General features: G+C 71.0%; 55 protein-coding genes (1 of these 55 cut by a window edge). 29 read left to right on the top strand and 26 right to left on the bottom strand.

Annotated features, from left to right (window positions below):
- On the top strand, positions 1–1,142 hold the 3' portion of the coding sequence (locus LX83_RS29410; protein ID WP_253777224.1) for a sensor domain-containing diguanylate cyclase. Its footprint begins 52 nt before the window's first position; only the last 1,142 of its 1,194 coding nucleotides appear in the window; its start codon lies beyond the left edge, outside the window; the stop codon is at positions 1,140–1,142.
- A 15-nt stretch (positions 1,143–1,157) separates the two neighbouring features.
- Here LX83_RS29410 and LX83_RS29405 read toward each other — a convergent pair whose 3' ends face one another.
- Positions 1,158–2,309, bottom strand: coding sequence for an AI-2E family transporter (locus LX83_RS29405; protein WP_253777223.1), 1,152 nt, complete (start codon positions 2,307–2,309; stop codon positions 1,158–1,160).
- 353 nt (positions 2,310–2,662) lie between these two features.
- Between LX83_RS29405 and LX83_RS29400 the strand changes: the two genes are divergently transcribed.
- The 3 genes from LX83_RS29400 (at position 2,663) to LX83_RS29390 (ending at position 9,316) form a co-directional block, all read left to right on the top strand.
- Entirely contained in the window at positions 2,663–4,924 is a 2,262-nt protein-coding gene (locus tag LX83_RS29400; protein WP_253777222.1) for a translocation/assembly module TamB domain-containing protein, read from the top strand.
- 234 nt (positions 4,925–5,158) lie between these two features.
- Entirely contained in the window at positions 5,159–6,259 is a 1,101-nt protein-coding gene (locus LX83_RS29395) for a hypothetical protein (RefSeq protein WP_253777220.1), read from the top strand.
- Between the two features lie 276 nt (positions 6,260–6,535).
- Positions 6,536–9,316 carry a beta strand repeat-containing protein gene (locus tag LX83_RS29390; protein WP_253777218.1) on the top strand — a complete coding sequence of 927 codons (2,781 nt, stop codon included), beginning with the start codon at positions 6,536–6,538 and terminating at the stop codon, positions 9,314–9,316.
- A gap of 118 nt (positions 9,317–9,434) precedes the next feature.
- Here the strand turns inward: LX83_RS29390 and LX83_RS29385 are convergent, their stop codons facing one another.
- Positions 9,435–10,295: a GGDEF domain-containing protein gene (locus LX83_RS29385; protein ID WP_253777216.1), complete on the bottom strand. Its 861-nt coding sequence runs from the start codon at positions 10,293–10,295 to the stop codon at positions 9,435–9,437.
- 283 nt (positions 10,296–10,578) lie between these two features.
- Entirely contained in the window at positions 10,579–11,352 is a 774-nt protein-coding gene (locus tag LX83_RS29380) for an E3 ubiquitin ligase family protein (protein WP_253777214.1), read from the bottom strand.
- 419 nt (positions 11,353–11,771) lie between these two features.
- Here LX83_RS29380 and LX83_RS29375 point away from each other — a divergent pair, with 419 nt between their 5' ends.
- Entirely contained in the window at positions 11,772–12,758 is a 987-nt protein-coding gene (locus tag LX83_RS29375; protein ID WP_253777212.1) for a helix-turn-helix transcriptional regulator, read from the top strand.
- Between the two features lie 275 nt (positions 12,759–13,033).
- Positions 13,034–13,402, top strand: coding sequence for a nuclear transport factor 2 family protein (locus LX83_RS29370; RefSeq protein WP_253777210.1), 369 nt, complete (start codon positions 13,034–13,036; stop codon positions 13,400–13,402).
- Between the two features lie 68 nt (positions 13,403–13,470).
- Here LX83_RS29370 and LX83_RS29365 read toward each other — a convergent pair whose 3' ends face one another.
- Positions 13,471–14,298 (bottom strand): helix-turn-helix domain-containing protein, encoded by an 828-nt coding sequence (locus tag LX83_RS29365; RefSeq protein WP_253777488.1) that lies wholly within the window; start codon positions 14,296–14,298, stop codon positions 13,471–13,473.
- A 124-nt stretch (positions 14,299–14,422) separates the two neighbouring features.
- The gene (locus LX83_RS29360; protein ID WP_253777208.1) at positions 14,423–14,968 is read right to left on the bottom strand and encodes a hypothetical protein; all 546 of its coding nucleotides are present in this window, start codon (positions 14,966–14,968) and stop codon (positions 14,423–14,425) included.
- Positions 14,969–15,591: 623 nt separating this feature from the next.
- On the opposite strand from LX83_RS29360, the gene LX83_RS29355 reads away from it, so the two are divergent.
- Positions 15,592–16,335: a class I SAM-dependent methyltransferase gene (locus LX83_RS29355; RefSeq protein WP_253777206.1), complete on the top strand. Its 744-nt coding sequence runs from the start codon at positions 15,592–15,594 to the stop codon at positions 16,333–16,335.
- Between the two features lie 87 nt (positions 16,336–16,422).
- On the opposite strand, the gene LX83_RS29350 is transcribed toward LX83_RS29355, so the two are convergent.
- Positions 16,423–17,688 (bottom strand): lipase/acyltransferase domain-containing protein, encoded by a 1,266-nt coding sequence (locus tag LX83_RS29350; protein WP_253777204.1) that lies wholly within the window; start codon positions 17,686–17,688, stop codon positions 16,423–16,425.
- Positions 17,689–17,879: 191 nt separating this feature from the next.
- The gene (locus LX83_RS29345; protein ID WP_253777202.1) at positions 17,880–18,752 is read right to left on the bottom strand and encodes a helix-turn-helix domain-containing protein; all 873 of its coding nucleotides are present in this window, start codon (positions 18,750–18,752) and stop codon (positions 17,880–17,882) included.
- Between the two features lie 168 nt (positions 18,753–18,920).
- Between LX83_RS29345 and LX83_RS29340 the strand changes: the two genes are divergently transcribed.
- Positions 18,921–19,220, top strand: a complete 300-nt coding sequence (locus tag LX83_RS29340; protein WP_253777200.1) for a putative quinol monooxygenase — start codon at positions 18,921–18,923, stop codon at positions 19,218–19,220.
- Positions 19,221–19,349: 129 nt separating this feature from the next.
- Here the strand turns inward: LX83_RS29340 and LX83_RS29335 are convergent, their stop codons facing one another.
- Positions 19,350–19,535 (bottom strand): hypothetical protein, encoded by a 186-nt coding sequence (locus LX83_RS29335; protein WP_253777198.1) that lies wholly within the window; start codon positions 19,533–19,535, stop codon positions 19,350–19,352.
- Here LX83_RS29335 and LX83_RS29330 point away from each other — a divergent pair.
- Both LX83_RS29330 and LX83_RS29325 read left to right on the top strand, forming a co-directional pair.
- Positions 19,534–19,818 (top strand): alpha/beta fold hydrolase, encoded by a 285-nt coding sequence (locus LX83_RS29330; protein WP_253777196.1) that lies wholly within the window; start codon positions 19,534–19,536, stop codon positions 19,816–19,818. The genes LX83_RS29335 and LX83_RS29330 overlap by 2 nt on opposite strands.
- Before the next feature lie 573 nt (positions 19,819–20,391).
- On the top strand, positions 20,392–21,843 hold the full coding sequence (locus LX83_RS29325; RefSeq protein ID WP_253777194.1) for an amidase: 1,452 nt from the start codon (positions 20,392–20,394) through the stop codon (positions 21,841–21,843).
- A gap of 74 nt (positions 21,844–21,917) precedes the next feature.
- Here LX83_RS29325 and LX83_RS29320 read toward each other — a convergent pair whose 3' ends face one another.
- A complete protein-coding gene (locus tag LX83_RS29320; RefSeq protein WP_253777192.1) occupies positions 21,918–22,475 on the bottom strand; it encodes a TetR/AcrR family transcriptional regulator in 558 nt (185 codons plus the stop codon).
- 125 nt (positions 22,476–22,600) lie between these two features.
- On the opposite strand from LX83_RS29320, the gene LX83_RS29315 reads away from it, so the two are divergent.
- A complete protein-coding gene (locus tag LX83_RS29315) occupies positions 22,601–23,575 on the top strand; it encodes an SDR family NAD(P)-dependent oxidoreductase (RefSeq protein WP_253777191.1) in 975 nt (324 codons plus the stop codon).
- A 16-nt stretch (positions 23,576–23,591) separates the two neighbouring features.
- Here LX83_RS29315 and LX83_RS29310 read toward each other — a convergent pair whose 3' ends face one another.
- Complete coding sequence (locus tag LX83_RS29310) at positions 23,592–23,996, bottom strand: VOC family protein (protein ID WP_253777190.1); 405 nt, start codon at positions 23,994–23,996, stop codon at positions 23,592–23,594.
- Between the two features lie 113 nt (positions 23,997–24,109).
- Here LX83_RS29310 and LX83_RS29305 point away from each other — a divergent pair, with 113 nt between their 5' ends.
- Positions 24,110–25,093 (top strand): helix-turn-helix transcriptional regulator, encoded by a 984-nt coding sequence (locus LX83_RS29305; RefSeq protein ID WP_253777189.1) that lies wholly within the window; start codon positions 24,110–24,112, stop codon positions 25,091–25,093.
- 49 nt (positions 25,094–25,142) lie between these two features.
- Here LX83_RS29305 and dnaB read toward each other — a convergent pair whose 3' ends face one another.
- From dnaB to LX83_RS29275, 6 genes are all read right to left on the bottom strand, one after another.
- A complete protein-coding gene (gene dnaB / locus LX83_RS29300; RefSeq protein ID WP_407649692.1) occupies positions 25,143–26,507 on the bottom strand; it encodes a replicative DNA helicase in 1,365 nt (454 codons plus the stop codon).
- Positions 26,508–27,045: 538 nt separating this feature from the next.
- Complete coding sequence (gene rplI / locus LX83_RS29295) at positions 27,046–27,504, bottom strand: 50S ribosomal protein L9 (protein WP_253777188.1); 459 nt, start codon at positions 27,502–27,504, stop codon at positions 27,046–27,048.
- Between the two features lie 27 nt (positions 27,505–27,531).
- Positions 27,532–27,771, bottom strand: a complete 240-nt coding sequence (gene rpsR / locus LX83_RS29290) for a 30S ribosomal protein S18 (protein ID WP_253777187.1) — start codon at positions 27,769–27,771, stop codon at positions 27,532–27,534.
- A gap of 57 nt (positions 27,772–27,828) precedes the next feature.
- A complete protein-coding gene (locus LX83_RS29285; RefSeq protein WP_253777186.1) occupies positions 27,829–28,317 on the bottom strand; it encodes a single-stranded DNA-binding protein in 489 nt (162 codons plus the stop codon).
- A gap of 23 nt (positions 28,318–28,340) precedes the next feature.
- Positions 28,341–28,637 carry a 30S ribosomal protein S6 gene (gene rpsF, locus LX83_RS29280; protein WP_253777184.1) on the bottom strand — a complete coding sequence of 99 codons (297 nt, stop codon included), beginning with the start codon at positions 28,635–28,637 and terminating at the stop codon, positions 28,341–28,343.
- 177 nt (positions 28,638–28,814) lie between these two features.
- On the bottom strand, positions 28,815–29,834 hold the full coding sequence (locus tag LX83_RS29275) for a hypothetical protein (protein ID WP_253777182.1): 1,020 nt from the start codon (positions 29,832–29,834) through the stop codon (positions 28,815–28,817).
- A gap of 159 nt (positions 29,835–29,993) precedes the next feature.
- On the opposite strand from LX83_RS29275, the gene LX83_RS29270 reads away from it, so the two are divergent.
- The 4 genes from LX83_RS29270 to LX83_RS29255 all read left to right on the top strand — a co-directional run bounded on the left by LX83_RS29270 (position 29,994) and on the right by LX83_RS29255 (position 34,136).
- Positions 29,994–30,764 (top strand): deoxyribonuclease IV, encoded by a 771-nt coding sequence (locus LX83_RS29270; protein WP_253777179.1) that lies wholly within the window; start codon positions 29,994–29,996, stop codon positions 30,762–30,764.
- A gap of 121 nt (positions 30,765–30,885) precedes the next feature.
- A complete protein-coding gene (locus LX83_RS29265) occupies positions 30,886–32,271 on the top strand; it encodes a glycosyltransferase family 87 protein (RefSeq protein ID WP_407649696.1) in 1,386 nt (461 codons plus the stop codon).
- A gap of 82 nt (positions 32,272–32,353) precedes the next feature.
- Positions 32,354–33,631: an SGNH/GDSL hydrolase family protein gene (locus LX83_RS29260; RefSeq protein ID WP_253777176.1), complete on the top strand. Its 1,278-nt coding sequence runs from the start codon at positions 32,354–32,356 to the stop codon at positions 33,629–33,631.
- A gap of 277 nt (positions 33,632–33,908) precedes the next feature.
- Positions 33,909–34,136: a hypothetical protein gene (locus LX83_RS29255; RefSeq protein WP_253777174.1), complete on the top strand. Its 228-nt coding sequence runs from the start codon at positions 33,909–33,911 to the stop codon at positions 34,134–34,136.
- A gap of 24 nt (positions 34,137–34,160) precedes the next feature.
- Here the strand turns inward: LX83_RS29255 and LX83_RS29250 are convergent, their stop codons facing one another.
- From LX83_RS29250 to LX83_RS29240, 3 genes are all read right to left on the bottom strand, one after another.
- Positions 34,161–35,768: a glycosyltransferase family 87 protein gene (locus tag LX83_RS29250; protein WP_407649691.1), complete on the bottom strand. Its 1,608-nt coding sequence runs from the start codon at positions 35,766–35,768 to the stop codon at positions 34,161–34,163.
- A 175-nt stretch (positions 35,769–35,943) separates the two neighbouring features.
- Positions 35,944–38,430, bottom strand: a complete 2,487-nt coding sequence (locus LX83_RS29245; RefSeq protein ID WP_253777171.1) for a transglycosylase domain-containing protein — start codon at positions 38,428–38,430, stop codon at positions 35,944–35,946.
- Between the two features lie 655 nt (positions 38,431–39,085).
- Entirely contained in the window at positions 39,086–39,490 is a 405-nt protein-coding gene (locus LX83_RS29240; protein ID WP_253777168.1) for a DUF5318 domain-containing protein, read from the bottom strand.
- Between the two features lie 188 nt (positions 39,491–39,678).
- Here LX83_RS29240 and LX83_RS29235 point away from each other — a divergent pair, with 188 nt between their 5' ends.
- The 5 genes from LX83_RS29235 to LX83_RS29215 all read left to right on the top strand — a co-directional run bounded on the left by LX83_RS29235 (position 39,679) and on the right by LX83_RS29215 (position 44,478).
- Positions 39,679–40,236 carry a PadR family transcriptional regulator gene (locus LX83_RS29235; protein WP_253777166.1) on the top strand — a complete coding sequence of 186 codons (558 nt, stop codon included), beginning with the start codon at positions 39,679–39,681 and terminating at the stop codon, positions 40,234–40,236.
- A 64-nt stretch (positions 40,237–40,300) separates the two neighbouring features.
- Complete coding sequence (locus tag LX83_RS29230) at positions 40,301–41,392, top strand: inositol-3-phosphate synthase (protein ID WP_253777165.1); 1,092 nt, start codon at positions 40,301–40,303, stop codon at positions 41,390–41,392.
- A 137-nt stretch (positions 41,393–41,529) separates the two neighbouring features.
- On the top strand, positions 41,530–42,816 hold the full coding sequence (locus LX83_RS29225) for a glycosyltransferase 87 family protein (protein ID WP_253777163.1): 1,287 nt from the start codon (positions 41,530–41,532) through the stop codon (positions 42,814–42,816).
- Complete coding sequence (locus tag LX83_RS29220) at positions 42,776–43,432, top strand: response regulator transcription factor (RefSeq protein WP_253777162.1); 657 nt, start codon at positions 42,776–42,778, stop codon at positions 43,430–43,432. Before LX83_RS29225 ends, LX83_RS29220 begins: the two co-directional genes overlap by 41 nt.
- Before the next feature lie 44 nt (positions 43,433–43,476).
- On the top strand, positions 43,477–44,478 hold the full coding sequence (locus LX83_RS29215; RefSeq protein WP_253777160.1) for a sensor histidine kinase: 1,002 nt from the start codon (positions 43,477–43,479) through the stop codon (positions 44,476–44,478).
- Positions 44,479–44,481: 3 nt separating this feature from the next.
- On the opposite strand, the gene LX83_RS29210 is transcribed toward LX83_RS29215, so the two are convergent.
- Both LX83_RS29210 and LX83_RS29205 read right to left on the bottom strand, forming a co-directional pair.
- Entirely contained in the window at positions 44,482–44,829 is a 348-nt protein-coding gene (locus LX83_RS29210) for a hypothetical protein (protein ID WP_253777158.1), read from the bottom strand.
- Between the two features lie 246 nt (positions 44,830–45,075).
- Positions 45,076–45,405: a TFIIB-type zinc ribbon-containing protein gene (locus LX83_RS29205; protein ID WP_253777156.1), complete on the bottom strand. Its 330-nt coding sequence runs from the start codon at positions 45,403–45,405 to the stop codon at positions 45,076–45,078.
- A gap of 172 nt (positions 45,406–45,577) precedes the next feature.
- Here LX83_RS29205 and LX83_RS29200 point away from each other — a divergent pair, with 172 nt between their 5' ends.
- Positions 45,578–46,276 (top strand): hypothetical protein, encoded by a 699-nt coding sequence (locus LX83_RS29200; protein WP_253777154.1) that lies wholly within the window; start codon positions 45,578–45,580, stop codon positions 46,274–46,276.
- Between the two features lie 50 nt (positions 46,277–46,326).
- Here LX83_RS29200 and LX83_RS29195 read toward each other — a convergent pair whose 3' ends face one another.
- Complete coding sequence (locus LX83_RS29195) at positions 46,327–47,085, bottom strand: SDR family NAD(P)-dependent oxidoreductase (RefSeq protein WP_253777152.1); 759 nt, start codon at positions 47,083–47,085, stop codon at positions 46,327–46,329.
- Positions 47,086–48,147: 1,062 nt separating this feature from the next.
- Between LX83_RS29195 and LX83_RS29190 the strand changes: the two genes are divergently transcribed.
- Positions 48,148–48,432 carry a hypothetical protein gene (locus tag LX83_RS29190; RefSeq protein WP_253777151.1) on the top strand — a complete coding sequence of 95 codons (285 nt, stop codon included), beginning with the start codon at positions 48,148–48,150 and terminating at the stop codon, positions 48,430–48,432.
- A gap of 78 nt (positions 48,433–48,510) precedes the next feature.
- Here LX83_RS29190 and LX83_RS29185 read toward each other — a convergent pair whose 3' ends face one another.
- A complete protein-coding gene (locus tag LX83_RS29185) occupies positions 48,511–49,167 on the bottom strand; it encodes an HAD family hydrolase (RefSeq protein ID WP_253777149.1) in 657 nt (218 codons plus the stop codon).
- Between the two features lie 221 nt (positions 49,168–49,388).
- On the opposite strand from LX83_RS29185, the gene LX83_RS29180 reads away from it, so the two are divergent.
- The 4 genes from LX83_RS29180 (at position 49,389) to LX83_RS29165 (ending at position 52,889) form a co-directional block, all read left to right on the top strand.
- A complete protein-coding gene (locus LX83_RS29180) occupies positions 49,389–50,606 on the top strand; it encodes an MFS transporter (protein WP_253777147.1) in 1,218 nt (405 codons plus the stop codon).
- 132 nt (positions 50,607–50,738) lie between these two features.
- Positions 50,739–51,485 carry a TIGR03086 family metal-binding protein gene (locus LX83_RS29175; RefSeq protein ID WP_253777145.1) on the top strand — a complete coding sequence of 249 codons (747 nt, stop codon included), beginning with the start codon at positions 50,739–50,741 and terminating at the stop codon, positions 51,483–51,485.
- 253 nt (positions 51,486–51,738) lie between these two features.
- Positions 51,739–52,545 (top strand): EndoU domain-containing protein, encoded by an 807-nt coding sequence (locus LX83_RS29170; RefSeq protein WP_253777143.1) that lies wholly within the window; start codon positions 51,739–51,741, stop codon positions 52,543–52,545.
- The gene (locus LX83_RS29165; protein ID WP_253777141.1) at positions 52,542–52,889 is read left to right on the top strand and encodes a hypothetical protein; all 348 of its coding nucleotides are present in this window, start codon (positions 52,542–52,544) and stop codon (positions 52,887–52,889) included. Before LX83_RS29170 ends, LX83_RS29165 begins: the two co-directional genes overlap by 4 nt.
- A gap of 83 nt (positions 52,890–52,972) precedes the next feature.
- Here the strand turns inward: LX83_RS29165 and LX83_RS29160 are convergent, their stop codons facing one another.
- The 3 genes from LX83_RS29160 to LX83_RS29150 are packed head-to-tail and all read right to left on the bottom strand — an operon-like array spanning position 52,973 to position 55,112.
- Positions 52,973–53,896 (bottom strand): haloalkane dehalogenase, encoded by a 924-nt coding sequence (locus LX83_RS29160; RefSeq protein ID WP_301329136.1) that lies wholly within the window; start codon positions 53,894–53,896, stop codon positions 52,973–52,975.
- Positions 53,893–54,294, bottom strand: a complete 402-nt coding sequence (locus tag LX83_RS29155; protein WP_253777136.1) for a pyridoxamine 5'-phosphate oxidase family protein — start codon at positions 54,292–54,294, stop codon at positions 53,893–53,895. The genes LX83_RS29160 and LX83_RS29155 overlap by 4 nt, the downstream gene beginning before the upstream one ends.
- Positions 54,291–55,112: an NAD(P)H-binding protein gene (locus LX83_RS29150; RefSeq protein WP_253777134.1), complete on the bottom strand. Its 822-nt coding sequence runs from the start codon at positions 55,110–55,112 to the stop codon at positions 54,291–54,293. The genes LX83_RS29155 and LX83_RS29150 overlap by 4 nt, the downstream gene beginning before the upstream one ends.
- Positions 55,113–55,247: 135 nt before the next feature.
- On the opposite strand from LX83_RS29150, the gene LX83_RS29145 reads away from it, so the two are divergent.
- Both LX83_RS29145 and LX83_RS29140 read left to right on the top strand, forming a co-directional pair.
- Positions 55,248–55,646, top strand: a complete 399-nt coding sequence (locus LX83_RS29145) for a winged helix-turn-helix transcriptional regulator (RefSeq protein ID WP_253777131.1) — start codon at positions 55,248–55,250, stop codon at positions 55,644–55,646.
- A 207-nt stretch (positions 55,647–55,853) separates the two neighbouring features.
- The coding region (locus LX83_RS29140) for a transposase domain-containing protein (protein WP_253777129.1) at positions 55,854–56,053 on the top strand (200 nt) is incomplete at its 3' end.

The following is a 56,053-nucleotide window of genomic DNA, read 5'->3' as shown; positions in this document are numbered from 1 at the left end:
TCGCCATCGACGCCGCCGCGCTGGGCGTGGTGGGCTACGTCCTGGTGTCGACACCGGAACCACCGGTGTTCCAGGTCCACCGGTTCGCCGCGATCGGCGGCACCGCCATCGTGGTGGTCATCATGACCGCGCTGACCAACCAGCGCGGTGAACCCCAGCGCAACCCGTGGCCGGTGCACGTCTGCTACCTGTGCGCGGGCATTGTCGCGCTCCCGGTCAACCTGCTGGTGCTGCTGCTGTTCGGCCCGGCACTGCACGGCGTGCTCGGCGGCCGGCCCGAACCGCACCGCTGGGTGTTCACCCTGTCCGCGACCGCGCTGGCCGCCTTCATCAGCCGGGCGGTGGTGGGCTGGTCGGCGCCGGTGCTCGACCCGTGCGACATGGTCTCCGGCGCGGCCGTCTTCCTGGTCTGCCGGGCCGTGCTGGTCACCGTCGGGCTGTGGCTGCGCCAGCCGAGCACCCGGTGGGACGAGGTCATCGGCGAGCGGGTCGACATCATGCTCGGCGTGGTCGCCGCCTGCACCGGCGGGCTGATGGGCTGCGTCACCCTGGGCCACGCCTGGCAGGCGCTGATCGCCGGCCCACCCATGATCCTGCTGGAACGGGCCGCGCAGCTGCCGCAGTGGCGGCGCTCGGCGCAGCGGGACGCCAAGACCGGGCTGGCCAACGCCAGGCACTGGGAGGCGCGCGCCCGCTACGAGCTGGCCAGGACGCAGGGCCGGCGCCGGCCGGTCGCGCTGCTGCTGATCGACCTCGACCACTTCAAACGGGTCAACGACCGGGTCGGCCACCTGGCCGGCGACGCCGCACTGGCCGGTGTCGCCATGCTGATGCGCCGGATCGTGCGCGGCGCCGACCTGGTCGGCCGGTTCGGCGGCGAGGAGTTCGTGGTGCTGCTGCCCGAGACCGAGCCCTACCAGGCCGAGGCCGTCGCCCAGCGGATCAGGCTCGCCGTGACCGCGCTGCGGGTGCCCACGGTGGACACCGAGGCCCGGCCCCACCTGCTGTCCGGGCTCACCGTGAGCATCGGCGTGGCCACCTCGGAGCGGTTCGGCTACGACCTGGACAGCCTGCTGGTCGCGGCCGACGCGGCCATGCTCGCCGCCAAGAACTACGGCCGCAACCAGGTGGAGATGGCCTGACCGGGCCGGACCAGCTCAGGCCTCGTCGCCGGTCTTGCTCGGCCGGGTGGCCCCCGGCCTGGTCACGTCGACCTGTTCCGGCGGCACCAGGTCGTCCTCGTGGTGCAGCAGCGACCGCACTCCCGCGTTGAGCACCGCCAGCAGCGGCACGGCCAGCAGCGCGCCGGCGATCCCGCTGACCACCATGCCGACCGCGATCGCCAGCACCACGGCCAGCGGGTGCAGCTTGACCGCCCGGCCCAGCAGCAGCGGCTGCAGCACGTGGCCCTCCAACTGCATCACGCCGACCACGATGGCCAGCACGATCAGCGCCGGCACCAGCCCGTTGGCCACCAGCGCCACCAGCACCGCCACCGTGCCGGTGAGCACCGCGCCCACGATCGGGACGAACGCGCCGAGGAACACCAGCGCGGCCAGCGGCACGGCCAGCGGCACCCCCACGATGGCGATGCCGATGCCGATGCCCACCGCGTCCACCACCGCCACCACCGCGGTGGCGCGGACGAAGCTGACCAGCGAGGCGAACCCGCGGCGGCCGGCCACGTCCACCCGGTTCCGCACGTCCGAGGGCACCGCGCGGATCAGGAACCGCCAGATGCCGTCGCCGTCGTGCAGGAAGAAGATCAGCGTGAACAGCACCAGCAGCAGGCCGGTGAGCAGTTCGCCCACGGTCACCGCGGTGGTCAGCGCGCCCGAGGTGATCGTCGACGTGTTCTCCCGCAGGGTCTGCGGAATCCGGGCCAGGAAGTCCTGCAACTGCTGCTGGCTCAGGTGCAGCGGGCCGTTGATCAGCCAGTTGTTGATGGTGTCCAGGCTGCGCCCGACCTGGGTCTGCAACTCGGGCAGGCCGTTGGAGAACTCGTTGATCACGAACGTCAGCACGCCAACGACCACGGCCAGCCCGCCCACCAGCACGACGGCGGTGGCCACCCCGCGCGGCACCATCCAGCTCACCAGCTTGGCCACCGCGGGCGAGAGCAGCGCGGCCAGCAGCAGGGCGATGGCGACCGGCACCACCACCGTGCCCACGTAGCCGAGCACCTGGCTGATCACGTACAGCGCCGCCACCACCGCGAGGAAGCGCCAGCTCAGCGCGGCGCTCACGCGCAGGATCAGCGGAACTCGCCCAGCGGTGTCCTGGTCCGGGTCAACCCTGCGGGTGCTCACGAAAACCACCGTAGCCGCCCCGGCCTGGTCTGGGAGGGTTCCGCGGCTGATCCGCCCGCGTGATGTGGCGCCGGCGACTCGACCACCCGGCCGCGACCACCGGCCGCGACCAGGCAGCCGCGACCAGGCAGCCGCGACCAGGCAGCCGCGACCAGGCAGCCGCGCCCGCAGACCCGGCTGTTCAGCCCCGGCAACGCGGACCCGGTCACGCGGTCCCCGGCAACGCGGGCCCGGTCACGCGGTGCCGGCCGCGGCGAGAAACCGCGAACCCCCGAGCGGGGGTACACGTCCAACCCCCGGGTGATCACACTTGCGGGCGGTGACGAACGCTCACCGGAACGGGGGAGGCACGGGTGACCGAGTACGTGCGGCCGGACGTGCTCACCGGCGTCGAGCGCAGGGTGTGCGCTGCCTTCGCCAGGGGGGAACGGCTCAACCTCAACCCGGCCGGCCGGGGCGTCGGCCGCGCGGGCCAGGCCACGCGCGCCGACCGCCAGGTGCGCGCCGGCGTGCTGGCCGGCCTGCTCACCGGGTACTACCGGATCGAGCCGGCCGGCATCCCGGCGCTGCGCCTTGCCGGCGCCGAGATCACCGGCGAGCTGGACCTGGAGGGCTGCCGGATCAGCCCGGTGGTGGACCTACTGGGCTGCGTGTTCGAGCACGGGCCCAACCTGCGCATGGCCGACCTGGTCGGGCTGCGGCTGCGCGGCTGCCGGCTGCCCGGCCTGCGCGCCCGCAACCTGTCCGTGCACAGCGACCTGGTGCTCGAAGCCGGGTTTCACAGCGACGGCGTGGTCGACCTGACCGACGCCACGGTCGACGGCACGCTCCGGCTGGCCGGCGCGGTGCTGCGCAGCAACCAGGACCACGCCCTGCTCGGCGCGCGCCTGCGGATCTCCGGGTCCATCCAGGCCATCGCGCTGCGGGCCACCGGCGAGGTCCGGTTGCGCGGCGCCAACATCGGCGGCAGCGTGCACCTGGGCGGTGCCCGGCTGAGCAATCCCGGCCAGGACGCGCTGGAGGCGACCGGCCTGGTGGTGACCGGCAACCTGTTCTGCGACTCCGACGGCGGCCGGTTCACCGCCGAGGGCCGGGTGCTGCTCGACGGGGCGCGCATCGGCGGCGACGCGGTGTTCTCCGGTGCGCGGCTGCGCGCCAGCCAGCGGGCCGAGCGCCAGGTGCTGGTGATCCCCCGGGGCCTGGCCGACGACTCGGCCGCCCTGGTCGCCGACCGCATCCGGGTGGACGGCAACGTGGAACTGGACCAGGGGTTCACCACCACCGGCGGGGTGCGGCTGCCCAGCGCGCGCATCGGCGGCCACCTGCGGCTGTCCGGCGCGGTGCTGGGCCACCCGGACGTGATCGAGGAGGTGGCCGGCCAGGGCGGGGCGGCCGGCCGCCGGGTGCCGGTGGCGCTGCACGCCGACGGCATCGAGGTGGGCGGCGACCTGGAGGCCAGGGGAGCGGTCAACGGCGGGCTCGCCGGCGACGGCGACCGCGCCAACGCGCTGCGGACCTACGGGCAGGTGCGGCTGGCCGACGGCGTTGTCCGGGGCAGCGCCAGCCTGTCCCGCGTGCAGCTGCACGCCCCGGGCGCGGACGTGCTGTTCGCCGACCGGCTGCGGGTCGGCGGCACGCTGTTCCTGCGCGACGCGCGGGCCAGGGGGTCGGTGCGCATGCAGAACGCCGCGATCGGGTCCACTGTGGACTTCACCGGCGCCAGGCTGACCGAGCCGAGGCTGCGGCCGGACGGCAGCGTGAAGCCGTCGCTGGACGTCAACGCCGCCACCATCGGCAAGGACCTGTTGTGCAGCTTCGGTTTCCAGGCCACCGGCGGGGTGCGCTGCCGCTGGGCCGAGGTGGGCAAGATGGCCTCGTTCAACGGTGCCAGGCTGGGCGGGTCCAGCACCGAGATCGCGCTCAACTGCTACGGCCTGTCCGCCGACCAGCTGGTGCTGCGCTTCGGGGAGGCCGCCCCACAGGGCCGGGTGCTGCTGACCAGGGCCAAGGTCAGCTCGGCCTCGGACGGGGCAGGGCTGTGGACGGCCAGCGGGGGCGTGGTGGTCGAGGACTTCGTGTACGGCTCGATCGCGGCCCACCCCGACGACGTGGACGTGCGCACCCGGTTGGGCTGGCTGCGCCGGGCCCAGCCGGACTTCACGCCCGGCCCCTACGAGCAGTTGGCCGCGGTGTACCGGGCCGGCGGTGACGAGGAGCGGGCCCGGCAGGTGCTGTGGGAGAAGCAGCGCCGCCGGTACTCCGAGCTGGGTGTGGCCGGCCGGTCCTGGGGCGCGCTGCAGCGGTGGACCGTGGGCTACGGCTACCGGCCGTGGCTGGCGATCGCCTGGCTCGGGGTGTTCTGGCTGTTCGGGGCGGTCTGGCTGGACGCCGCCCTGGGCGGCCACCACCAGCCGATGAACGACGACGACCACCCGGTGTGGAGCCCGTGGGTGCTGTCCATGGACCTGCTGCTGCCCATCATCGACCTGGGGCAGGACGGCAAGTGGCAGTTCCCCGGCGCCTCGCTGTGGGTGTCCAACCTGTTGATCGCGGTGGGCTGGGTCCTCGCGTCCACGGCGGCGGCCGGTCTGACCCGGGTGCTCAAGCGCAACTGAACGCGCCGAGCCGCCGCGGTGCGGCGGAAACAATCCCAGGTCGCCGGCTGGCGGTGTAACACGATCTAGCGAACCTCGGGTGCAGGGGCTGGGCATCGCGGCGCGGAACTGCCAGTCTCTACCGCATTCAACCCGTTGCACTCCGTGTTCGACGATGTACGCGGAGTGCCGGTATCGTCCCGGGGGGCCTGAGCCGCAACCCAGGTCGGCCCGAGATCGCAACGAGGAGTTCACATGTCTGCCGACGACCCACGAGCGGAAGCGGGGGCGCGCCGCGTGCGCCGCCTGCTCTCCCGCGCGCTCGTGGTCGTCGGCGGTGTGCTCACCGGCACCGCGCTGTCCTGGGCGCTGTCCACCGCGACCGGGGCCGCCCAGCCAACCACCGCCGGCCCGCCCGACCACGGGATGTCAGCGGCCGAGGCAGCCGGCGTCGGTGCCGACTCCGACCTGGTGGACCCGGCAGCAGCCACCCAACAGCCGGTTCCGGCGGCCGACCCGTCCGGTTCCGATGGCCAGGTGGGCCGCCCGGTGTCCGGCGAGTCCGAGCCAGCCGTCGACCTGGCCGGCGAGGACCTGGCCGGCGAGTTCGACCCGCTGGCCCAGGCGTTGGCGAACGCCACCCCGCCAGCGGCGCACCGGCCCATCGGTGGCGTCATGATCAGGCCGGTCATCGACCCGATCCGGCAGTCCGTGCCCGTTGGCGGGTCCGAGCCCGTCGGCGGGTCCAACGCGGACGATTCGCCGTCAACCGACTGGCTGGACACGCTCGACCAGTGGCTGCGCTCGCTCGGACCGAGCGAGGAGCAGCTGTCCGGGTTCCCCCCGGCCCCGGTCGTGGAAGCCACCCGACCGGCGGTGCCCAGCGGCTGGCACGTCCAGCAGTGGCGCGGTGACCAGTGGTCGACCGTGCCGCCAGCGGCGACGGCGGACCAGGCGGCGCACCCGGCCGAGACCACCGAGGCGCACCCGACCACCGACCAGCCGGACACGGCCGACCAGCCGCGGTCCGACCAGGGCGCCAGCCCGGCCAGTGCGCGCCGCGGCGGCTCGTCGCTGATCGTGCGCTCGGCCAGACAACACCCGGTGGACGTGACGCCCGCCTCCGGCCCGTCCCGTCAACCCGTCCCCACCCGGCCAGACACTCCCCCGGCACACACCCCGGCAGCACCGTGCTCCTGCGGGCTCGACGGGTCCGGGGCGGCCGGCAACCAGTTCGTCGGCGTGCCGGTCCAGGCCGCCGACACCCCCGGAATCGCGGTCGGTCGCGCCCTGACCCGGCGCCCCGCCCCGACTCCGGTCCTTCCCGGCCGGCAGCCGGGCATCACTCCGGACTGAGAACCCCGCGCGACCCGCGGCGACAGCGTTTCGCCGCGCCCGGTCGGCGTCGTGCTGTGCCGTCCGGACCGCGCACTCACCGCCAGCAGTGCTGTTCCACAGCCAGTGCCTCGGGGCGCCGCGCGCCCCGATCCGTGAACCCGGGTGGCCACGCACCCCGAACCCCATCCCCGGCCACCCCACCGTTCCCCGAAACGGGGAAAACGAAGGGAGATTCCATTGCAGACCTGGGCGAAGCGTGGACTCAAGACCGCGCTTTTCACCGGTGGTTTGCTGATGCTCGGCACGGGCATCGCCTCTGCTCAGGAAAACGTCGACCCGGACCGCCCCGCCTCGCCGCTCGACGGCTCCCTGGCTGTTCCGATCCGCATCGCCAACAACGATGTGGCCACCCCGGTTGGCCAGTACGGCCTGCCCATCATCGACACCACCATCAGCACCGATGACCTGCGGTTGCGCGAGGTGGTCGGACCGCTGCTCACGCCGGCGCGGGACGCGGCCCACACCGGGCCGGGCATTCCCGAGCGCACCCCCGACCCGCTCAACGGCAACCGGGGCAACGCCGACGTGGCCATCCCGGTCGACGTCTCCGGCAACATCATCGGCGCCGGTGGCAACGGCGTGGTCGTGAACGACTCGGCGCAGAGCTACGTCAAGGACCGGGACGTCACCACCGAGGGCCGGCACAGCAGCCTGGGCGGCAACGTCGCCGACATCGACTACGCCCTGCCCATCCAGGCCACCGGCAACGCGGTGGCGCTGCCCGGCAGCGACGTCGAGTCCTACAACCGCGCCGACCAGCACACCGAGGTCACCGGCGACACCACCACGTCCGGCTCGCAGAGCACGCTGGCCGGCAACATCGCCGCGCTGCAGTACGCGACCCCGGTGCGGCTCAACGGCAACGCCATCTCCGGTGGCGGCAACGCGCGGACCCACTCCGACACCACGTCCAGCACGGCGGTCGGTGGTTCCGGCCGCACTTCCGGTGACGACGGCACCCTCTCGGGCAACATCGCCGGCCACCCGCTCGCCCTGCCGCTGGGCACCAACGGCAACGCGCTGGGCACGCTCGGCAACGCCGAGGCCGTCGCCACCAACGGCACCGACACCACGGCCGGCGGCACCCGGCCCGGCCGCGACGACCTGCCGCACTGGGCGCAGACCAGCGGCAACCCGTCCACGCTGAGCGGCAACATCCTGCAGCCGCAGCAGGCCACCCCGGTCGACCTGGACGGCAACGCCACCAGCGTGGTCGGCAACACCGCCACCGCCGGCCAGTCCGACAGCCACGCCAGGGCCGGCGGCATCAGCAGCACCAACGCGCACAACGCGGCGCTGTCCGGCAACATCGTCGACGGCCCGCTCGCGCTGCCCTCGCAGGTCGCGGGCAACGGCTCGGCCGTGGTGGGCACGGCCGCCGCCCAGCACGACCACCGGGTCGACGTCCAGTCCGGCTGGGACACCCACTCCAAGGGCGACGACTCGGTGCTGTCCGCGAACGGGGTGACCGCGCCGTACTCGGGCACGGCCGACCTGTTCAGCAACGCCCAGTCGGTGCTGGGCGTCGCCACCGCCAGCGGAAGCAACGACTCGCACGCGCGGACCGGCGGCTACAACGGCGCCACCGGCAACAACGCCGTCGGGTCCGGCAACATCGCCCAGCTGCCCGTGGCCGCGCCGGTCGAGGGGTACGGCCTGGCCACGGGCGCCGTGAGCAGCGCCGGGTCCATCGCCCAGGAGCACAAGGTGGTGGAGTCCGGTGGCGACCCCAACACCATCGACGACTGGGGAACGGTGAGCAGCAACGTGCTCACCGGCCCGGTGTCTGCTCCGGTACAGCTGTTCGGCGACTCGCTGGGCGCGGTGGCGAACGTCAGCGGCACGGCCGACAACGACACCACCGCCAAGGCCGGCGGCAACCCGACCGCCAACGGCCGGGGCGGCAGCGCCTCGGGCAACATCGTCCAGGCGCCCGGCTCGCTGCCCACGCAGCTGTTCGGCGCCAGCACCACCGCGGTCGGCAACGGCGACGCCACCGGCTACAACCACACCGCCTCCCAGGCCGGCGGGCACGCCGCCACCGACGGCAGCAACGCCAGCCTGTCCGGCAACGCGGTGTCCGCGCCGATCGGGGCGGCGACGCAGCACTTCGGCAGCGGCACCACCGCCGGCGGCAACGTGCTCGGCTCGGCCACCAACCTGACCAGCTCCACCGCGGGCGGCACGGTCACCACCGCCGGCGACCGCGGCTCGGTGTCCGGCAACGGGGTCACCGTCCCGCTGCTGCCGGTCACCCAGGCGTTCGGCCACTCCGAGGGGGTCGCCGGCAACGGCGCCGCCGCGGCGGCCAACAGCACCTACGCCTCCTCCGGCGGTGACGTGCACAGCTCCGGTGAGTTCGGGTCGATCTCCGGTGACCTGCTGACCGTGCCGGTGGTGCCGGCCACCACGGTGTTCAGTGACTCGGTCGCGGCGCTCGGCACGGCCGACTCGGTGGCCTCCCACGACCTGGTGGGCAACGCCAGCGGCACCACCCAGTCCAGCGGGTACGACAGCGGCGCCGGGTCCGGTGGGGACACCGACATCCCGGTGGTGGTCACGCCTCGCGTGTTCGACGTGCCGCTGCAGATCGTCGGCCAGTCCCTCACCCTGGTCTTCAGCCACAACCAGCAGATCGACACGGGTGACGGCAGCGAGTCGGGCCGGCTCGACCTGCCGGTCGAGGGCGACGCGTTGATGCAGATCCTGGACCTGCCGGTGTTCGGCCAGCCGAGCGGTCAGCCCCGGACCCTGCCCGCGCCGGCCCTGGCTCCCGCCCCGGTCCCGGGCACGCCGCAGCACGGTCTGCGGTCCGCCGGTGCCGGCCCCGAGGTGGGGCTCGGCGCGGTCGACCTGGCCGAGGGGATCGACCCCGCGGCTGTCGAGAGCCTGGTCGGCGGGCTCGACCTGCAGCGGGTGATCGGTCAGGGCGCGCCCACCGCGGCCCCCGGTGCCGCGCTGCTGAGCGGCAACGTGGTGGACGGCTTCCCCCGGCGGCTGCAGGGCCAGCTGTGACCACTGGCTGAGTCCGTCCGACACCTGACCTGACCCGGTTCGGTGTCGAACGGGCGGTGCTCACCCGGGCGGGTGCGTCACCGACGGCTGCGGCTGTCGGCGGCGTGCCCGCCCGTTGTCATGTCCGCTGTCGCAGGCGGTTCTCCACCTGCTCGACCACCACGTGCGTTGGCACGGCGCCGTCGCTGGTCACCCAGCCCACCCGTACCCGGGGACGGAGCCGGCCGGCGCCCATCGGCACCGGCCGCGTCGCCAGTTCCCGGACCCGCTCGGCCAGCTGTTCACCCGTGCCGTTCGGGTGCTCCGCGAGAACCGCGAACTCGTCGCCCCGGTAGCGGGCCACGGTGTGGTCGTCGCGCAGGCCTTCCCGCAGCCGGCCCGCCATCACGGTGAGCACCTCGTCCCCTCGGACAAAGCCGTAGCTGGTGTTGATCGCCGCGAGCTGGCAGATGTCCACCAGGACCAGCGAGGTCAGCGTGCCGTGGGTGCGGGACCGGAGCAGGGCCTGGTCGAGCCGGTCGAGCAGCAGCACCCGGCCGGGCAGGCCGGTGAGCGGGTCGAGCAGGCCCCTGGCCTGCCGGACGTCGGTGTCCACCGGGTGCAGCAGCACCAGCAGCCGCGCCTGGCCGTGCGCGCTGATCGGGTGGTAGTCGGCCCAGAGCCGGGCCTGTCGGCCGGTCGCGTCGACGACCACCACGGGAAGGGACAGCGGGGCTCCGCCGCGCAGCACCTGTTCGGCCAGTTCGGGGTCACCGGGCAGGGGCGCGCCCGAGTCGTCGCAGGCCCGCCAGTCCACTGGTCGACGGCCGGTGACTAGGTCGCGCCAACTCAGGCCCAGCAGGTCACCCGCCCGGTTGTTCGCGGCCAGCACCGCGCCTTGTTCGTCCTGTAGCAGCACGCCCACCGGTAGTTCCGCGACCAGTTCCGTCCAGGCCGTCAGGGGGGTGGTGGTGGGTGCCGCCGTGTCCACGGCACTCATCTGACTCGTACCTTCCGCTGGTGCCAGGCTCGGGTCGAGCCTGCATCGCCGGCCGGGCCGATTCAAGGGCAGGAGCCCATCGAAAAGGTGGTTTTAGCTGGCAGAAGGATGGTTCACCATCGGGTGACCCACTACCGGGAGGTAACCGGATGGGTCACTGCCACGACGGCGACAGTCGAGCGCGCGACCGCCACCAGGGTGACGCACCCCATCAGCGTGCGGCCGCCAAGAGCAACCGCCAGACCGGCGAGCAGGTGCCTGGCGGTGCGGCCGCTGGCCGGCACTACTGGATCACGCCGACGATCACCAGGGCCAGTCCGCCGAGCATGGCGGCCAACCCACCGAACGCGAACACCTTCTGCAACAGGGTGGTGTTCCTGCGCAGTTCTTCCTCGGTTTTGGTGGAGGCGATGAACGGGCCACCGTTCTGGGGCCGGTTGAACATCAGCTGACCGGTCTGGTCGGAGGCCTCACCGTGCACGTACAGCCGCACGCCCGGCCGGACCACCCATTCCTTGTACTCGAATCCGATGGTGTCGTCGCGGTTCCAGTTGTCCAGCCGAAAGCCGAAGATCGACGGCCCGCCGCCCGCGTTGTGCGGCTCGAACCTGCTCACCACCTGCTCCATGGCGTCCGAGCGCAGTCCCGACGGGTGCACCAGCACCGCGCCGGTCTCGTCCCGCACCAGGATGGGCTGGTCGGAGGTGAGGTCGGCGACCTTCTCACTGCGCTGGCTGGTGTGCCGGCGGCCGTCCGAGTCGTAGCGCACGTGCCGGTAGCGACGCTTGACCTCGTGCCGGTGCCATACGCAGGGCGTTTTCGACAGTTCCGAGACGAGCATCCCGTTCGGCCCCGGTTCCGCCGCGCCGATCACCTCGCAGACCTTGCGGAACCCGCCCGGCCCGCTGACCTCCACGGCGGTGCTGTGGAACATCCCGAGTTCGGCGACCTTCAGGGTCTCCGCCCCGATCAGGGCATGCAGGTCTCGCCGCATCGAGTGGGCCATGAAGAACCCGGCCACCCCAGCGACGATCAGGATGATTCCCCAGATGACCATCTGATGGCCGCCTTCCCACCGTCTTGCCTGTGCCTGTCCCCGGCAGGCACCGACACCGCTGTGCGAACGGACCCATGGAATGGCGCGGATGGCGGAGCCTCGGGGGCGTCACCGAACCTACAGATTCACCGGACCCGGTGTTGGCGAGGCGGCGAGGTTCACAGCAAGCGTTACGGCATCTGCATAAGCACTCTGCATATCCGTTGCTGGACTGGTTGATTTGTCCTGGTAGCACACGATGTTTCGGCTGATTCATCCGAGGAACTGTGGCCAAAACGACGAATCGCCGAAACAGCTCAGCGGGTGTGCTCGACCGTCACGTCAGACCGCGCAGCGCCGCCACCCGGGCCGCCTCCTCGTGCGGCCGGGCTCGACTGTCCGTCCGCAGGCGCTGTCAGGTACGGGGGAGACTGGCGGCCATGCGTGCCAGCCGTCTGGTGTCCCTGTTGCTGCTCCTGCAGACCCGTGGCCGGATGACCGCCCAGGAACTGGCCGACGAACTGGAGGTCTCGGTCCGCACGGTGTACCGGGACGTGGAGTCGCTCAGCGCTGCCGGGGTGCCGGTCTACGCCGACCGCGGCCCGGCCGGCGGCTATCAGTTGCTGGCCGGATACCGCACCCGGCTGACCGGCCTGACCAGCGGCGAAGCCGAGTCGCTCGTGTTCACCGGCATGCCGGAGGCCGCAGCGGAACTGGGCATTGGCGAGGTGCTGGCCGCCGCCGAACTCAAGCTGCTGGCCGCCCTGCCACCCGAACTGCGTTCCCGCACCCAGCGGATCAGGGATTGCTTCCTGCTGGACGCGCCGGGCTGGTTCCGGGAGGCCGACCAGACCCCGCACCTGGCCGCGGTCGCCGACGCGGTGTGGAACCAGCAGGTCATCCGGGTGCGCTACCGGCGGTGGACCGCGCCGCGCGAGGTTGACCGGGTGCTCCGCCCGCTGGGTGTGGTGTTGAAAGCGGGCGTCTGGTACCTGATCGCGCAGTCCAGGGAGCAGATCCGCACCTATCGGGTGGCCACCATCCTGGACCTGGAAGCACTGGGCGAGCACTTCGACCGACCCGAGGGATTCGACCTGGCCCAGTTCTGGCGGTCCTGGGTCGAGCGGTTCGAACGCGACATCTACCGGGGCGAGGCCGTGGTGCGGCTGTCGCCGGTCGCGATCGAGCGCATGTCGTTCCTGTTGGGTCCAGTGCTGGCCAAGGCAGCGCTGGCCAATGCGGAGCGGCCCGACCAGGACGGCTGGGTGCGCACGGTGCTGCCGATCGAGTCGATCCGGCACGCCCACGCTGACCTGCTCAAACTGGGCGCCGAGGTGGAGGTGCTCGAACCAGCGGAACTGCGGGCCCGCTTCACCGACACCGCACACGCCCTGGCTCGCCTCTACCCGGCCGACCAGGCCTGCTGAACCAGGCGTCCGTCGCGCCCTGACGTTATGTTCCACGTGGAACAACGCCGTCCGCGCTCGGCCTGTCCTGGCTGGGGGCGGCGACCGCGTCGCGCATCAGCAGGGATGCGCTGCCGTGACAAAACCCCGGGTGGTGGTCGGCCGCCGCTCGGCTTTACCTGCCGGGTAATCGACAGTCCAGCGCCGGGATGACAGGTTTGTGGTGGTTCCGCGGCCGCGACAACCAGCAGATCCACCCCTTCCGACCTGGTGTCTCAGTGAAAAGGACAGTTGTGATGAGTGACCTCAACGAGCTGGTTGACCGCTACCTGGCCGTGTGGAACGAGCCCGACCCGCAGGCCAGGCAGCAGGCCATCGCGGGGCTGTGGACCGAGGACGGCAGCTACACCGACCCGCTGGCCGACGTGGTCGGGCACGAGGCCATCGGTGCGGTGATCGCCGGTGCCCGCGAGCAGTTCCCGGGTTTCGTGTTCACCCGGGCCGGCGCCGTGGACGCGCACCACAACATCGCCCGGTTCACCTGGGAGCTGGCACCGGCCGACGGTGGGGAGGCCCTGGTGGTCGGATTCGATGTCGCCGTGGTGGCCGAGGACGGGCGGCTGCGGGGCATCTACGGGTTCCTCGACAAGGTGCCCTCGGCCTGACGGTCGGCAGGTTCCCCGCTCCGGCTGGCGGGTCTGGCTGAGTCGACGGGACCGCTCCCGTCCCCGGCTCAGCCGGCCCGGGCCTGCTGGTTCTGCTGGTTCTGCTGGACGAACTGGTGCAACACGGCCGAGGTCGCCGCGTCCGCCGGGAAGAACGACTCGATGACCAGTTCGGACACGGTGATGTCCAGTGGGGTGCCAAAGGTGGACACCGTGGAGAAGAAGGACAGCTCCTGCTCACCGTGGCGGACCCGCAACGGCACCACCACATCGCCGGGTCCGGGCAGTTCCACCTCGGGTTCTGGCTGGTCACAAGGGTAGGCGCGCAGCTCGTCGTGGAGTCGGGCCAGTTCGGGGCTGGCCGTCAGGCCCACCTGCCGCCGCAACCGACCGAGCAGGTGCGCGCGCCACTCGCCCAGGTTCACGATCCGCGGTGCCATGCCGGCCGGATGCAGGCTCACCCGCAGCACGTTCATCGGCTCGGCCAGCAGCTCCGCGGCCACCCCCGTGGTGAACAGCGCGACGCTGGCGTTGGCGTCAACCAGGTTCCAGAGCCGGTCGACCGCCACCGCGGGGTAGGGCTCATGCCCGGTCAGCACCTGCCGGACCGCGGCCCGCACCCTGGCCAGCTGTGGCGAGTCCAGCGAGTTCTCCGGGTACACCGGGGCGTACCCGGCGGCCAGCAGCAGGTGATTGCGCTCGCGCAGGGGCACGTCGAGTTCGTCGGCCAGGTGCAGGACCATGTCCCGGCTGGGCGTGGCGCGCCCGGTTTCCACAAAGCTGAGGTGCCGGGTGGACACGGCGGCCTGGATGGCGAGTTCCAACTGGCTCAGTCGGCGCCGCTCCCGCCACTGTCGAAGCAACTCGCCCACGGGCCGCTGCCGAGGCTCCGCCAGCGCGGTCACCTGTCGCTCCTCATGGCACGATGCTAAACCGCTGATCAGCTGGTCGGGGCTGGCCCTCGGCCGCGGCCCTGCCCGGCCGGGTGGACCAGTGACAGGCCGCGGGTGGTGAGTGGAACTAGGCGCGGGGACGGTCCGTGCGGGGTCCTGCGTCCCCGTCCTCCGCGCGCGGCGCACTGGCCCGGGCCTGCTCAACCAGTTCCTGGATGCGTGCCGCGCCGCCGCGCACCTCGGCCCGCACACCGGGCGCGGTGACGATGAGGGAGAGCACCTGCCGTGGGGTCGCGTCCTGACCGACGAGCTGGGTGTCCCACCGCTCGGCAACGCTCACCCGAGTCCAGGGGTGGGCGGAGCCGCGCACGACCACACCGCCCTGGAAGCAGTGCAGCCGGGTGCGCTGGGCGAACGCCCGCCGCTCCCGCAGCAGGAACCGGACGAGTGTGGCCACCACAACCGCCAGCAGCAGCACGCCGAGCACCAGCGGAGCGGCCGAGTCAGCGGCGACGACCAGCCAGACGCCCGCCACCAGCAGGACGGTCCACGCCATCGCGCGCACCATGTCACGGGGGCCCTCCGCGGGCTGGTCACCGTCCACCACGGTGAGCACGTGCGCGCCAAAGCCGTTCCTGGCCGCCACTTCGGCTGCCTCGTCCGGTGATCTCATCCCCCACCTCCGCCTGGTTCGACCAGCATAGGAACGCGAACGGGGTTTGGGTGGGGGAACAGGCGGACAACTGGTGCGACAGGAACGAGGAACAGGCGCTCGAACAACCGCGCGGCGGCACCCGTCAGGACGACACCGGTCAGGACGACAACCAGTCGAGCTGGCACCCGTTGAGAGGCCACTCGCCGGATCCGCACCCGCCGCGATGGCACCTGTCGGGACCGCACGCGTCGAGCCGGCATGGCGCTTCAGGTGAGCGAGAACACGTGCGCCGACCCACCAATCCCAGCCCCCACCCTCTCCGGGGGGCGTCCCCTGGACCAGCCTACCCGTCCCCACCTGCGGAAACACCATTCGGTGCGAAGTTGTGGACGGCGTCAGGGGCTGTGGACAACTGGGTGCCCGATCGGGTGAATCCGCGGCTGCTACCGGGAGTGTGGTGCACAATGCCCGGTCGCGTCGCACCGGCAACCCGGGTGCGCCTGGTGCCGTCCAGCCAGATGTCGTCGAGAAGCGCCAGGCAGCAGCACCGTCGCGCCAGCACCGGATCGGCAGGCGCGCCGAGCGGGACGGGGGCGGTCCACCGGTGAGCGGGATCGCGCGTTCGCTCCTACCGTCGGGGCATGGCCAGGTCAGACGAGCAGTACAACGCGATCAGCGCGGTGTACGAGCGGACCAAGCACATCCCCAGTGGGTTGGCCGAGCAGGCGACACTGCTGTCCGCGCTGCCCGACCTGCACGGCAAATCCGTGCTGGACGTGGCATCCGGTACCGGCTTCTACGCCCGCAGGTTCGTCGAACTCGGCGCGGCCCAGGTGGTCGGGGTGGACTCCGCCGAGGAGATGATCGCGGTGGCCAGGGCGCTGGAGGAGGACAACCCGCTCGGCATCGTCTACCACCAACACGACGCGGCCGACCTGCCGGTGCTGGGCAGGTTCGACGTGGTGACCGCGATCTGGCTGCTCGGCTACGCCGAGACCGAGGCCGATCTGGACCGGATGGTCGGCAACCTGCGAGCCAACCTCGCCCCGGGAGGTCTGCTGGTCGTGCTGGTGCCCAACCCGGACGCGGACTGGGACCTGCTCGCCAACTACGACCGGTACGGCTACCGCGTCGTCCGAACCGGGCCGGCCGGGACTCGGCAGCCGGTCACCGTGCAGGTGCTGGGCGATCCGCCGTTCGACTTCGCGTCGTTCTACTGGCCGCCCGGCGTGGTCGACGCGGCCGTGGCGCGCGCCGGGCTCACCGACGTCACCCGCCACCCCACGGTGCTGCCGGACACCGACCACGACGTGGAGTTCTGGCGGCAACTCCAGCAGAGCCCGACGTTCGCGGTGTTCTCCGCCCGCCGGCCGGTCAGCCCGTGAGCACGAGCGGCCCGTGAGCGACAAGCAGCCCGTGAGCGACAAGCGGCCCGGCAGGACGAGTGGTCGGTGAGCACGAGTGGTCGGTGTTCACGCGCCGGCCGGGGAGCGCGGGCGGGCCAGGTTGGCCACCAGCCGGTCGAGCAGCGCCGGGTCGCCGGGCAACGAGAAGTGGTCCACCCCGGGGTTGTCGGTCAGGCTGAAGCGGTGGCCGCGCATCGCCTGCCAGGCCAGCACCGCGTCGTTGGTGATGTCCTCCTGGTTGCCGTCACCGTCCCGGGTCATGAACTGGTCGGCGGGCAGCACCTGCCCCGGAACGAGGTTGGCCAGCCGCGCGCCCACGACCGTCGGCAGGCCGGAGCCCTTTTCCGCGTACACGTCCACGTTCGGGAACGACCGCGGCTGGGTGAACGGCACCGAGCCGATGTAGTGCGCGGCGATCTGCCCGGCCACCGGGAGGCCGGCGTCCGCGAACAGCCGGGGGTAGTCGCGCGGGGTGTAGGCGCGGCCGGTTGACGCGTCCTGGATCACGATCTCGCGGTCGCCGAAGATCCTCGGGTCGGCGGCGCTCAGGTACGTCGACGGCGCGGTCAGGTACATGGCCGCGCTGCTCTCGGCGTTCTCCCTGGTCGTGGGGTAACCGTAGTCCCGCACGTTCAGGCCGGTGAACAGCACCGCGTAGAGCAGGCCCTGCCCGGGGAAGTTGCCGGCGATCGGGGTGAAACCGTGGATGTAGGTGTCCCGCCAGGCCTGGCTGGTGTGGGTGAGCAGGTACTGGGCGTAGATCGGCCCGTTGGAGTGGCCGACCAGGTGCACCGGCCGGTTGCCGTTGGCGCGGTAGGTGGCCTCGACGAGCGCGCGGGTCCGCTGCAGGAAGCCGCCCATGTCCGGGGTGAGCCGGGAGTCGTAGCCGGCGACTCGGATGTCCCGGTCGCGCACGTAACCGGCGGCGGTCAGCCGTTGGTACAGCGGCTCGTAGAACGGTGCGCTGGTCGTGCTGCCGTAGTTGATGAACCGCACGGCCACGCCGGGCTGCTCGTGGAACCTCGCCGGCATCGGCGTGCGCGGGTCCGGGTCGTAGCGCAGGGTGCTCAGCCGGTCCTGGCACACCTGGGTGAACCCGGCGTCCGGCTGGCCGCTGCCGAACCAGTCCTCGAACACGCCGGAGCGGGGACAGTCCGGCGCCACCGTCTGGTTGGTGACGGTCACCCGCAGCTTGGTGAGGTGGAACGCGGGGAACAACACGACCGGGGTGCGGCCCGGTGGCGCTGCGGTCGCCGTGCCCGGCAGCACCGCCAACCCGGTCAGCGCGACCAGCGCCGCGACCACCACTCGGAACCAGGACCTGACGCGCATCCGACACCACCCCGTTCGCCGCTGAGTGTCGCGTTCCATTCTCGCGGCGGTGTGGTTCCGCGGCTGTGCCGTTTGCCCCAATCGGTGCCACCGGTGGGAGTTGGAGGAGGGGCCACGACCGCGCAGATCGGGTGGCGTCGGCGGACGGCCCGCTGGTGGAACACGGGTGATCCGGCGGGGGGCCCCGGCCGTCAGGGTGCTTGCTGGGCGGAGTGATCGGCTCGCGCGGGAACCGGGTTGGCGAGCGCGGCGAGGAGCAGGAGATCGGCGGCGGTGTCGGATCCGGCGGGCGCGCTGTAGATCATCATGGTCATGTCCGGGTCGTCGGGCGCGCGCATGGCAACGTAGTCGAGCGCCAGCTCGCCGATGCGCGGGTGGTGGAATCGTTTGCGGCCCCGGTTCTTCGCGTGGACGTTGTGCTCCGCCCAGAGGCGGCGGAAGTCGCTGCTGGCGAGCGAGAGTTCGCCGACGAGGCCGGCCAGTTGCGGGTCGTCGGGGTGACGGCCGGCGTCGTAGCGCAGATTGGCGACGGTGTCGCGCGCTTTGGTTTCCCAGTCGGGGTAGAGGTCTCGTGACGCCTCGTCGAGGAAGACCAGGCGAGCCATGTTGCGCTCGGCCGCCGGCAGCGTCGGGAAGTCGACGATCAACAGCCGGGCCAGTTCGTTCCAGGCCAGGACGTCCAGGCGTCGGCCGACGATGTAGGCGGGGACCGTCGTCAGCGCCGCCAGGGCTTGCCGCATCTCCGGGCCGACCTGTTGTGGGCGGCTCGCCCGCTTGCGCGCCCCCGCTGGTTTGGCCAGGTTGTGCAGGTGAGCGCGTTCGTCGGCATCCAGCCGGAGGGCGCGGGCAACGGCGTCGAGCACGTCCGGGGACACGTTGCGGGCTCGGCCCTGTTCCAGGCGCGTGTAGTAGTCGACGCTGACGCCCGCCAGCAGAGCGAGTTCCTCGCGTCGGAGCCCGGGAACCCGGCGCTGGCCACCGAAGCTGGTAGCACCGTCATCGTCGGGTTGCCGTCGGGCGCGACGGGTCTTGAGGAATTCGCTGAGCTGCCGAGCGCGGTCCATACCGCAGTGTGGCTGACGGATGGCCTGCTCTGCCTGGTTCTGTCAGACCCAGGCACGGTCAACCCCGACTGGTCGGAGCACTGGGTCGGGGGCTTGCGAGCGGCCACGATGGACATCGTTCGCCACGGCGGACACCTCGAACCACGAGAACCGAACAGGGAGTTCCACATGACTGGCACGCTGTCCCTCATCGCGAGCTTCACCGCCAAGCCCGGCCAGGAGCAGCGCCTCCGCGACGAGCTGACCGCGATGATCGCACCATCGCTGGCCGAGGAGGGTTGCCTGGGTTACCACCCGTACTCCGATCCCACCCGGGCGGATCGGATGATCATCGTGGAGGAGTGGGTCGACAGCGCCGCGCTGGACCACCACTTCTCCCTGCCGCACTTCAAGCACGTCGCCGCGGTGTTGGAGGAGATTCTCGCCGAGCCGTTCACCCTGCGCCGCCTGACCGACGTCCCGGCCTGACATCGCCGGTGTCCGCCAGGGGTGAGCACGCACCGCGAACACCGAGGACACCCCGGCGCTCACCGCGCTGCGCGAGGAGCCGAGTGGGCGCGCCGCACCTGGTTCGGCCGCACGAGCCGGGGCAGGGCGTTACCGGGTGTCCCTGTGTTCGGCTGGTTCCAGTTGGGTGCAGGCGTCCAGGAGCGCGGCCAGCTGACGTGATGGGGGGTCGGGGCGCACGGCCAGGTAGGTCTGGATGGCCGGCGTGGGGGCGGTGAAGGGCCGGAAGACGACGCGGGGGGCCGGCTGGATCTCGCCCGGCGCCAGTGCTGCCATGATCGACTGGACCGTTCGCCAACTGCTGGACTCGACCTTCCTCATCGACCAGCTCGTCGCCGACCAGGCCCACTACGACCCCCGTGACCGGCTTGGCCAGGTCCGGGTGCCCACCCACTTCCTGCACGGCGAACTGGACACCGAGGTCCCGCTGCGCATCCCCCAGGAGTGCGCCAGCCTGATCCCCGGTGCTCGGCTGACGGTCGTCGAGGGTGCCGGCCACATGTCCCAGCAGGACCAGGCCGAGCGTTTCACCCAGGCACTCCGCGCCGCCCTGCGGTAGTTCGTCGGCTCACCCGACCTGAGCAGGAGAGCAGCATGCGCGCCGCCGATGTCACTGTCACCGGCGGAGTCAGCGAGGTGAACGAGCCACCGACGAGGGAAACTGGGGCCGCTCATCGAGGCGCTCAGCGACGACCGCGTCGTTCCCCCACGTCACCAGCACGGACTGGCCGATCTCAGCCCACCCGCCACGCTGCCGCGGCTGCCCGGCGGACCTGGCCTCCCGCTGAGCGCCGTGCTGATCTCCTACGGCCGGCCGAACGTGAACCACACCACAGGTTCATCCGGTTGACGCGGCGGACGCACCGTGGCCAATTGGCTCCAGATTTCTTGGTCGTGCAACGGTGGGACCGATGGGTATTGAGATGTGCATCCCCTTGCAGGAATCGGGATTTCATGGCTCGACTCGGTGGAATTAACCCAGTCCTGGCAGTCTGACCTGCGGGAATACATTCTCGGTGGCATAACGAGCGCGTGGCTTCGCCAGTGGAGGTGGCTCGTTTCGGCCGTTCCGGTGAAGGTGGGTGAATCGTGTGTCGTCGACTTTTCGCGGCGGGCCGGTAGAGTCGGATTAATGGAGTGGAGCTTTCATTCGGCCGAGGAACTCGTGGCTGCCTTGCGGGCCGGTGAGGTGACCTCGGTGGAACTGACCGACGAGGCGATCGCCCGCATCGAACGCGACGACGAGGTGATCAACGCGATCTGCGTGCCGGACTTCGACCGGGCGCGGGCCGCCGCGCGCGATGCCGACCGGGCGCGCGCTCGCGGCGAGGACCGCCCGCTGCTCGGGGTTCCGGTGACGGTCAAGGAGTCCTACAACATGGCCGGGCTGCCCACGACCTGGGGCATGCCGCAACACCGGGACTACGTGCCGGCCGAGGACGCGGTACAGGTGTCGCGGCTCAAGGCCGCGGGCGCGGTGGTGCTGGGCAAGACCAACGTGCCGTTGGGGCTGCAGGACATCCAGAGCTTCAACGAGATCTACGGCACCACCAACAACCCGTGGGATCACGACCGCACGTCGGGCGGATCCTCCGGCGGATCAGCCGCGGCCCTGGCGTCCGGATTCGGCGCGCTGTCCATCGGTTCCGACCTCGCCGGTTCGCTGCGCACCCCCGCGCACTTCTGCGGCATCTACGCGCACAAGCCGACCCTCGGACTGGCGGCGACCCGCGGCATGGTCGCGCCACCGGCACCGCCACTGCCGGTCGACCTCGACCTCGCCGTGGTCGGTCCGATGGCGCGCACCCCCCGCGACCTCACGCTCCTGCTCGACGTCATGGCCGGACCGGACCCGCTGACGCTCGGCAAGGCGCACGTCCTGACCCTGCCGCCCGCACGCCACCAGCGGCTGAGCGACTTCCGGGTGCTGGTCCTCGACGAGCATCCGTTCATCCCGACCGGGTCCGCTGTGCGGGCCGGCGTGCACCGGGTGGCCGACGCGCTCGCCGACGGCGGCGCCCGCGTCGAACGGCACAGTCCGCTGCTGCCCGACCTGGCCGAAGCCGCGATGCTCTACCTGCAGCTGTTGTACTCGGGTTCCGTCGCGCGTTTTCCCGTCGACGGCTACGAGCAGCTGCGGGCCCGCGCGGCCGCGCTGAGCCCGGACGACCAGAGCCTCGACGCGGCACGGCTGCGCGCCATGGTGTTCAGCCACCACGACTGGCTGGAGGTGAACAACCGCCGCGAACTCCACCGGCACGGCTGGCGGCGGTTCTTCGCCGAGTTCGACGCCGTGGTGTGTCCGATCACGCCGACTCCCGCGTTCCCGCACGACCACGACCCCAACCTGCTGGAACGCTCGATCGACATCGACGGTGTCGGGTACCCGTACTTCGACCAGCTCGTCTGGGCCGGCCTGGCCACCATGCCCGGCCTGCCCGCCACCGCCGTACCCGCGGGCCGGTCCCCCGAGGGGCTGCCGGTGGGGGTGCAGCTCATCGGCCCGATGTTCGAGGACCGCACTCCGCTGCGGTTGGCCGAACTGCTTGAGCAGCGGATCGGCGGCTTCCACGCACCGGAGTAGGACGCGCACCGGGTGTCCGGCGAGGACGAGGTGTGGCTGGCGAACGCGCGCTGACCTCGCTGTGACCGGGTTGGTCAGCGAGTGCGGTAGAGGTCGATCGCGGTGGTCATCCGCGCTCGGAACTCGTCGCGAGTGCCCACCTCGTGCTTGATGCCGGTCGCCGTGCTGATCAGGGTCCTGGCCACCGCGCTCGGGGGGATCCGGGTGCGGCTGGGGTGGTCGTCGTCGGCGGCGGCGAGCGCGTGGGTGACGATCGCGAGGAAGCGCTTCGGGTACTCGACCGGCATCGTGCCGAGCAGTTCGGGGTTCGAGTCGATCAGCGTGCCGATCTCCGCGGCCATCGGTCCGACAAAGCGACCGGACCAGTGGTCGAAAGCCTCGATCAGCCGCTCCCGCAGCGGCCGAACGGGATCGGCGAGGGCCAGTTGGGCCGCGGTGACGCTGTCTTCGAGCGCGTGCTCCACGGCTGCCCGGAACAGCTCCTGCTTGGACGCGAAGTAGAAGTACAGGCCGGGTCGCGAGATGCCGGCGGCCTTCGCCACATCGTCCATCGACGCCTTGCGGTAGCCGTAGCGGGCGAAGACCAGCAGGGCCGCGTCCAGCACGTGCGCACGCCGATCGATGCTGCTCACAACCTCTCCTCAGGGCACGGGCGGACGGTGGTCGCCACGCGACCATACTAACTGGACAAGCTATACAAAATGAGGCTGATCTGTATAGCTTGTCGTGGACGCGTCGCCAGCTCCTGGAGGTACCGATGTCGTGGACATCGCTGATCAGCACCGCTTTCGACGGCACCAGCACGGCGGATGATGTCGTCGCCGGGCTCGACCTGGTCGGCGTCCGGGCCGTGGTCACCGGCGCGACATCAGGCCTCGGGCGCGAGACGGCACGCGCGCTGGCCAGCACCGGCGCCGAGGTCATCCTCGCCGTGCGCGACACCGGCGCCGGTGCCGAGGTCGCCAACGACATCGCCGTGACCACGGGGAACAACGCCGTTCACGTCGCCCACCTCGAACTCGCCGATCTCGCCGCGGTCACCCGCTTCGTCGACGACTGGGCCGGTCCCCTCCACCTGCTGATCAACAACGCCGGCATCATGGCCCCGGCGCTGGCTCGGACCCCGTCGGGCTGGGAACTGCAGTTCGCGACCAACCACCTCGGCCACTTCGCCCTGGCCGTTGGCCTGCACGACGCCCTCGCCACCGGTGCGGCCGAGCGTGGTGAAGCCCGGATCGTGGCGGTGACCTCCGGGGCGCACATGTACTCGCCCGTCGTGTTCGACGACATCCACTTCACCCGGCGCGCCTACGACCCCCAACTCGCTTACGGGCAGTCCAAGACGGCGAACTCGTTGTTCGCGGTGGAAGCCACCCGGCGCTGGGCGGCCGAGGGAATCGTCGCCAACGCGGTCAACCCCGGTGGCGTCGCCACCGGGCTGCAACGGGACTTCACCCAGGACATGAGAGACCACCTCGACCGGCTGGAAGCCGCGGGCGTCTTCGCGTACAAGAGCGTCCAGCAGGGCGCCGCCACCACCCTGGTCGCCGCGACCGCTCCCGAGTTCGCCCGCAGCGGGGGCCACTACCTCGACGACGGCAACGAGGCCCGCACCGTGCCCGACCACGTCGAACTGCTCGGCAACAGCCACGCCGTCAAGCAGTGGGCGCTCGACCCCGACGCCGCCCGGAAGCTGTGGCGGGTCTCCCTCGACCTGATCCGCCAGCGATGACGAACTGACCGGCCGGTCAGCGGGCGAGCCTCGCGCGGGCCTCGGCGGTGCGCGGGGTGAAGAAGTTGACCAGGTTGCCGTCGGGGTCGCGGAACAACAGGGAGCGGTTCCCCCACGGCATCGTGGTCGGCTGCTGCACGATCTCGGGGACGACGGCCAGGCTCGTCAGCCGGTCGTACTCCCGGTCGACGTCCTCGACCAGGAACTCCAGGATCGCGGTCCGGTTCGACTCGGGTACCGCCGCCCCGGCGCTGAACAGCGCCATCGTCTCGACACTGCCGATGGCCAACGTGCCCGACGGGCCGGCGAACTCGGCGAACTGCTCGGCGGGCCGCCGCGCAGCGAGGCCGGTCACCTGCTCGTAGAACTCGACAAGACGGGCGACGTCGTTGGTGATGACGCGGACGGAGACGAGCTGCACGGTGGTTCCTTCCTGTGTTGGAGGACGGTTGGCGACCCCGTCCTCCGGGGGACACCGGACACGCTAGGAGCAATAGTGGACAGGGTCCGCCCGGTATTGGGAGGATTCTGCGGGTGACCCGGCCGATCGCCCGTGTGCTGGCCTTGCTGGAGATCCTCCAGCGCGGAGGTACCCGGACGGTCACCGAACTCGCCGAGCGACTCGAGGTGGACGAGCGCACCGTCCGCCGCTACGTCGGCCACCTCCTCGACCTGGACATCCCGGTCCGCTCGGTGCGCGGGCGGCACGGCGGATACCGCCTGGCCCCGGGCTATCGGATGCCTCCGCTGATGCTCACCGACGAGGAGGCACTCGCTGTCCTGCTCGGTCTGGTCGCGGGCCGGCGCGCCGGGTTGCTCAGCACCTCGGCCGCGGCCGCCGAGAGCGCGGTCGCGAAAGTCCGTCGAGTGCTGCCCGACGCTCTTGGCCGCCGGCTCGACGCGCTGCTGGAGATCGCCGACTTCACCGCGCCCGCACGACCGGCGCTCACGGCGGAAGCCGAGGTCCTGCTCACCGTCGCGGAGGCGGCGCGGGATCGTCGCCCGGTCGCCCTCGGCTACACCGCCGGCCACGGCGGTGCCAGTGAACGCGTCGTCCATCCGTACGGGGTCGTGGCCCACTCCGGGCGGTGGTACCTGACCGGCTTCGACTCCGCCAGCGGGCAGGTGCGCACGTTCCGCGTCGACCGGATCACGACCGTCGGGACACGCGCTGGAACGTTCGACGCACCAGTCGGGTTCGACCCGGCCCAGCAGGTGCTGACCGCGATCGCCGAGACGCCCTACCAGCACGAGGTGTCCGTGCGGATCCGAGCGACGCCCGACCAGATCCGCGCCGTCCTCCCGCCGTCCGTCGCCACCCTGGAGGAGATCGAGATCGGTGCCGACACCTCCTGGGTGCGGGCCCGGATCCGGGCACAACGGCTCGAATGGATACCACCCCTGCTCGCCGCGCTCGACCGGCCGTTCGTCGTCGAACACCCCGACGCCCTCCGCGACCTGGTGCGCGCACTGGCCAGCCGGCTCGCCGGTCACGCCGACGCGCGACCGGACGACTGAGCACCCGCTGGGAAACCGGGCACCGGCACAGGCCCCGGACGAACCGGCGTCAGGTCTGGGCGAGGTCGGCGAACCGGCTGTAGTGCAGCTGGTGGGCCACGGTGATGGTGGCGGTGGGGCCGGCGCGGTGCTTGGCCAGGATCAGGTCGGCCTCGCCCGCTCGGGGGTCGTCCCGTTCCCAGGCGTCCGGCCGGTTGATCAGGATCACCATGTCGGCGTCCTGCTCCAGTGAGCCACTCTCCCGCAGGTCGGACAGTTGCGGGCGCTTGTCGGTGCGCTGTTCCGGGCCGCGGTTGAGCTGGCTGATCGCCACCACCGGCACTTCCAGCTCCTTGGCCAGCAGCTTGAGGTTCCGGGAGAACTCGGAGACCTCCTGCTGCCGGGACTCCACCCGCTTGCCCGAGGACATCAGCTGCATGTAGTCCAGCACGACCAGCTTGAGGTCGTTGCGCTGCTTGAGCCGCCGCGCCTTGGCGCGGATCTCCATCATCGTCATGTTGGGCGAGTCGTCGATGAACAGCGGTGCCTCGCTGATCTCGCTCATCCGCCTGGCCAGCCGGGTCCAGTCGTCGTCGCTCATCCGGCCACCGCGCATGTCCTGCAACCGGATGCGCGCCTCGGCCGAGAGCATGCGCATCACGATCTCGGTGCGGCTCATCTCCAGCGAGAAGATCACGCTGGTCATGCCGTGCCTGATCGAGCAGGAGCGGGCGAAGTCCAGCCCCAGCGTGGACTTGCCCACGCCGGGCCGGGCCGCGACGATGATCATCTGACCGGCGTGCAGCCCGTTGGTCAGCTCGTCGAGGTCGGCGAACCCGGTGGGGATGCCCAGTGCCGAGCCGCCGCGCGAGGCGATCGCGTCGATCTCGTCCATGGTGGGCTGGAGCAGTTCCTCCAGCGACACGTAGTCCTCGCTGGTGCGCCGCTCGGTGACCTCGTAGATGGCGGCCTGGGCGCGGTCGACCACCTCGTCGATCTCGGCGCCCTCGGCACCGTTGTAGCCGAGCTGGACGATCCGGGTGCCCGCCTCGACCAGCCGGCGGAGCACCGCCTTCTCCGCGACGATCTCCGCGTAGTAGCCGGCGTTGGCCGCGGTGGGCACGGTGGCGATCAGGGTGTGCAGGTAGGGGGCGCCGCCGACGCGCAGCAGCTCGCCCCTGCGCTCAAGTTCGGCGGACACGGTGATCGGGTCGGCCGGCTCGCCCCGACCGTAGAGGTCGAGGATGCAGTCGTACACGGCCTGGTGGGCGGGCCGGTAGAAGTCGGTCGGGGTGAGCGTCTCCACCACGTCCGCGATGGCGTCCTTGCTCAACAGCATGCCGCCGAGCACGGACTGCTCCGCCGCCAGGTCCTGCGGTGGTTGCCTCTCGAACCCGGGTTCACTCATCGCGCCCCGGTCGTCAACCAGCGCCACCGCGCCCCCACCTCCTCGCCTCGGCCCTGCCGGAACTCCTCGGTTCGCCGCGGTCCGTTCTCCCCGCCGGGCCGGACAGCGGGAACGAGCACGCAGGGCGAACAACGGGAATGTGGATGGACGCTAGATCGCCCGTCCGGACCAAGGCAAACCCGGTTGGGGATACCCCTGTGGATAACCTGGGGATGGTTTGGCGCATCTGACCACAGGCTGGCGAGAACTTGTGGACAACCTGTGGACAACTTGTGGTGTGACGGAAAAAGCCGCAGGTCAGACCCTGTGGATAAGTTGTGGAGAAAATGTCTCCCACACCCTTCGGCGTGTCGCGTGTGACTGCCCCTTCGGCGTGTCGCGGGCCAGGTGTCACAGCAAGCTATCCACAGGCAACGGGCGGCTACCCACTGCTGCGAACGAGCGAAAGCGCCGCCCGTCCGGTTGATCCGGACGAGCGGCGCTTGTGGGTGACGAGTGCGCGCCGGACCACAGCGCTGGAGGCTGGTTCACCCGCCTCGGGGCGCTGTCGGCCAGGCGGCCGTGTTCAGTTGTTGGTGGCGGTGACGTCCACGTTGAGGCTCACGGTGACGTCGGGGTGCAGCCGCACGCTCACCGCGTGCTTGCCCACGGTCTTGATGTGACCGGCCAGCTCCACGGCCCGCTTGTCCAGCAGCGGACCACCGGCGGCACGCACCGCGGACACCACGTCCGAGGAGGTGACCGAACCGAACAGCTTGCCGGAACCAGCGGCGGCCTTGGCCTTCAGCTGCACCGAGCCAAGACCCTCCAGCGTGGCCTTGACCTCCTTGGCGTGGTCGAGGTCGCGGATGCGCCGCGACTCCTGGGCCCGCCGGATGGTGGCGACCTGCTTCTCCGCGCCCTTGGTGGCCACGATGGCCAGGCCACGCGGCAGCAGGTAGTTGCGGCCGTAACCGTCCTTGACCTCGACGATGTCGCCGGGGCCGCCCAGGCCGGTCACGTCAGCGGTGAGGATGAGCTTCATGTTGTCTGCTCCTGCTGGTCAAGCCGCTCAGCGGGCGGTCGAGGTGTAGGGCAGCAACGCCATCTCGCGGGCGTTCTTCACTGCGACGGCGACATCGCGCTGGTGCTGGCTGCAGTTGCCAGTGACCCGACGGGCACGGATCTTGCCGCGGTCGGAGATGAACTTCCGCAGCAGGGTTGTGTCCTTGTAGTCGATCAGGTTGGCGGTCTTGTCCTTGCAGAAGGCGCAGACCTTCTTCTTCGGCTTGCGCACAGGTGGCTTGGCCACGGGTAACTCCTGTGATTACGCGGTGAGGAAATGCCTTGGGTGACGGCGCGGTGCCGGTCAGAACGGGGGTTCGTCGGCGAAGCCGCCGCCGGAACCGGCCGGCGGGGCCGAGCCCCACGGGTCGTCCATGGGCGCGGAGGAGCCGGACGGACCACCGAACCCGCCTCCGCCGCCAGCACCACGGCTGACCTTGTTGACCTTTGCCGTCGCGTAGCGCAGGGAGGGGCCGATCTCGTCGACCTCCAACTCCACCACGGTGCGCTTCTCGCCCTCCTTCGTCTCGAAGGAGCGCTGCCGCAACCGTCCGCTCACGATCACCCGTGCACCACGGGTGAGCGACTCCGCCACGTTCTCCGCGGCCTGTCGCCAGACGTTGCACCGCAGGAACAGCGCTTCGCCGTCCTTCCACTCGCCGCTCTGGCGGTCGAAGGTGCGGGGCGTGGACGCGACCGTGAAGGTCGCCACGGCAGCCCCGGACTGGGTGAAGCGAAGCTCCGGGTCGGCGGTCAGGTTTCCGACCACCGTGATCGTCGTCTCGCCAGCCATGATCTCGCTGAACCTCCCCGGCGTCAGCCCCGGGCGCTCTCGCGCCGCAGGACCTTGGTCCGGAGGATGGACTCGGTGAGAGTGAGCTGGCGGTCCAGTTCCTTGACCGCGTCGGGCTCGGCGGTCAGGTCCAGCACCGCGTAGATGCCTTCGGTGTGCTTGTTGATCTCGTAGGACAGCCGCCGGCGGCCCCAGACCTCAACCTTCTCCACGTTCCCGCCAGAGGTGCGGATGACGTTGAGGAAACCGTCCAGGGACGGCGCCACCGTGCGCTCGTCCAGACTCGGGTCGAGGATGACCATTACCTCGTAATGACGCATGTGGACCACTCACCTCCTGTGGACTCGGCGGCCACGGACTTTCCGTGGCAGGAGGGTCGTCGCGTCAGCAACCCGTCCAGGGTACACAGCCACTTCCCGGCCGGCCGCCGGCGGGCCCAGCTCACCCGCGGTGCGGCATTTCCGCGCGCCCACGTGCGGCGCAGCCTCCCCGCGCGCTCACGCGCGGGCCAGCACCCAGCTGCGCACCAGGCCACCGGTCACGCCGGCCAGCGCCAGCACGGCCAGCAGCGTGGGCAGCGCGATGCCGCGGCTGTCGCCGGGCGGCTCGGCCAGCGCCGTGGCGTTGCCGGCGGCGTGCGGGTCCTGGCCGGCCGACCCGGCGCCGTCGAGCACCCCGTACTGCGGGGCGTAGCCGGGCACCTGGCCGTAGCGCACCCCGGGCGAGGGCGCGAACTCGCCGGGCTCGGCGAACGGCAGCAGGCTGTAGTCGCGCAGCGGCACCCGGCCGAAGTTCGCCCCCAGCCGGCCGACCTGGTCCGGGTCGTACAGGGCGAAGTCACCGGGCGGCACCCCGCCCAGGGCCTGCGCCGGGGTGTCGGTCCGCGCGGCGCCGCCCGGGTCCTGCTGGCCCTGCTCGCCTGGCCGCTGCTGGTCCGGCGCCTGGCCGGCGGGCGGCTGGTGCGGTGCCGGCGGGGTCGGAGTGCCCGGCTGGTGGCTGCCCGGCTGCTGGCCACCCCCGGGCTGCTGGCCGGCCTCGGCCAGGGCTTTGGCGCCCTCCTGCACCGGTGCGGCCACGCCGTTGACCACCGACACGGTCACCCCGCAGCCGGCGGTCAGCGCCTGCCGCACACCGCTGACCACGCCGCCGAGGACCGGTCCGAGCAGCGGCAGCTTGGCCAGCTCCGCGGTCACCCGGGTGGCGATCTCACCCCCGGTGATGTAGCCGGTGCCGGTGGGCACCGCGCCGATCGGGATGGGCGGCAGCGCGGTGAACGCCTGGCGGAACGGCTCGGCCAGCGGCGGTCCCAGCAGCGGGACCGCCGTGAGCACGTCCACCACCGGCCGCAGCACGGCCGACGGGCTCAGCGCCACCGGCTGGCCGGGCACGCCCTGCACCGTGCTGGCGCAGTCGCCGACCACGATCGGATCGCTCGGTGCGGGGGCGGCCGAGGCCGGCGTGCCAGCGCCGATCCCGGCGCAGCCGGCCGCGACCACCACGGCGACCGCCGCGCCCACCCTGCCTGTGCGTGTCGATAACGCTCTCGCCCGCGCGCGCATGTCGCCCCTTCGCTCGCCGCTCACCCTGCCCAACGACGGCCGAACCAGATGGTGACGTCCGACTGGCCACGCGCGGTTGTCGTGCGCCGACCACAAGGCCGACTACCCTCCAACACCATGCGCATCGGTGCTCACGTACGCGACGATGATCCACTCGGCGCGGCCAGGGAGCGCGGCGCCGACGTGGTTCAGTTCTTCCTCTCCGATCCACAGGGCTGGCGGGCACCGAAGCCGCATCCGCAGGCCGAGGCGTTGCGCGAGTCCGGCCTGACCGTGTTCGTGCACGCACCCTACGTCATCAACGTCGCCTCGCTGAACAACAGAATCCGCATCCCGTCCCGCAAATCCCTCGCCCAGCAGGCCGACGCCGCCGCGGCCATTGGCGCGGCCGGCCTGATCGTGCACGGTGGGCACGTGACCAAGGGCGAGGATCCGGCCGAGGGGCTGGCGAACTGGCGCAAGCTGTTCGAACGGCAGCAGGACGCGGGCGGCTTCCCGCTGCCGGTGCTGATCGAGAACACCGCGGGCGGGGACAACGCCATGGCCCGCCGGTTCGACATGCTGGCCAGGCTGTGGGACCAGGTCGGCGAGTTCGGCGCCGGGTTCTGCCTGGACACCTGCCACGCGCACGCCGCGGGCGAGGACCTGCTCGACGTGGTGGCCAGGGTCAGGGCGATCACCGGCCGGATCGACCTGGTCCACCTCAACGACTCCCGCGACGAGTTCGGGTCGTCCAGAGACCGGCACGCCAACATCGGCGCCGGCCAGATCGACCCCCAGCTGCTGGTCGCGGTGGTCGCCGAGGCGCAGGCGCCGGTGGTGGTGGAGACACCGGCCGAGGGACAGGCCGAGGACATCACGTTCCTGCGCGAGCAGCTCGCCGGGTGATCGGATGCCAACCGATCAGCCGGTCGCCCCGGAGGCACCGCGAACACGGACGGCAACACGGACGAGGGTGCGAGAAGCGGTGATCGGAGTGGCTGAGCAGTCCGACTCGCCCGGCTGGCGGATCGGCTCGTGGGCGCGCGGCAGCGGGGTGCGGTTCGGTCGGACCGCCCTGGCCGTGGTGGTGCTGCTGTGCGGGCTGACGCTGGTCGGCGGCTTCGTGAACAAGGACCGGTGCACCGGGCCGATGTTCGACCAGTGGGGGCGCTCCGAGCCGGACTACAAGGAGCGCACCGAGCGGGACGTCTGCTACTCCGACATCCAGCACCTGTGGATCGGCCGGGACATCGACCGCCACGTGTTCCCCTACGTGGACGGCGGCATCACCGACGAGGGACAGCTGGTCGGCGGGACCGTGGAGTACCCGGTGCTGACCGGTGTGCTGATCTGGGCGGGCGCGCTGTTCACCGACACCGACGCCGGTTTCCTGCTGGGCACCGCGCTGCTGCTGGCCCCGTTCGGGCTGGTCACGGCGTGGCTGCTGGGCAGGCTGTCCGGCTGGCGGTCGCTGCTGTGGGCGATCGGCCCACCGCTGGTGCTCTACGCCTTCCACAACTGGGACCTGCCGGTGGTGGCCTGCGCGGTGGCCGCGGTGTACGTGGTGCACCGGGGGTGGGGCCGGGCCGGGGCCGACCGGCCGCTGCTGGACCGGGCCGTGGCCGGCTCGGTGCTGCTGGCCATCGGGTTCACCTTCAAGCTGTACCCGGCGCTGTTCGTGCTGCCGCTGATGCTCTACGTGCTCACCGGCGGCCCCGGCGGCCGGGAGCTGCCGGCTGGCCGGCGCTGGGACGTGGCCGGCGCGGCCAAGGTCGCCTTCGTCGCGATCGCCACGGTGGTGCTGGTCAACCTGCCGTTCGCGCTGGCCGGCTTCGCGGGCTGGCGGGCCTCGTTCACCTTCCAGGGGCTGCGGCAGGCCGACATCACCACCAACTCGATCTGGTACTGGGGTTCCCGGCCGTTCATCCACAGCGACGCGGACGAGGCCGCCTTCCAGGCCACCGTCAGCCTGCTCTCCCCGCTGCTGGTGTTCGCCTCGTTCGCGCTGGCCTGCTGGCTGGGCTGGCTGCGCTACCGGCACACCGGCAGCTACCCGTGGATCCAGGTCTCCGCGGCCATGCTGTGCGGGTTCCTGCTGCTGCACAAGGTCCACTCACCGCAGTACACGCTGTGGCTGGTGCCGATGCTGGTGCTGCTGCGGGTGCGGATGGGCTGGGTGATCGCCTACTTCGTGGCCGACCTGGCCATGGGCATCGGCATCTTCCGCTGGTACTGGGCGATCGAGTACGGCGGCGCGACCGGCATCTACGACTCGTTCTCCGCGCAGGCGGTGATGATCGGCGTGTGGGGTCGGGCGGCGCTGCTGGTGGGGCTGTTCTTCGCGTTCCTCACGGCCCGGTCGACCGTGACCGATCCGCCGCCCCCGGTGCCGGCCGGAGCCCTGGCCCGGTGACCTTCACTCCTTTGGTGGGTAGCCAGAAAACAACGCCTTAACAACCATTCAAGGGCCGCAGCCATTGACGAAAGGCGACGGCATGTCCTTGAACGGTAGGCGGTTGTGGACCGCTGTTGGTGCGGCCCTGGCGCTGGTCGCGGGCATCGCGACCGCGTCGAACGCGCAGGACGAGACGGTTGCGTCCCCGGTGGCCAGCCCGGAGCTGGCCGCGGCCGAGGCGGTGAACCTGGCCGGCGGCTGGGTCGGCACCTGGCAGGCCGCGCCCGCGGCGGCGGTGGCCAACACCGACGGCGGGTACGTCAACTACGCGATCCGCAACATCGTGCACACCAGCATCGGCGGCCAGTCGGCCCGGATCCGGCTGGCCAACACGTTCAGCAACAAACCCGTGCTGATGGGGCACGTCACCCTCGCCGTGGCCGAGTCGGGCAGCGGCCCGGCCGCGGTCCGGGGCACCATGCGCGACGTGACCTTCGGCGGGGCGAAGTCGATCACCATCCCGGCCGGCGCCGAGGTGCTCAGCGACCCGGTGAACCTGCGCGTGCCAGCCGACGCCGACCTGCTGGTCACCACCTACACACCGGAGCCGTCCGGCCCGGTGACCCACCACCCGCTGGCCCAGCAGACCTCCTACTACACCCAGGACGGCGACCGGGCCGCCGAGGAGTCCGGCGCGTCGTTCACCCAGCGGACCAGCGTCTGGCACTACGTCAGCGGCGTGGACGTGCGCGGCACGGCCGCGGCGGGCGCCGTGGTCACCCTGGGCGACTCCATCACCGACGGCGCCGACTCGACCCCGGGCGCCAACCACCGCTGGCCGGACTACCTGGCCGACCGGCTGCTGGCCCAGCCGGGCCCGCGCCAGCTCGGCGTGCTCAACGCCGGCATCAGCGGCAACCGGCTGCTGCTGGACGGCGGCGGGTTCGGCCCGAACGCGCTGTCCCGGCTGGACCGGGACGTGCTCACGGCCACCGGGGCGCGCACGGTGATCGTGCTGGAGGGCATCAACGACATCCAGCAGGACCCGCACCAGACCGACCCGCAGCAGATCATCGCGGCGCTGCGCCAGGTCGTGGCCCAGGCGCACGCCAGGGGCCTGCGGGTGCTCGGCGGCACGATCACCCCGTTCCAGGGCTGGCGGGTGTGGGACGAGACCCTGGAGGCCACCCGCCAGGCGGTGAACGAGTTCATCCGCACCGGCGGCGTGTTCGACGGCGTGGTCGACTTCGACGCCACCATCCGCGACCCGAAGAACCCGCTGGTGATGCGGGCCGAGTTCGACTCAGGCGACCACCTGCACCCCAACGACGCCGGCTACCAGGCGATGGCCAACGCCATCAACCTGCGCCAGCTCTGACCGGTGCTCGGTAGTCGGTGAATATTCCGCAGTAATGCGCCACGCGATCGAAGTGAATTGATCGTGCGAACGTGGCTCCACCGGCCTCCTGTTCGGGATCGCGACGCACACCACGTTCTCGAACAGGAGGTTGTCACATGACCAGTGCCGGGGGGAGCACCTGCGACGGCGCCGACTGGGCAGTGAACTCCGCGAACTGCGCGAGACGGCTGGTCGAACCCACCAGGAGATCGCCCAGTTCGTTTGCGAAGCTGAAGATCTCGCCGACATTATTCCGATGAGCGCCGAGCTGCTTTCGGAGATTGCTCCGTGGAACGAAAGTTTTCCGGCCACCTACAACACTGATGATCCTGCTGGACCTGGTTTTGAGACCGATGAGGAAGAACGGCGATTCAACGATACTAGCCGTGAGTTGGCGTGCGGGATCCGGGCAGAGGTACCTGAATCAGTCAAAGTGTACTGCTCCCCGATATGGGATTACGAAACTGAGGAGATCACCGGTTGAAGTGGTGTACCAAGATTCGTGATCTCAGCCGCGGACGTCGCCGGCCGGGGCGGGGGTGAACTCCCGGCGGAAGCGGCGGGGTGGGGGCAGGACGGGGTGGTCCTCGGCCGAGTCGGTGAGGACGCCGCCGCACGGGTCGTCGTCGCCGGACTGGCGGACCGGGTCGCGGTCCGGGCGGTAGATGTCGCGCACGATCAGCACGCACAGGCCGATCACGGCCAGGTCCCGGATCACCACCGCGCCGAGGAACCACTCGACGGGCAGGCCCTTGTTGGACTCGCCGAGGTAGTAGTACATCCGAGGCACCCAGACCAGCGCGTCCAGCGTCATCCACGCCAGCAGCACCTTCCACCGGGGCATGGCCAGCACGGCCAGCGGCACCAGCCACAGCGAGTACTGCGGGCTCCACACCTTGCTGGTCAGCAGGAACGCGGCCACGACCAGGAAGCCCAACTGGGCGAGGCGCGGCCGGGTCGGTGCGGACAGCGCCACGTAGCCGATGCCGAGGCAGCACAGCAGGAACAGCAGGCCGGACACGGTGTTCAACGCGATCGGGGCCTGTCCGGTCGGCACGTCGCCGCTCAGCCCGGTCCAGCCGGTGAACTGGGTGATGACGTTGAACAGCGAGTCCGGGTCGGCGCCCCGCTCGGCGTTGAGCCGGAAGAACTCCCGCCAGCCCTGCGGGTAGAGCAGCGCGATCGGCGCGTTCACCAGTGACCAGGTGGTGATGGCCGCGGCCGTGGTGCGCAGCCCGTCCTGGAGTCGCCGGCTGCGCCAGCACAGCAGCAGCAACGGGCCGAGCAGGAACAGCGGGTACAGCTTGGCCACCCCGCCGATGCCGATCAGGATGCCGGCCAGCACCGGGCGGCGCCGCGCCCAGGCCAGGATGCCGGCGGTGGCGAACGCCGCGGCCAGCGCGTCGAAGTTGGTGAACGCGTGCACGATGACCAGCGGCGACAACGCCACCAGCGCCGCGTCCCACACCCGCCGGCCGGTCAGCCGGGCCACCGCCCAGGTGGTCACCAGCCAGGCGAGGGCCAGCCAGAACGCGGTGATGTCGAAGTAGATGACCACGGTCATCGCGCCGGGGAGCACCCCGAGCGCGGCGAGGGCGCTCCACGCCTGCGCGAGCCTGGCGTTGGCCCACTGGAACAGCCCGGTCAGCACCGGGTACTCCATGTACCGGACCTGCTCCTCGGGCGTGCCCTGGTTCTCGACCCACGAGGACCGGTAGGGGAAGACGTCCGGGTTGTTCAGCCGCTCGGCCGTGTAGAGCGGCACGGTGTCCGAGTAGCACATGGCGGTGAACTGGCGGCTGCCCCGCCAGTCGAGCTGGGTGACGCCGTTGCCGTCCACGTACTGCTGGATGCAGGGGGCCTTCTGCAGCCAGCCCAGGGCCAGCGTCATGACCGCGAGCAGCAGCACCACCCGCAGCGGTGTCCAGAACCACTGCCGGCCCACGGACGCGTGCCGGCCCAGTGGGCCGCCGATCGGCCGGCTGGCCCGCTGGGCCAGCGACTCGGTCCAGGTGGGCACCACCCGGTCCTGCGGGCCGAGTGAGTCGGTGTCCTCGACGTCGTCGACCGGGGTGCCGGCCGACTCGTCGGGTGCGGTCTCTGCAGCGGTGGACACTCGCCGGATGGTACGTGGCCGGCCGTTGGCTGTCGGTCAGCGTTGCCCCGAATCCGGTAACCGCCCAGGTGCCCTGGCCGTGCGGCGGCCGTGACAAGCGCGGGGCCCGGCGCGGTGTGCTCGCGCCGGGCCCCGTCTGGTCCCTGGTCAGCCGCGCCGCGCGCGACCGGTCGGGCTACTGGCCTTCGATCCTCCCGTCGGGGAGTCCGCCGCCACCGCCGTTCACCCCGGTGAGGTTGTTCTGCTCACCGCCGCGGCCTGGCGGGGTCGGGCCACCGGAGCCCTCGATCTCACACCTCGGCCAGTCGGTGCAGCGCTCGTTGCTCTTCGAGCTACTCGGGCCCGACGGGGGCACCGAGCTGTCGTCGTCATCGTGGCCCGGCCTGCCGTGGTCGTCCGACGGCGGGACGGACGGAACCGAGGATCCCGACGACGAACTCGGCGGGTTGGACGAGCTGGACGGCGGGGTGCTGAGCGGGGTGTCCTTGGACTGGCCGATCGCCTTGGTGACCTTGGGGAACGTGGACTTGGGCTTGCCCTTGAGGTAGTCGTTCATGAACTGCTGCCAGACCTTGCCCGGCAGTCCACCACCGGAGATGGGCTGACGCGCCTTGTCCTTGATGGCCTCGGTCCCGTCGGCGCAGACGCACACCGCGGTGGAGACCTCCTTGGTGTAGCCGACCGTCCACGCCTTGGAGTTGTCCCTGGGGGCACACGCGGACGAGTCGCACTGCTGGGTGCCGGTCTTGGCGGCGGCCTGCCGCTTGCCGCCGTCGAGTTCGATGTTCCACCGGTCCGGGCCGGTGACCAGCGACTCGGTCACGGTGCGCGCGATGTCGGCGTTCTTGGTGGAGTCGGTCTTGTCGAACGCCGGCTCGGCGGGCTTGGTGTCGCGGTTCAGCGCCAGGCCACCCGTGGTGGGGTCCTCCACCTTCTGCACGAAGGTGGGTGCCCGCTTGATTCCGTCGGCCGCGAAGGTCGCGTACGCGGCGGCCATGTCCACCGTGCGCACCAGGGTCTTGCCACCGCCGATGGCGATGTTGATGTCCGGCGGGCCGCCGTTCTCGCCCACCAGCGTCTTCTTGCCCTTGATCTCCTCCGGGATACCGGCGTCGTGGGCCGCCTGGGCGACCGCCGACGTGCCCACGTCCTCCAGCACCATGGCGGAGAACGTCGTGTTGATCGACTCGCGCATGGCCTCCCGGATGGTGCACTCCGGGTCGCAGTCGTAGTGGGTCTGAGCGTTGTTGATCTTCAGGCCCTGGGCCGTGTACGGGCCGAGCGAGGAGTACCGCACGCCCAGGCCGATGCCCTTGCGCAGCGCGGCCACCAGGTCGAACGGCTTGAACGACGAACCGGGCTGCTGCAGTGCCTGGGCCCAGTCCAGACCGGTGCCCTCCTCACCGCCGTAGTAGGCCACGATCCCGCCGGTCTCCGGGTTGATCGCGACCAGGGAGGTGTGCAGGTTCTTGGGCTCGTCGTCCATCTGGTCGTGCACGGCCTTCTCGGCCGCTGCCTGCGCGTCCTTGTCAATGGACAGGGTGATCTTGTAGCCCTTGCGGTACGCGTCGTCGAGACTGATCTTCTCGTCGTCCAGCTCCTCGATGACCCGTTCCTGGATCATCCGCTTGGGGCCGTTCAACGCACCGACCTTGGTGTCCTCCCAGTCCTTGGGCTTCGGCCACTCCGCCGCGGCCTCCTCGGGCGTGGCGTAGCCGTCGTCCTTCATCCGCCCGATCGTGTACTCGTAGCGGTACTTGACGTAGTCCATGTCCTTGAACCGGCCGGGCAGCTGGACCATGCCGGCGAGCTGGGCGCACTCCTGCTTGGTCAGTTCGTTGACCTGCTTGCCGTAGTACGCCTGGGCCGCCGCGCCGATGCCGTACGCGCCCCGCCCGAAGTACACGATGTTCGCGTAGGCCGCGAGGATGTCGTTCTTGTCGTAGGTCTGGCTCATCTTGTAGGCCTGGACCAACTCGATGAACTTCCGCGTGTAGGTCGGGTCGTCGTTGCCGGTGGCCTTCTTGACGTACTGCTGGGTCAGCCCGGAGCCACCACCCACACCGGTGCCGGTGACCTGGAACCACACCGACCGCGCCACCGACCACATGCTGAAGCCGTTGTTGCTGTAGAAGCTCTTGTCCTCGGCGGCGACCAGGGCGTTCTTGAAGTCCTGCGGGATGTCGTTGGCGGCGACCATCTGGCGGTTGCCCCCGTCCGCCGCGCTCAGCTGCGTGAACAGGGTGGTGCCGTCCGAGTAGTAGATCGGCACCGTCTTGTTCTGCTCGGCGATGACCGCGTCGGGGCTCTTCACCTCCACGAACTGGTAGGCGATGAAGAACGCGGCGACCGGGGTGATGATGCCCAGGGCGAACAGGACGTAACAGGTCCGGCGGATGCGGCGCCAGATCTTCTTCTTGCGCAACCGGCGTGCCTCTTCCGCGCTCAGGTCGACGTCGTCCGCGTCGGCGTCGTCGGGCAGGCCGTCGCTGAACTGCTGGGCGACCACGTCGTCGTCCGGGTCGGGCTCGCGGTGGGTGAGCAGCGCTGGCTCGCGCTGGATCGGTTCCGGCGCCGGCGGGATGAAGTCGGTGGACTGCTCGGCGGGGTTGACCCGGGGCGGCTGGCCGGGGTGGCCGGGCGGCCGGCTACCCGGGGGCATGCCTCCGGGGCCCGGGGGGCCACCGGGACCACCCATGCGCATGGTGTTGGGCGGGCCGGGCGGCCGGCCGGGGCCACCCATGCCGGGGGGACCGCCAGGGCCGCCGGGACCGCCGGGGCCGAGCGGCGCGCCGGGGCCACCCGGGCGGCGGGGGCCACCAGGGCCGCCGGGGCCGGCGAAGCCGCCGGGCGGCGTGCCGGGACGGCCGCCGGGGCCGGGCGGGCCGCCCAGGGGCGGGCGCATCGGGCCGTTGGGCAGGCCGGGCTGGCCGCGGTTCGGGCCGGAGCGGTCCACGGGGTCGGACCGGTCGAAGGTCGGCCGGTTGGGGGACGACCGGTCGGAGGAGGGCCAGTCCGGGTTCACGCGGCCGGCGCCGCGCGTGCCGCCGCTGCTCGACCCGGGCTCGTCATCGTCGTCCCAGAGCGGGGTCCAGTGCCCGGTGCGCTCCTGGGACTCGTCTGCGGAGCCACGCCGAGCAGAGGACCCGGGTGCGTCCGGGTCCTCTCCGGTTGGCCACTGCGGCTCTCCGCCACGGTGTCTGTCGTCGCGCTGGTCGTTCACGAAAGGGCCTCCCAGACCGGCGGGCAAGGGCTCGCCGTTTGGTGGTCATCCGCCGCTAGTGTGTCGGGGTGCGGCGTCCGCAACCGAAACGGGGTCACTCGGCTGCGGTCCTCCTGCGCGGTTTGCCACTTCGCAAGCCACGCGTTCCCAGGACGTATGACTGCACCAGATGGTTCCAACTACAGGTGCGGCAAACCTCGACGACGTAGACGGAGAACTCCTCGAAGAGGGTTGCCATCCTGGCCAACTCCTCCACCGTGCGGGCCGAGCCCGCCGCGTGCTTGAGTTCGTCGCCGTACACCCAGGAGACGTGCGTGAGCGTTTCCTTGCGGCACACCGGGCACGTCACATTGCTCGGCTGGCCGTGGAACTTGGCAGCTCGCAGCAGGTATGGGTCGGCGTCGCAGACCTCCATCGTCCCGACCCGCCCGGAGTAGACCTCGGCGAGCAGCGCCCTGCGCTGCAACGCGTAGTCCACCACCTGACGTTGGGTCCGCACGCCCACCAGAGTACGTGGCACCCCCTGGGGGAGGCGCTGGGCCGTTCAGGGCAGCGTTCGGACTGCCTGGGTGATGACGCCACCATTGCTCGGTCACGTGTTCGAGATCGCATCCGCAAGAAGGGGACCGGATGTATCGGGCCGATATAATTTGCCGACCCAACAGTGCCTGTGCGGGGAGGTGACTCGTGCTTGAGTTCGCGATCCTCGGCCTGCTCCACGAGGCTCCGATGCACGGCTACGAGCTGCGCAAGCGACTGCACGAGCTGCTCGGTGCCTTCCGGGCGTTCTCCTACGGATCGCTGTACCCGACCCTGCGTCGGATGCAGCGGTGTGGGTTGATCGTCGAGGAGGAGACCGGGGGCGAGACCGACCGGACCGCGCGGTCCTGGGGTCGTCGGGCGCGCAGGGTCTACAAGCTCACCGGTGAGGGCAAGGAGCGGTTCGCCGCGATCCTGGCCGACGCCGGCCCGCAAACCTGGGACGACGACGCGTTCGGCATCCACATGGCGTTCTTCTCCCGCACCCCCGCCGAGGTCAGGATGCGCATCCTGGAGGGACGCAGGCGGCGGGTCGAGGAGCGCCGGGAGGGGTTGCGCGCGGCGCTGGCCAGGGCGGGCGAGCAGATCGACCGCTACACGCGGGAACTGCACCGGATGGGCTTGGAGAGCACCGAGCGCGAGGTGCGCTGGCTCAACGAGTTGATCGCGCACGAGCAGGCCGAGCAGCGGGAGCGGTCCGAGTGACGGCCGCCCGCGGACAACGTCACGCCAGGAAGAACCAGGCTCGAACCACAAGGAGGACCCCGGCATGGGCGAACAGCGCCGCAGCGTGCGCGTGGCCATCGTCGGCGTCGGCAACTGCGCCGCGTCACTGGTGCAGGGCGTTCAGTACTACCGGGACGCTGACCCGGCCACCTCGGTGCCCGGGTTGATGCACGTGCGATTCGGCGACTACCACGTCGGCGACGTGGAGTTCGTCGCGGCGTTCGACGTGGACGCCAAGAAGGTCGGCCGAGACCTGTCCGAGGCGATCGTGGCCAGCCAGAACAACACGATCAAGATCGCGGACGTGCCGCCGTTGGGCGTGACGGTGCAGCGCGGCCACACCCTGGACGGCCTGGGGCGGTTCTACCGGGAGACCATCGAGGAGGCCGAGGAGGAGCCGGTCGACGTGGTGGCCGCGCTGCGCGAGGCCGAGGCGGACGTGCTCGTCTGCTACCTGCCCGTCGGCTCCGAGGACGCCGCCAAGTTCTACGCGCAGTGCGCCATCGACGCCGGGGTGGCGTTCGTGAACGCGCTGCCGGTGTTCATCGCCTCCGACCCGGAGTGGGCGGAGAAGTTCCGCGCGGCCGGCGTGCCGATCGTGGGCGACGACATCAAGTCGCAGGTGGGCGCGACCATCACGCACCGGGTGCTGGCCAAGCTGTTCGAGGACCGCGGCGTGCAGCTGGACCGCACCATGCAGCTCAACGTGGGCGGGAACATGGACTTCCTGAACATGAAGGAGCTGGAGCGGCTGGAGTCCAAGAAGGTCTCCAAGACCCAGGCGGTCACGTCGCAGGTGGACCGCGACCTCGGCAAGCGCAACGTCCACATTGGACCGTCCGACTACGTGGAGTGGCTGGACGACCGCAAGTGGGCCTACGTCCGGCTGGAGGGCCGGGCCTTCGGTGACGTGCCGCTGAACCTGGAGTACAAGCTGGAGGTCTGGGACTCGCCCAACTCCGCGGGCATCATCATCGACGCGGTGCGCGCCGCCAAGATCGCCAAGGACCGCGGCATCGGCGGCCCGCTGCTGTCGCCGTCCTCGTACTTCATGAAGTCCCCGCCCGAGCAGTACTCCGACTCGGTGGCGCGGGACGCGGTGGAGCGGTTCATCCGCGGCGAGGTCGAGCGCTGACCAACCCGCGTTGACCCCGGGTGGCCGGCTGCACGCCAGCCGGCCACCCGCCGTTCCCGTCTCCGCGGCCACGGATAAGCGCGGGATAAGCATTTCCGCTTATCGGCCCGAGATGGCCGAGCCGGTTCACTTCCGGCGTGTTCCAACCACTGCGAGCGAAAACACGCACACCCTGGGAAAAGCGCCTTGTGCTGGCCGTCGCCGTCGGACTGGCCGTTGTGTCCGCCGCCTGGGTGCTCATCCGCTATCCGGGCGGTCAGGGAGATTTCGCGGTGTACCGGGCCGGGGCACGAATCGTGCTCGATGGCGGTGAGCTGTACCGGAATCCGGTGTGGAGTGATCTGAGGTTCACCTATCCACCATTCGCGGCTGTTCTGCTCGCACCGTTCGCACTCCTGTCATACGCGACAGGCAGCTGGCTGTTCACCGCCCTTTCGGTGGTGGCGCTCGGGTTGGCGTTGGCAGTGGTGTTCGCCGTGCTGAACCCGCCCGGTCACCGGCTGGCGTGGGTGGGTGCCGCGCTTCCGCTCGTGTTGTTGCTGGAGCCGGTGCGCAGCACCTTCGGCTATGGCCAGATCAACCTGCTGCTGATGGCCCTGGTCGCGGTGGACTGCCTGGTGCGCAGGCCGCGCTGGCCGCGCGGCGCGCTGGTGGGCATCGCCGCCGCGATCAAACTGACGCCGCTGGCCTTCGTGCTGTTCTTCCTGCTCAACCGGGACCGTCGGGCCGCGCTGACCAGCCTGGCCACCTTTGCCTGCGGCGCGCTCGTCGGCTGGTTGGCAACGCCGGCGAACTCGCTCGACTACTGGACCTCGGCGATCTTCGACACGCGCCGGATCGGCGCCCTCGACTACGTCGGGAACGAGTCGTTGCGGGGAGTGTTGGCGAAGGCGGGGATTCTTTCGCCGGCCATGCAGGTTTCGGTCTGGGCGGTGGGCTGCCTGGCGGTCGTCGCCGGCACCGCGGTCGGCATGCGGCGCGCTCTCCTGCGGAACCGGACCGGTGCGGCACTCGTGCTGAACGCACTCGCCGCCTTGCTGGTCTCACCCATTTCCTGGTCGCACCACTGGGTGTGGCTGGTGCCGGCCGTCCTGGTGTACGCGGATCTGGGAGTGCGCACCCGCCGGTGGACCTGTGGATGTCTTGCCGGTGCCGGTGTGCTGGTGATGTTCGTCTCCTCGTTGGACGGCGTGGGCGGGACGGTGCTCGGTGCGGGGGGTTATTTCTGGTTCGCGCTCGCTGTGCTGATCATTACCGCGTTCCCGATCCTGGAAAGAGCGGAACAGCCGCGTGGAGATCGCCAGCGCGATGGCGAAGACGCTTATCCGGTGCTTATCTCCAGTGCCGTTCAATGCTCGCGCGAGCTGAGGAGGGACGGGAAACGTGCGGGTGTTGGTGGCCGAGGACGAGGTGCTGATGGCTGACGCGCTCGCGGTCGGGCTGCGCCAGCTGTCCATGGCGGTGGACGTGTGCTACGACGGCGCCGCCGCACTGGAGCGGATCGGCGTCAACGCCTACGACGTGGTCGTGCTCGACCGGGACCTGCCCGAGGTGCACGGCGACCAGGTGTGCCGGGAGATACTCGCGCGAGGTGGCGTCACCAGGGTGCTGATGCTCACCGCGGCGGCCGGCGTCCGGGACCGGGTGGACGGGCTGGGGCTAGGCGCGGACGACTACCTCACCAAGCCCTTCGCCTTCGACGAACTGGCCGCCCGGGTGCAGGCGCTGGCCAGGCGGGCCCGGCCGGCGCTTCCCCCGGTGCTGGAGCGGGCGGGCATCGTGTTGGACGTGCCACGTCACCAGGCCAGCCGGGACGGACGGTTCCTCTCCTTGTCGCCCAAGGAGTTCGCCGTGCTGCACGTGCTGATGCGGGCTGAGGGCGCGGTGGTCAGCGCCGAGGAGTTGCTGGAGAAGGCATGGGACGAGCACGCCGATCCGTTCACCAACGCGGTCCGGGTGGCGGTGATGACGCTGCGCCGCAAACTGGGCGACCCACCCGTGGTCGAGACCGTGCCCGGCGCCGGTTACCGCATCGCCTGAGCTGGCCCCGCTCCCTGCGCGGTCGGATCACCCTGCTGTGCGGCGTGGTGTTCCTGCTGGGCTTGCTGCTCGGTGCGATGGCCTTCTCCGCCAGCTACTCCGGCCGCATCCTGAAAGGGCTGGAATTCATGGTCTGGAACTTCAGCCTGAATACGGAGTTCCAGTGGCGGCTGATGTGGTATGTCGTGTCGGCGGGAGTGGTCGTCATCCTGGTCAGCTGGCTGTTCGCCCGCCTGGCGCTGCGGCCGTTGGCCGTGATGGCCGAGACCGCTGGCCGGTTGGGGCCGCACCACCTCGGTGAGCGGCTGACCATGCCGCGCACCAGCCGGGAACTCGACGAACTCACCGCCGCGCTGAACGGGATGCTGGACCGGCTGGCCGCCGGGTTCGACAGTCAGAGCCGGTTCGCCGCCAACGCCTCGCACGAACTGCGCACCCCGCTGGCCGTGCAGCGCACCCTGGTGGAGGTGGCCATGCGCATGCCAGGGGCGAGCGAGGACGTGAAACGGCTGGGCACGCAGCTACTGCTCACCAACGAACGCAGCGAGCGGCTGATCGAGGGCCTGCTGGTGCTGGCCGAGAGCGACCGGGGGATCAACGGCCGGGTACCGGTGCGGCTGGACGAGGTGGCCGACCGGGTTGTCGCCGACCACGCCGAACTGGCCGCCGCGCACCAGGTCACCGTGACGCACGAGGGCGTCGACCGCACCGTGCCGGGTGATCCGGTGCTGCTGGAGCGGCTGGTCGCCAACCTCGTGCGGAACGCGATCCTCTACAACGAACCAGGCGGGTGGGTGCGGGTCGCCGTGTCGACCCAGCCGGCGCTGACCGTGGCCAACTCCGGACCCCACGTGCCGGCCGACGCGGTGACCAGGCTGTTCGACCCGTTCCGGCGCCTGCGGGCCGATCGCACCCACCACCAGGACGGTGCCGGCCTCGGGTTGTCGATCGTGCGGTCGATCGCCGGGGCGCACGACGGCGCGGTGACCGCGCGTCCGGGGAGTGAGGGCGGACTGGTGGTCGAGGTGGGCCTGCCTGGCGACTAGCGGTCAGTGGACCGGCTTGTTGTCAGCTGGCCGGCCGCTCGCCGGCTGTGCCTCGGCCGGCTGGGGTGGTGGGATCAGCTCGGCGAGTTCGTCCGCCTCGATGCGGAAGGTGAGCTGCTTGGCGCGTTCGCGCGGCGTCCACCCGTTGTCCAGGGCCCGGCGGATGACCTTGGCGACCAGGCCGGGGGTGACGGAGGTGCCGTGGTCGATCCAGGTGACCATCCGCTGTCCGGACCCCTCGTCCCGCTCCACCAGGATCGCCAGCCCGGGTTTGTCGTCCGGGTCCACGGTCCACCGGTACGGCTCGCCGTCGACAACAATGAGCTTGGTGCCCCTTTTGGCCAGCGCCATGGTTTTCTCCCCGGAATCGTGGTCGACGAATCGTGTTCGACAAGAAGGTCGGATCCGGCGCGGATAAAGCGTAGTGAGTTCTGGGTTCCGGGGAGCGCCGCCGAACGAGCGATGGTCCGGCCAGTGGCGGGGCCTGCCGTGGTCCGCCTGCCGTGGTCCGCCGGTCGCGGTGCCGGCGGACGTGGTCAACGGGGTGCGGTCAGCGGGATGTGCTGGTCGGGAGCTGGTCGACGCCCGGCGTGCGGGTCAGTCGAACAGCTCCTCCAGGAAGCTCCGGGGCCGCCGGTTCTCGTGGTGGTCGTAGTGGTGGTGGTCGGCGCGCTGGTGGTCGGCGCGGTACTGGCCGTGCTGCTGGTGGTCGTGGCCGTACCCGTGGTCGGACTGGTACGCCGGGGACGGGGTCGCGACCGGCGGCACGTAACGGGCGTTCCGCTCGGCGTGGGCGCGTTCGGCGGCCACGATCTGCTCCAGCTCACCCCGGTCGAGGAAGATGCCCCGGCAGCTCTCGCACTGCTCCAGGTGCACACCCTCCCGGTCGTAGGTGCGCATGGTGTTCTGGCACTTCGGACAGATCATGGCGGCGAGCGTAGTCAGTTCGGGTGGGCTGGGGTGAGCGGAACCACTAGGGTCGAACGAACGCTGCCGCACGGCGTGGCCGCCGCTTCGCGCCACCCGGACGGACGTGTCGGCCCGACGTGTCGGCTGCGGCCGTTGGGCAACGGACGGGGTCGGTGTGCAGGGGGATCACGTGACGCAGACCAACGGTTCGGAAACCAGGAGACCGGCTGACGACGGCGGTGCGGACAAGAAGGGCTTCTGGTCCGGCCTGACCGGGGTGCTCACCGCGCTGGCCACCCTGATCACCGCGATCGCCGGCCTGCTCGCGCTGTTCATCAGCGACCAGGGTTCGGCGAGCATCCCCGGTTCACCCACGGCCGCGGGTGAACCGGGGACCACGGCCGTGGCCGCCTCGGGCAGCACCGAGCCGGAAAGCACCCCCAGCCGCGGCCCGAGCACCACCGCCACCAGGACGAGCACTGCCGCGCCGACGACCACGACCACCAGCGGGCGCAACGGCGCGGTGCGCTGGAGCGGCGGTTACACCCTGGGCTTGGTCGGGATGGACGCCGACGCCGTGCCGCCCAGCCCGCCGGAGCGCGATCAGGACATGGACTTCTTCTACGCCAACGCCTTCAACGACACCGTCCACCGGTACCAGGCGGCGGCGTTGGGCAGGCTGAGCGGCACGGCCGAGCCGACGATCGACGACTGCGCCACCGCCGTTGCCACGCACTCGGTCGACAGCGTCGAACTCAAGAAGGACTCGGTGTTCTGCTTCGCGTCCAAGGAGAACCGGCTGGGGTTCGCCCGGGTGGTCGGCTTCGACGAGACCAACTTCAACCCGACCGTCGAGCTGGCCGTGACCATCTGGGAAACCACGGGCTGACGTCGGGGCGTGCTCGGCCCCCGTGCCGTCGCCGCCCGGAACGACGGTGCTCAGCGCTTGCTGAGTCGCAGCGACTGCCAGGAGCCGTCCGCGGTCCAGCCGCCGTCGACGGGCAGCGCCACCCCGTTGATGAAGCCGCTGCGGGTGGGGTCGGCGAGGAAGGCAACGGCCTGGGCGATGTCGTCGGGCGTGGCGAACCGGGCCGAGGGGACGTGGTCGATGATGTCGGCGTCGGTGTAGCTGCCACCGGCCTGGTCGGCGGCGTCCATCTCGGTCTTGACCCAGCCGGGGCAGACCGCGTTCACCCGCACCCCGCGGCCGCCCCACTCCACGGCGAGCGTCCTGGTGAGCCCGATCAGACCGTGCTTGCTGGCGTTGTAGGCGGCCCGGTCGGCCACCCCGCTCAGGCCGGCGACCGAGGCGATGTTCACGATCGACCCGCTGCCGGCGGCCAGCATGGCCCGGCCGAACTCGCGGCACAGCAGGAACGGCCCGGTCAGGTTGACGTCGAGAACGCGGCGCCACTGCTCGGGCTCGGTGTCCTCGGCCGGCACGATGAACGAGATGCCGGCGTTGTTCACCAGCACGTCCACCCGGCCGAACCGGTCCCGCACCTGCTCGGCCAGTGCCGCGACATCGGCCTGCGCGGACACGTCGCCGGCCACCGCCAGACCGCCGTCCGGCGCGTCGACCTCCTGTCGGTCGAACACCACGACCGCGTACCCCTCGGCCCGCAGTGCCTCGACCACGCGCCTGCCGATGCCCTGTGCCGCGCCGGTCACCACCGCGACTCGCTGTGCTGTTGCCATGCGGCAGAGCCTAGGTCAGCGTGCTGCCACGCTCCTGCCGCGACGACACCCGGAGACCACGCAGTGACCAGGGCCGCAGCTGGCCGACCGCGGGCAGCCGGCTGGCCCCGGGGTGGCGTTCGCGCGGTGCCAGGGCAGTCCCCCACCCACCCGGGGGGCGACCCCAGGTCAAGCCTATCGACCACCCCGGCCGAAATCAGGCCCACGATCAGCGGCTGTGGATAACTCACCGGCCTGTGGACAACTCGGTGCGCGGTCACATTCGTGCTGATCGGTCGGCGCACCCCACTGACCTGGCCCTTTCCCCTGCCGGCGCGCGCCAGCGAGCGGCGAACGCACCACAGCGCAGCATCGGGTAGGGCCATTCGGGTGACCAGGAGCGACCAGTGAGCGCGACGGCGCGGGGCCCGCACAACCACCGCCGCGCGTCGGCCGCCCAGTGCGGTGCCCCGCACCCGCGCGCCGGATCCGCACAAGTCGTGCCGCCCCAACCGGAATTCAACTGGGCCCCGGGTGTGCATTCCTGAATTCGTCCAACCCGCCGCCGGTCAATGGTCGCAAAGGATTTTTACCGCAGTTCGTCGTCGCGGTTCGGGTCGTCTTGTCCGGTGAAATCGGCACCGATTCGCCGTCGCTCAAACGAGGTGGTGACGAGGAAACCACCCGGTGGGCTGGGTGGTGGCGGTCCAACGCGACGGAGCTGCCTCCGGGCCGTGGTCCGCGCGCGTTGGCCCGCTTGTTGGCGCAGGCCGGCCGGGTGGCACTTGGTGATCTGGTAACTCTTCTTGTGTTGACAAAGACAACGACCAACGGGCTGGCGGTTCTGAAAGCGGCTCGCGTTCCCGACCGGTGGCTCACACTTTCGAGTGAACTTTGGAACCGGCGCCGTGTCGCTGGCTTCCATCATCTGCTGAAACGGCAGCTTGTGCCGATGTCCTCACGCGGCGGGATACTGAAGTCAGCCCCTGATCTGCTACGAAAAGGCACCGAAATCACGGGCGGACGGCAGGAACGCCGTATTCCCGTGTGCAGTGGCGCAACCTGTTTTCCGGAGAAGCGGCGATGATCGAAGAGCCCGAAGCTGAGCACGTCTGGTGGAAGTCCACCCGAGATGGCCTGTGTCATGCCGTTTCGCTCGACCAGGCCAAGGGGACCAGGGACGGCATGTACGACGCGGCCTGCACCAAGGTGCTCACCGAGAGCACGACCGACAAGCGCGACTTCCCGGACGCCGAGCGCTGCCCGTACTGCCTGTCGGCGATGGGGGAGAAACTCGTCGCCGTGGCCCTGGCCCTGGTGATGTGCGTGGCCAACGGGCTGCGACCCGGTGGCCGGCCAACCCGGTAGTCGGCCGCCGGGCCGCTGGCCGCCCGCCACGCGGACAGCCGGCGCAGGCCACGCTGCCGGTGCGGCCAGCGCGGTCGGTCAGGCTTGGCCGGCCAGGGCGGCGGGCAGGTCGGCCACGCTGTTGAGCACGGCGGTGGCCTGGGCCAGCACCTCCGGGTCGGGTGGGAAGTGCGGGTTGGGCACGGCGAACACGGTCATGCCGGCGGCGAGCGCGGCGCGCAGGCCGTTGGTGGAGTCCTCCACGGCCGCGCACGCCTCGGCCGCCACCCCCAGCCGCCGCGCCGCCAGCAGGTACACGTCCGGGGCTGGTTTGCCCGCCCCGGCCTGTTCGCTGGACACCGCTGTGCGCACGACCTCCTCCAGGCCGGTGGCCGACAGGAACGCGCTGATCAGCACCGGTGGTGACGAGCTGGCAATGGCCACCGGGTGGTCGGCGGCCACCGCCCGGACCGCGGCGACCGCGCCGGGCAGCACCGGCGGGCCGGCCGCGTACCCGCGGGCCATCTCCTCGATCACGGTGCTGGCGGCCTGGTCCGGGGTGAGGGCCACGCCCAGGTCGGCGACCAGGTAGTTGGCCCACTCCGGCGTGCTCATGCCGAGCATGGCCGTGGTCGCCTCGTCCGTCCAGCGCCCGCCGTTGTCCGCGACGACCCGGCGGCGCACCCGGTCCCACTGCTGCTCGGAGTCCACGAGCACGCCGTCGAGGTCGAAGATCACTGCCACAGGTTCAGCCACGGGGCCGAGGTTACGTGCCGGTGGCGCGCAGCGGCCGGAAGAACTCGCGCCGCTGATCTCCCGGCCAGCGCCTTCGCCAACATCACGCAGCGCTGTCTGATCGTCACGTTCCTGTGAGGGGTGTTACTTAGCTTTACGAAGAAAAAACGATTAGTATTGCTAACTGAGTTCGAGGCGGTGGTCACCTCGACCCGAAATCGCAGAAGAAGGAATGCCACGCGATGAGCGCTGACGCACACCCCAAGCTGCTCGACGCGATCAAGGGCCAGCCCAAGCAGGTCTGGATCACGGCGTTCGCCGCGGTGATCGCGTTCATGGGGATCGGCCTGGTCGATCCCATCCTCCAGTCCATCGCGCAGGGCCTGAACGCCACGCCGTCCCAGGTCACCCTGCTGTTCTCCTCCTACCTGGGCGTCCAGGTGGTCGCCATGCTGGTCACCGGAGCCGCCAGCGCCCGGTTCGGCGCCAAGCGCACGGTCATCACCGGCCTGGTGCTGATCGTGATCGCCACCCTGCTGTGCGCGGCGGCCGGCACCATCGGCCAACTCGTCGGTCTGCGCGCGCTGTGGGGGCTGGGCAACGCCTTCTTCATCGCCACCGCCCTGTCGGTGATCGTGGGCGCGGCCACCGGCGGGCAGAAGGGCGCCATCCTGCTCTACGAGGCCGCGCTCGGCCTCGGCCTCTCGGTCGGTCCGCTGCTCGGGGCCCTGCTCGGCAGCATCTCCTGGCGCGGCCCGTTCCTGGGCACCGCCGTGCTGATGGCCGTGGCCCTGGTGCTCTGCGCGGTGTTCCTCAACTCCGACGCGCGCGAGGCCCGGGCCAGGGTCCGCATCGCCGACCCGCTGCGCGCGCTCGGTCACGGCGGCCTGCTGCGCACCGCGCTGGGCTCGGCCCTCTACACCGCGGCGTTCTTCACCGTGCTCGCCTGGACCCCGTTCGTGCTCAACTACACCGCCGTGCAGGTCGGGCTGATCTTCTTCGGCTGGGGCGTGTGCGTGGCCGTGGCCGGCGTGGTGCTGGCCCCCAAGCTGGCCGGCCGGCTCGGTGAGCGGCACGCCACCGTGGTGTCGGTGATCGGCTACGCCGTGCTGATGGCCGTGCTCGCGGTGCCCAGCAAGCCGGTGCTGGTCGTCGCGGTGATCGTCAGCGGCGTGGTGTCCGGCCTGCTCAACACGCTGTTCACCGGCACGGCCATGAGCATCAGCCCGGCCCCGCGCCAGGTGGCCAGCGCCGGCTACAACTTCTGCCGGTGGCTGGGCGGCGCCGCCGCCGCGACCCTGGTCGGTCACCTGGCCGAGTGGTTCGGTTCGGCGCACGCGCCGTTCGTGGTCGCCGCGGTGCTGTGCGTGGTGGCCGCGGGCCTGCTGGCCGTCCCGGCCAAGCAGCCCGACCCGCGCACCGTGCCCGCCACCGCCGCCCTGGTCGGCGAGGAACTCTAGGGCGCTGCCGCACCCCGTCGGTGTGGGCGCGCCAGGCCGCCGCCACCAGGCACGTGGGCCCCGCGCCGCCGCGGCCCACCAGCGCCCACACCGCATCCGATCTCGTCGGACCCGGGGGCTAGATTCGGCGTCATGGTGGATATTTGCGCGCTCGACAAGCGCGCACTGGACGTCGCGCTCTCGGTCATCAACCGCGTGGACGCCAGCCAGCTCAATGCGCCCACCCCGTGCGCGAAGTGGTCCCTGCGCCAACTGCTCGCCCACATGATCGGCCAGAACCACGGCATCGCCGCCGTCGCCAGGGGCGAGACCAAGGACCGCGGTGTCTGGGCCGCCCGTCCGGTCGGCAGCGACCCGGCCGGCCAGTTCGCCGAGTCGGCCGCGCTGGTGGACGTGGCCTTCGCCGAGGACGGCGTGCTGGAACGGGGTTTCTGGCTGCCGGAGATCCTCGACGGCGGGCTGTTCCCGGCGCCCATGGCGATCACCACGCACGTGATGGACTACGTGGTGCACACCTGGGACGTGGCCCGCGCCATCGGCATCCAGCCGCTGTTCGACGGACCGGACGACGCTGAACTGCTCAGCACCGTGCTGGCCACCGCGCGCCGGGTGCCGGACGGGCCCGGCCGGCAGCGGGACAACTCCGCGTTCCGCCCCTGCCTGGAGGTCGCCCCGGACGCGCCCGTCCTCGACCAGATCGTCGCCCGGCTCGGCCGGTCGCCGCAGTGGCCGGCCCGGCCGCCCCAGCAGCACTGGGCGGACAACGGGTTCGCGGCGCCCCCCGCCGGCGGCTCCACCGGTATCCCGGCCGGCAGCCCCACCGGTCGCCCGGCCGGTGGCCCGACCGGCGCTGTGCCCGTGGCCCAGCGGTCGGGGTAACCAGCCAGGGCGGTCCTGGCCCGCTGTCCGCCGTGGCCACCTCCCCGGCGGCCGCGCTGGCGGGCACCCGCCGTTCCACCGCCGGTCGGGAAACAGCGACCGGCGCGGACAATTCATTCCGGCCTTTCTCGCGGTCACGGAAATTCTTCACCGGCGCATTGGCGTGCTCGGTCACCGCCGCGATTTCCACCAATCCCCGATCAGTAGACTGCCGCCGAGTCAGCCAGGGAGGGGGCGGACTTGGGGGTGGGAATTGCCCGGCCAATCGTCGCTGTTCCAACAGATCGCGGACGTGTGCGCGTGCGCGGTCGATCTCGTCGGACAGATCGAACACCTGCTCGGAAACGTGCTCGACCTGGTCAACGAGATCGTGCTGCTGCTCACCAGCGCGAGCCAGGGCACCCGGCAGAGCGATGTCGACACCGCCATCGCCCGGTTCTGCCACGCCCAGGAGCGGATGCCCGCCCTGCTGGCGTGCTGCCGCACCGGCACCCAGTACGTGGAGCGGTGGATCAACCGCGCGCTGGGCATGACCCTGACCGGCCAGCCGGTGTACCCGCTGCCCGCCGACGTGCCCGTGCCAGCGCCGTTCGCGCTGCCCAAGTACCCCCTGCTGCCCAGGCTGGACCGGCACCTGTTCCAGGGACACCGCCGCGGCTGGCTGCTCACCGGACTCCACCACGTGCAGGACGGAATGCTGCCCGACGGCATTCGCCTGGAGCGGAGGTCGGTGAGCGATTCCAACGGCGTGTACGCGGCGGAGGCACGGCGGTTGTTGCCGAACGGGCGAATCATTGAAAAGCGCTTCGCGACTTTCTTCCCGGAACACTGGGAACGCGAGGAAGTGGCGCACGCCATTCGGGTGGCGTTCAGTTGCCGACGCCGTCCCACTCCCCGCGGCGAACAGGACTCGCTGCCCAGGGCGGCGTGGGAGGGATACTATCGGGATGTGTTGATCCGGGGTTATGTCTCGCCCGGAATGGATGCCATGACCGCCACCTTCGCCGACGTCCGAACGGCATGGCCGGTGGGTGGGTCGTCCGAAGGGAGTGGACGGTGAACATCCAGTTCGAGCGCCGCCCGGACGGAGGTGTCTCGGTCAACGTCGACACGAGCGCCAATCCCCAGGCCCGCGTTGTCTACGACCTGCTCCGGGACAGCGAGCAGCGGCTGGACCTGCTCGCGCTCGGCGCGGAGGAGGCGCGGCACCCGGAGTTGACCACCACGGACGACTACCCGTTCTGGTCGGGCAACGAGACCGTTGCCCAGGTCCTGCCCGAGCACGTGGTGATCGAGAACCTCTGGACCGAGGAGAAGCTCTTCCTCAGCCACGCCGACTACATCGCCTTCGTCGAGGGCTACCTGACGGCGTTGGCCCCCGAACAGGCCTCGGGCCCGGCCTGACCCGAAGCAGCTCCCCCTCCCCTGTTGGCTCCAGCCGTCGGTTCCACCCGATCCCCGGTTGCCGCCCGGCGCGGGTTCCCGGCTCAGCGCAGCTCGTGCTTGTCGGCCCAGGCCGCGATGGACGCGGCGATCGCCTCGGGGTGGTCCTCCGGAGCGTGGTGTCCGGCCAGTCCGTGCCGGTCGATCTGCAGGCCGGCGATGTTGGCGGCACACCAGTCGACCAGCTCCGGGCCCATCATGGCGCCCGGCCCCGGCTCGAACGCCAGCAGCAGCTTGGGCACGTCGGCACTGGTCGCCAACCACCTGTCGTACGCCTCGATCCGCTCGACCACCTCGGCCGGCTCCCCGCCCAGCGGCATCGACCGCGTCCACTGGAGCATGGGTCGCCGGCTCTCCCGCGTCGGGTACGGCTGGCGGTAGGCGGCGATGTCCTCCTGGCTGAGCGGGGTGAGCACGGTGCCGGGCAGCCCCTCGATGAACGCGTTGTCGTCCAGGATCATCGCCTCGCCCACGCCCGGGGTCTTGAGCGCCTGGAACAGTTCCCGGCCGGCCGCTGGGAACTCCTGCCAGGACATGGGTTTCACGATCGTCTCCAGGAACGCGATGCCCCGCACCCGGTCCGGGTGGCGGGCGGCCCAGTCGAAGGCGAGCGCGCCACCCCAGTCGTGGCCGACCAGCACGACGCTGTCCAGTTCGAGCGCGTCGAACCAGGCGTCCAGGTAGCGGGCGTGGTCGGCGAAGGTGTAGTCGATGTCCGGCTTGCCCGAGTCGCCCATGCCGATCAGGTCGGGCGCCAGCCGGCGGCCCGGATCGCCGACGGCCGGCATGATGTGCCGCCACAGGTGGGACGACGTGGGGTTGCCGTGCAGGAAGACCATGGGCGCGCCGGCGCCGATCTCCCGGTGGGACATGGTCGAGTCGAGGACGTTCACGATGGGCATGACAGTGCTCTCCGTCTTGGGTGTGGTGGGTGTTCCTGCTTGGTGCGCGGGGCTTTCCGGGCTCAGCTGTTGAGGCGCAGCACCCGGTCGACCGCGATCTCGATCACGACGCGGTCCGGTGAGTTGGGTGCTGGTGCGGCGTAGCGCCGGGCGTAGCGGCGTGCTGCGTCGGCGACCCGCACCGGGTCGGTGGACACCGTGGCCGGGCCTTCGAGGGTGACCCAGCGGAAGCCGGCCACCTGGCAGAGCGCGGCCCGGCTGCCCGGCTGGGCCAGCAGGTTGCGGGCCTTGCGGGACGAGGCGACGGTCAGCACGCGGGCCAGCCCGGCGCGCTCGTCCCAGGTGAACCGGACGGCCACCACGTGCGGCGAACCGTCCGGCCGGAACGTGGTCAGGGTCGCCAGGTGCGGTTCGGCCAGGAAGGCCAGGGTCGAACCGGACACCGCCAGGCGTTTCCGGCTCACCGGAAAGCCTCGGCGTTGCGCTCGGCCCAGTCGGCGAAGCCGCGCGGTGCCCGCCCGAGGACCCGCGCCACGTCCGGGCTCACCCGCTGCTCGGCGGGCAGCGGCTCGCCCAGGATCGCCAGGGTGCCGGCCACCACGGGCTCGGGCATGAACTGGAGCAGCTGCGCGCGTGCCTCGTCGCGGGTCTGCTCGACGAACCGCAGCGGCGTGCCCAGCGCGGCACCGATGGCCGCGGCCCGCTGACGCGGTGTGGTCGGCTCCGGCCCGGTGAGTTCGTAGGTCTGGCCGGCGTGCCCGTCCTGGCGCAGCACCGCGGCCGCGACCTCGGCGATGTCCGCCGGGTCGATGGTGGGCAGGCCGACGTCGCCGAACGGCGCGCGCACCACCCGCTCGGCGCGGATCGTGGGCGCCCAGGCGAACGCGTTGGTGTTGAAGCCACCCGGCCGCAGCACCGTCCACTCCAGACCGGACTGCCGGACGGCGTCCTCGAAGGAGCGCGGGTGCCGGTAGTCGGCCGGGCGGGTGCCGGCGCCCTGGGAGGACAGCAGCACGATCCGGCGCACGCCGCCGGCCTTGGCCGCGTCCAGGACGGCGTGCGGGTCGTCCCCGGCGACCATGAGGAACAGCGCGTCCGCGCCGTCGAGCACCGGCCGCAGGCTCTCCGGCTCGGCCAGGTCGGCCTGCCGGTGCCGTACGCCGGCGGGCACGCCCCCGTCGGGCGGTCGGCGGGACACCGCCGTGACCTGTTCGCCCGCCGCGGCCAGGGTCTGGGTGAGCGCCCGACCCACGTTGCCGGTAGCTCCGGTTATCACGACCATCGTTTGCTCCCGTGTTCGTTTCCGCTGGTCGAAGCGGTGTTTTGGGTTGACGGGAGAACGCTAACAGCCTGGATATAGTAGGTACCTAGAGGAAAGTGGCTACCTTTTTCGGACGTGGACGGTGGAGGGAACGACATGGCTGGCAACTCGACCAGGACGACGCCCACAGCGGTTGACCCGGAGCAGGCCTGCCCGGTGTCGCCCGTGGTCGACATCGTGTTCAGCCGGTGGACCACGCCCATCCTGTGGGCGCTGCACGAGTTCGGCCGCCAGCGGTTCGTGGAGCTGGAGCGGCGGATCACCACGATCACGCCCAAGGTGTTGACCCAGCGGCTGCGCCAGCTGGAGCGCGACGGCCTGGTGGTGCGGCGCTACTACCCGGAGGTGCCGCCCCGGGTGGAGTACGAGATCAGCGAGCTGGGGCTCAGTCTGGCCCCGCTGTTCGCCGCCCTGGCCGAGTGGTCCAGCGAGAACCTGCCCAAGGTCGAACAGGCCCGCCAGCACTACGACACCCGCCCCACCCGCGCGAGTTGACTTTGCAAACCTCGCGAGTTGCACGTTCCGCGTGCGCGAGTCATGTTTGCAAACCAATGCCGGGAAGTTAGGTGTTGGTGGCCGGCGTCAAGAGGTGGTGGGCGAGGTGCGTCTGAGGGGGTTGAAAAGCAGACAACGGAGTTCCTGTAGAACGAGTGTCGACCAAGATCACTCTGTTCGGGAACTCCGTTGCCATACCAGTCTGTCATGCCCCACACCCCACCGGACAGCGCCGGGGTGTTCGCCCCGGGACACCTGGGTGAACTCACCCAGCTCGTCACTCCCGCCCTGGTCGACCAGGTACTGTCGCTGACCCGCCGAACCCAACAGCGCGTCCGCATGCTGCCCGCCCGGGTCATGGTGTACTTCGTGCTGGCCATGGCCCTGTTCCCCAGACAGGGCTACCG

Origin of the sequence: Goodfellowiella coeruleoviolacea (assembly GCF_024171785.1) — a bacterium.
In the GTDB taxonomy this organism is placed as follows: domain Bacteria; phylum Actinomycetota; class Actinomycetes; order Mycobacteriales; family Pseudonocardiaceae; genus Goodfellowiella; species Goodfellowiella coeruleoviolacea.
Note: the sequence above shows the minus strand (reverse complement) of the source record. Positions and strands in the feature narration are given on the sequence as shown.

What these genes read in the sequence shown, in the direction of transcription:
- LX83_RS29385 (WP_253777216.1), bottom strand. Translation starts at nt 10,295, where the DNA reads ATGAGTGCCGTGGACACGGCGGCACCCACCACCACCCCCCTGACGGCC.
- LX83_RS29330 (WP_253777196.1), top strand. Translation starts at nt 19,534, where the DNA reads ATGATCGACTGGACCGTTCGCCAACTGCTGGACTCGACCTTCCTCATC.
- LX83_RS29355 (WP_253777206.1), top strand. Translation starts at nt 15,592, where the DNA reads ATGGCCAGGTCAGACGAGCAGTACAACGCGATCAGCGCGGTGTACGAG.
- LX83_RS29195 (WP_253777152.1), bottom strand. Translation starts at nt 47,085, where the DNA reads ATGGCAACAGCACAGCGAGTCGCGGTGGTGACCGGCGCGGCACAGGGC.
- LX83_RS29145 (WP_253777131.1), top strand. Translation starts at nt 55,248, where the DNA reads ATGGCTGGCAACTCGACCAGGACGACGCCCACAGCGGTTGACCCGGAG.
- LX83_RS29335 (WP_253777198.1), bottom strand. Translation starts at nt 19,535, where the DNA reads ATGGCAGCACTGGCGCCGGGCGAGATCCAGCCGGCCCCCCGCGTCGTC.
- rpsF (WP_253777184.1), bottom strand. Translation starts at nt 28,637, where the DNA reads ATGCGTCATTACGAGGTAATGGTCATCCTCGACCCGAGTCTGGACGAG.
- LX83_RS29315 (WP_253777191.1), top strand. Translation starts at nt 22,601, where the DNA reads ATGTCGTGGACATCGCTGATCAGCACCGCTTTCGACGGCACCAGCACG.
- LX83_RS29350 (WP_253777204.1), bottom strand. Translation starts at nt 17,688, where the DNA reads ATGCGCGTCAGGTCCTGGTTCCGAGTGGTGGTCGCGGCGCTGGTCGCG.
- rplI (WP_253777188.1), bottom strand. Translation starts at nt 27,504, where the DNA reads ATGAAGCTCATCCTCACCGCTGACGTGACCGGCCTGGGCGGCCCCGGC.
- LX83_RS29370 (WP_253777210.1), top strand. Translation starts at nt 13,034, where the DNA reads ATGAGTGACCTCAACGAGCTGGTTGACCGCTACCTGGCCGTGTGGAAC.
- LX83_RS29345 (WP_253777202.1), bottom strand. Translation starts at nt 18,752, where the DNA reads ATGGACCGCGCTCGGCAGCTCAGCGAATTCCTCAAGACCCGTCGCGCC.
- LX83_RS29150 (WP_253777134.1), bottom strand. Translation starts at nt 55,112, where the DNA reads ATGGTCGTGATAACCGGAGCTACCGGCAACGTGGGTCGGGCGCTCACC.
- LX83_RS29260 (WP_253777176.1), top strand. Translation starts at nt 32,354, where the DNA reads ATGTCCTTGAACGGTAGGCGGTTGTGGACCGCTGTTGGTGCGGCCCTG.
- LX83_RS29255 (WP_253777174.1), top strand. Translation starts at nt 33,909, where the DNA reads ATGAGCGCCGAGCTGCTTTCGGAGATTGCTCCGTGGAACGAAAGTTTT.
- LX83_RS29210 (WP_253777158.1), bottom strand. Translation starts at nt 44,829, where the DNA reads ATGGCGCTGGCCAAAAGGGGCACCAAGCTCATTGTTGTCGACGGCGAG.
- LX83_RS29205 (WP_253777156.1), bottom strand. Translation starts at nt 45,405, where the DNA reads ATGATCTGTCCGAAGTGCCAGAACACCATGCGCACCTACGACCGGGAG.
- LX83_RS29285 (WP_253777186.1), bottom strand. Translation starts at nt 28,317, where the DNA reads ATGGCTGGCGAGACGACGATCACGGTGGTCGGAAACCTGACCGCCGAC.
- LX83_RS29190 (WP_253777151.1), top strand. Translation starts at nt 48,148, where the DNA reads ATGATCGAAGAGCCCGAAGCTGAGCACGTCTGGTGGAAGTCCACCCGA.
- LX83_RS29390 (WP_253777218.1), top strand. Translation starts at nt 6,536, where the DNA reads ATGCTCGGCACGGGCATCGCCTCTGCTCAGGAAAACGTCGACCCGGAC.
- LX83_RS29245 (WP_253777171.1), bottom strand. Translation starts at nt 38,430, where the DNA reads ATGCCCCCGGGTAGCCGGCCGCCCGGCCACCCCGGCCAGCCGCCCCGG.
- LX83_RS29270 (WP_253777179.1), top strand. Translation starts at nt 29,994, where the DNA reads ATGCGCATCGGTGCTCACGTACGCGACGATGATCCACTCGGCGCGGCC.
- LX83_RS29375 (WP_253777212.1), top strand. Translation starts at nt 11,772, where the DNA reads ATGCGTGCCAGCCGTCTGGTGTCCCTGTTGCTGCTCCTGCAGACCCGT.
- LX83_RS29325 (WP_253777194.1), top strand. Translation starts at nt 20,392, where the DNA reads ATGGAGTGGAGCTTTCATTCGGCCGAGGAACTCGTGGCTGCCTTGCGG.
- LX83_RS29175 (WP_253777145.1), top strand. Translation starts at nt 50,739, where the DNA reads ATGGTGGATATTTGCGCGCTCGACAAGCGCGCACTGGACGTCGCGCTC.
- LX83_RS29380 (WP_253777214.1), bottom strand. Translation starts at nt 11,352, where the DNA reads ATGGTCATCTGGGGAATCATCCTGATCGTCGCTGGGGTGGCCGGGTTC.
- LX83_RS29340 (WP_253777200.1), top strand. Translation starts at nt 18,921, where the DNA reads ATGACTGGCACGCTGTCCCTCATCGCGAGCTTCACCGCCAAGCCCGGC.
- LX83_RS29395 (WP_253777220.1), top strand. Translation starts at nt 5,159, where the DNA reads ATGTCTGCCGACGACCCACGAGCGGAAGCGGGGGCGCGCCGCGTGCGC.
- LX83_RS29360 (WP_253777208.1), bottom strand. Translation starts at nt 14,968, where the DNA reads ATGAGATCACCGGACGAGGCAGCCGAAGTGGCGGCCAGGAACGGCTTT.
- LX83_RS29230 (WP_253777165.1), top strand. Translation starts at nt 40,301, where the DNA reads ATGGGCGAACAGCGCCGCAGCGTGCGCGTGGCCATCGTCGGCGTCGGC.
- LX83_RS29180 (WP_253777147.1), top strand. Translation starts at nt 49,389, where the DNA reads ATGAGCGCTGACGCACACCCCAAGCTGCTCGACGCGATCAAGGGCCAG.